Genomic DNA, 57,671 nt, shown 5'->3' on the forward strand with positions numbered 1-57,671 from the left:
GCGTCAACGGACTGTGTTGCTGAGTGCGACTGGTCAACTGCCAGGATCGAACGCGACCAGTCTGCGGTGACCGAATCAGAATCCCGTCATGATGTTTGAGATTATCAGGCTCAACGATCGGCTCCCGCCCCGCCAGATAGTCGGCTGACGCCACCAACACCCGATGCGCCGGCGTCAGCTTGCGCGCCACCACGCCCTGAGGCAGTTCAAATCCGCCACCAATCGCCGCATCGAAACCTTGGGCGATCAGGTCGACCTGGCGGTTATCGAAATGCCAATCGGGATTGATCGCCGGAAAGCGCCGCAAAAACTCCCCGAGCAACGGCACGATGTAGAGGCGCCCAAACACCGTGCCCATGCTGACTTTCAACGTACCCGCCGGGCGCCCTTCGGCGCTGGCGAGATTGGCCACTGCGTTCTGAATCGTGTGCAGGCTGGCGCTGACTTCGCCGAGAAACAGATGGCCGGCTTCCGTGAGCGTCAGGCTCCGAGTGCTGCGCTGAAACAAGCGCACACCCAGTCGCGCCTCAAGCTTGGCGACGCTCTTGCCCACCGCCGCCGGGGTCAGGCTCAGGCGACGCGCGGCTTCGGCGAAACTGCCGACCTCGGCGCTACGTACAAAGCATTCGATACTGCTGAAGGTTTCCATAGGCACGACTATAAACTTCTGGTTTACACAGACTATCGCAATTACCGTCTACACAGCGGGTAATCCTGAATCGATACTAGGCTCCATCAACCGAGACATCTCGCCTCGGGACTTTGGAGATCGATATGACTACTCAGAACCTCAGCGGCAAAGTGGCGTTGATTCAAGGCGGGTCTCGCGGCATCGGCGCAGCCATTGTCAAACGCCTGGCCGCTGAAGGCGCGACGGTTGCCTTCACCTACGTCAGTTCCACGACCAAAGCCGAAGCACTGCAAAACAGCATCATCGGTAGCGGCGGCAAAGCGCTCGCCATCAAGGCCGACAGTGCCGACGCCGAGGCCATTCGCAGCGCCGTGACCGCTACCGTTGAAGCCTTCGGTCGCCTGGACATCCTGGTCAACAACGCTGGCGTGCTGGCCGTGGCACCGCTCGAGGACTTCAAACTCGAAGACTTCGACCAAACCCTCGCCATCAACGTACGCAGCGTGTTCATCGCGACACAGGCCGCTGCCAAACACATGACCGAAGGTGGTCGCATCATCAACATCGGCAGCACCAACGCCGACCGCATGCCCTTCGCCGGTGGTGGCCCCTACGCCATGAGCAAATCAGCATTGGTCGGTTTGACCAAAGGTTTGGCCCGCGACCTCGGCCCGCGTGGCATCACCATCAACAACGTGCAACCGGGTCCGGTCGACACCGACATGAACCCGGCCGACGGTGACTTTGCCGACAGCCTGATCCCGTTGATGGCCGTAGGTCGTTACGGCAAAGCAGAAGAAATCGCCAGTTTCGTCGCCTACCTTGTAGGTCCTGAGGCTGGCTATATCACGGGTGCCAGCCTGACCATCGACGGCGGTTTCGGCGCTTGATGAATTAAACGCATCCAAATGTGGGAGCGGGCTTGCTCGCGAAAGCGGTAGGTCAGGCAAATCAATGTTGCCTGACACGCCCTCTTCGCGAGCAAGCCCGCTCCCACATTTGCCAGCATCCTTGCGCCTATCGCGTTAAGCCCATTCGAGCGCCGGTAAACCACAAGCGCTCGGTTTAAACGCTTTCAGCGTACGAAGAATGCCATCGGCATGTGCGTATTTTTCATCGGCCATCGCCGCATCGGGAATGGCAATCGCCGTCATCCCCGCCGCTTTCGCCGCCGTGACGCCGAACGGTGAATCCTCGAACACCAGGCAATGCTCAGGGGCGACACCCAAGCGTCTCGCTGCCGTGAGGAAGATATCCGGCGCCGGCTTGGCGGCGGTGACTTCCGGGTCATCGGCGGTAACGATGAAGTCGAACAGCGCAAACCAGTCGCGGTGCAAGGTGGTTTTCTGGCCGAACGACTGGCGCGAAGAACTGGTCCCCACTGCAATCGGAATATTGTTGGCCTTTAAATGCCGAACCAACTCCTCGGCGCCGGGCATCGCCAGCGCTGTAGGAAAACGCTCGCGCATCAGCGGCTCGCGGATAACCAGAAACTCCTCGGCGGTCATCGGCAGGTCCAGCGCCTCGACCACATAACGCGCCAGATCACCCGCGCCACGGCCAATGATGTTCTGTTTGACGCTCCAATCGAAAGTCCGACCGTAGCGCTCGGCGATGATGGATGTGACCTCGGTGTAAATACCTTCGGTGTCCAGCAGCAAGCCGTCCATATCGAAAATCACAGCCTTGATCGGGCCGAGTGCTTTCAGCGGTGCATTCATCGCATCTGATCCGTTTTTAATGACATCCCAGGCGGCTCAGGTACGGCCAGCTCCGTGATCGATTAAAGGTTTCAGCAGCATAGCGAGCGCGGCTGGTATAGAGCAACGGCCAAGGTCCGACACCAAGCAAAATTTAGCGATTCGCCCTACACCAAATACCACCTTTCCCGACTTCTTTCCTTGTAGATCCCCCGCACAGTCTCGCGCTCCAAATTGATCCGCGCGAGGGGCTGCGAATGTTCGTTCCTGACAAGGTCCTGGCCTTGAACAATGCCATCGGGCTTCTGGTCGTCGCCGCCATGAACCCCGAGCAGCCGAATGTCGAAGCGCTGCTGAGTGACTTTCGACTCTGCCTCAATGACTACGACACCTGGGCTGAAGCCTTCTGGACGGGCACGGCGCTGGATATCGAGCAGGTGTTCAAGGTCGGCAATGAAGTCCGGCTTATCGCGCCCAAAAACTCCACCACACCGATGAGCTCGACCGTTACTTCATGCCCGGCCAGCGGTCCGTTGACGTTGGTGCATATGTTCGACGCTGCGCGGTTTGTACCGATCGGCAATACGCCGGTGATGCTCGAACCGTTGATTTCCGACGTGGCAGGTGCTCAGACGTTCGGCGAGCCGAGGTATCACCAGATTGGCCCCAGCGGCATTCTGGAAATCTCCGATTGCGAGCGCAGCCTGCGTTATCGCATCACCTTCTTTCCCGACGTTTCCACTGATCACGTCAAAGCGCTTTATGCCTCTTATCAAGGCGTCATCAGCCACCTGGAAGGCTGGCTGCGTCACGAGTGGACAACCGAATTCGAACCCTCATGGGCCGCGTTCTCCGGGGCTGGTTTTACTGATCGCTACCGCATGCTGCAACGGGCCGACTGGCGTGGTTTCGAGAAGTCGCTGCACGGTGTGTGGGATGACGTGAAGCAGGTTTACGCCCTGGTGTCGGACCTGCAAGCCAACAGCGAAAAACTCCTTGAGTACCTGACCGAGGCCGAACTTGAGTCATTGCTGAACGCTTCGTCTGAAGCCATCGCCAATGTGTTGCTGATGTTGAGTGACGAACCCTTGATGTTCATTCATCTCGCGGCCTTCACCAGTTGGCTGAACATGTTGCCGCCGCAATACATCGCCGAAGTCGTCGCGGAAATTCGCACAGAAATACTGATTGGTTTCCTGCTGGCGTGCCTCACCGGCCCTGCGGGTTTGACGCTCGGCATCAGCGCCAAAGTGCTGAGCAAAATCAAGTCCGTACGAGCCCGACAATGGCTGGCCGGCATGGGTTCGCGATTGGCCGAACTGACGGCCAGGACTGACCTGACCGATCACGCCAGCGCGCTCAAGCCCTTGATGGTCAATGCCAGAAATGCACCGCTGACACCTGCGCCTGTCATTCCGTTGCAAATCACCGCCGGTGAATCACCAGCAGTGCGGGTGAAAAATCCCGTTGCCATTGCTCGCAACAAGTCTGAACCCAGACCCGCCTGGAGCGGCAGGAACATCGCGACGAGGCCTCGGACCAGGCGAAAAACCCTAATGGCGATAGCGCCGATTGCGCACCGTTGACCTGTACCAGCGGCTGCCCGGTGTCGATGGTCACCGGCGAAGAACTGCTGACACTGACCGATGGCTCGCTGGACGGGATTTTGCCCTTCGACTTTACCCGGCTCTACCGCACCAGTGCGGCGGAGATTGATTGCGGCCTCGGGTTCGGCTGGAGTCATTCCCTCGCGCATCGGCTGGAAATCAATGGCAATACCGTCATCTGGATCGATCACGAGAACCGCCGGACGACCTTCCCTCTACCCAGTGTCGAGCGCCCGACTATTCACAACAGTCTATCGCGGGCAGCGATTTACCTGGGGGGCGAACCTGAGGAACTGATCCTCGCCATGACGGGCGAGGCAGCGCGGTTCTACCACTTTCGTACGGGACGATTGACGGCAATCAGCGATGCCTTTGGCAATCGGCTTACGGTGCAAAGGGATTGCGCTGACAGGATTCAGCGTCTCGACAACGGCGCCGGGCGTTCGCTGCGGTTGCGCTACGAGCGCCGACAGATAGTCGCCGTCGACTATCAGAGCTTTCAGCCGGCTGCCACGCAGGAAGATGCCTGGAAAACCGAGCAAACACTGGTTACCTACCGCTATGACGCCTGCCATCACTTAGTCGAAGCGATCAATGCAGCGGGCGAAAACGAACGCTACGACTACGACAACCAGCACGTCATTCTTCAACGGCAGCTGGCCGGTGGGGCAAGTTTTTATTGGGAATGGGAACGGTCTGGCAAAGCCGCGCGATGCATCCGGCACTGGGCGTCGTTTTCGCAGATGGACACCTCCTACGCCTGGGATGACAAAGGCAGTGTTGTTGTTAAACACGCCGATGGCAGCGAAGAGGTTTACCAGCACGACGATCAGGCGCGGCTGGTGCGGCGGGTCGAGCCCAATGGTGCAGAACACCGCAAGGCCTACGATGACAAGGGCCGGTTGATTGCCGAACAGAGTCCACTGGGGGCGATTACCCACTACCACTACGACGAGATCGGACGGCTGACCGCTCTGATTCCGTCCGAAGGCGAGCCGACGTCCTACGAATATCGCAACGGTTTCCTGCTGGCGCGGTATCGCGGCAAAGCGGTGTGGACGTATCAGCGAAACGCCCAGGGTCAGGTGATCGAGGCGAGCGATCCCGAGGGGCACGTCACCCATTACCACCACGATGCCCAAGGGCGATTGCTGTCGATCCGGCACCCGGACAACAGCCGCCACACCTTCACCTGGAACGGGTTGGGCCAGCTGGTCGAAGAAACCTTGCCGGACGGCGGTCAACGGCGTTTTTCCTACGATGTTTTGGGGCGGCAGATTACCCGTCAGGACGAACACGGTGCCGTTTTCCAGTACCAATGGGATGCCGTCGGACGACTGATCCAGACGATTTTTCCTACCGGTGCCAGCCGCGCCTTCAGCTACAACGCCTACGGCAAGATCACCGCCGAACGTGATGAACTGGGCCGCGTTACCCGCTTTGAGTACGCGGATGAACTGCACCGGGTCAGTCGCCGGATCAATCCCGATGGCACGCAACTGCGTTATCGCTACGACAACGCCCAGCTACTACTGACCGAGATCGAAAACGAATCCGGCGAAAAATATCAGCTGGACTACACGCCAAATGGATTGATCCGACAGGAAACCGGCTTCGACGGTCGACGCACCGCGTATGCCTACGACCTCAATGGTCATCTGCTGGAAAAAACCGAATTCGGCGACGATGGGTCGCGACTGATTACCGCCTATCAACGTGATTCTGCGGGACGCCTGCTGGTCAAAACCCTGCCCGATGGGGTTAACGTCGAATACCGCTACGACAGCCTCAGTCGACTGGTCAATGTCGATGATGGCCACGACCACCCGCTGGAATTCGAATACGACGCCCAGGATCGCCTGATCACCGAGCATCAGGGCTGGGGCACCTTGCATTATCGCTATGACGCCTGTGGCCAGCTCAACCATGTGCGTTTGCCGGACAACAGCAAACTCGATTACCGGCGCGCCAAGGGTGGCGCACTCATCGCCATCGACCTGAATGGCGCCCGACTGACGTCGCATACCGTTCTCGCCGGCCGCGAACAAAACCGTCAACAAGGTCTGTTGCTCAGCGACTACCAGTACGACGACCAGGGTCGCCTGAAAGCCCACAGCGTCCGCCAAAACCGACAATCGCTGTATCGCCGCGACTATGCCTACACCGCCAACGGCAACCTCGATCACATTGCCGACACGCGACTCGGCCAACGCAACTACCAATACGACCCTCTTGACCGCCTGATCCGCGTCCATCACTCCCGCGACCACCAACCGGAAACCTTCGCCCACGACCCGAGCGGCAACCTGCTGATGCAGGGTCGTCCAGGCCCGACCACCCTCAACGGCAACCGCCTGCTGATGCAAGGCGATCGGCACTACGACTATGACGCCTTCGGCAACCTGATTCGCGAACGGCGAGGCACAGCCCAAAAACTCGTCACTGAATACCGTTACGACTGCCAGCATCGGCTGATCGGCGCCACCCTGCCCAACGGCAGCCAGGCAAGCTACCGCTACGACGCCTTCGGCCGCCGCATCAGCAAAACCGTCGACGGCAAAACCACCGAATTCTTCTGGCAGGGCGACCGCCTCGTCGCCGAAAGCAGTCACGAGCATTACCGCAGTTACCTCTACGAACCCGGCACCTTCCGCCCTCTGGCCATGCTCGACGGCAAAGGCCCGCGCAAAGCGTGCCCGTTTTATTACCAACTCGACCACCTCGGCACCCCCCAAGAACTCACCGACTACAGCGGCGACATCGTCTGGGCCGCCCAGTACACCGCCTATGGCCGCCTCACCCGCCTCAGTCGCGACACCTATCAAGTGCTTGATCAGCCACTGCGCTTCCAGGGGCAATACTTCGATGCGGAGACGGGGCTGCATTACAACCGGCATCGTTACTACAATCCGGAGGTTGGACGGTACCTGACGCAGGATCCGCTCAAGCTGGCGGGCGGGTTGAATGGGTACCGGTACGCGCTGAACCCGACGGGGTGGGTTGATCCGTTGGGGTTGAATGATTGTCCGGGGGTGGGTGGGTGTAAGAGGCCGGTGGCTGGGGATGGGGATCCGGCTGGGAAGGTGGGGGTTGATGAGGGGGGCCCGAAAGTCCCACCCCAAAAGAAAAGAATTATTATTTGTACCGCGGTGACGGTCGAGAACCATGGGAGATTTTTGAGGCTGGATTTGAACCATTGGGGGACAGTAAAGATTTATATCTGCACGCTTTGGATAACCGAAGTCCTCCTAGCTACTTTGTCAGCACCTCGATTGAAGAGAAAGAGGCAAAAATATTTGCCACAGGTTACGGACTTGCCGACGGATATGTTTATGTATTAAAAAACATTCGCGGAATCGATGTAAATAAAGAGCTAGGCATCCTGTCGCCGCATAGACGCGAGGTTGAAATAGCATTTCCAGGAGGAATAAAAAATCACGATATTGTCGGCGCCACGCCTGTATACGATGACGGCAGTTACAAAGGCTATTCAATACCCAATCCGTTTAGGAAATAATGATGAAACCAATTGAGATATTCATAAATACCCAAGGGGTGGTAGAGACTGCCACAGTCGAATGCGATAGAAAAAAACTCACCCTCACATTCACAATGCAAAACGGCTTAAAAAAAACCTATTCCGCTTATGACCTTTACGCATGCTTTGGCATGTTGAGAGCCGACCATCCTGAGATAAAGTTTTTATGTAAGGGTGCCAAATTAAATGTTCACCCTTCACGAATGTCTTCTCAAATGTCAAACGGCTTAGTCGCATATGAACTTAAGCTTGGAATCCCCAGCGAAGAAGAGGACATAGTAAGAATTTTTGACTACGACGACGAAAGCATTACCAGCAACATCGAGGAACAAAGAGCTTTTTATAAAAAATGGATTGACTCCTTAGCAATTTCATCGACAGAAGAAACTGATGAGAACCCTCTAAAAAACAACCAGTAATATATTTATCTAAATTTATCAAAATATTTCTTGGCGACCAGAAAATTTCGTAACAGCCAAGCGAAACCTATAAATTCTCATAATACAAAATCACAATTAAAAACTATCAACCACTTTTTCAACTTCTGAAATAAAACCTTCAACTCACAGAGTAAACACCATGAAACACCACATAAAACTAAAAATCGGAAACATCATTGAAACCGCCACGTTAAACGAGAGTTTCAGCTCGCTAACATTCTCACGAAAAAATGGATTTAAGAAAACCTACACAGATCACGACCTATATTTATGCCTAGCACAAATCCGACAAGAATTCCCTGATATAGAATTCCTTTGTAAAGGAGCAAAGATTAATGTATTTCCATCACGAATGTGCTCCCAGATGAGCAATGGCGCAGTAGCGTATGAATTGACAATGGGAAAGCAGGCACTGAGAAGCGATGTGGTGCATATATTTGACTATGAGGAAAACAATCTGACAAACGACCCAAATGTGCAGAAAGACTTCTTTTTGCGCTGGGTTGAGTCTGATATTTCGGAGGAATGATGCCGGGATCTTTTCAAGAGCTATCAGGATGGATCCTCGACAAAATGGCGAGGATCCCGGCGTCTTAACTCGGTTCCCCCGAACAATCATCCCCGGCAATATCCGGATCCGCCTCAACATCACCACGCTTCACACCAACATCCGGCACCTGCTCCACTGCAGTGTCGTCATCATCAGGCGGACGTTGATCTCGACTCAACGAATCGGTAGGTGACGGCAGCGGGTATTCAGGGGTGTCATCGATGTCGGCGTCTTTCGGATCAGCGTTCATAAGCACCTCTCGAAGGGCCTGAAAAGCAGACCTTGAAATTTCGAGGACCCAATTAGGCGAGCGTTCGATAAAAGAGACGATCGGTCGACCTGAGCGCCAATCAGATCAATTGTCGTCTACGTCGTCTTCCTCCTCTTCTTCATACTCGATGTTTCCGACATCGCCTGCGTCATCCGAATCATTGAGCGGCACAGTCGCGTCATCCATCAGTGAACCCGGATCTTCGTTGCCCGGGTCGTTGATGAATGGAAGGCCGCTCGGGCCTTTTTCTTCCTTGCCTTCGGTTTCTGGAGTCATGGCATGCCTCACAACATTCAGGGGTGTATCACGTTCGAGGCGGCCTACGGCCAAACGTTCCGACCGCCTACGGACAGATATGAAAAACCCGGCGCTGGGAGCCGTAACGCAATCTGTAATTGAATGGACTCGCCCAAGCCTACGTTCGGCTGTGTGTAGGAGCGAGCTTGCTCGCGATGGTCGTTCAGCCACAGAAAATGTGTCGGATGTTCCATCTTCGCGAGCAAGCTCGCTCCTACACGCAGCCGAACGCAGGCTTCGCCAGCTGCTACCAAGAGGGTGTTTCGCTTGAGATTTTCTTAACTGACTGGCATTTGGCGCTGGGCCGGGGTTCTGTGATCAGTCGATGTCGAATTAACGATGTTTATATTTGTGCTTATGTTTGTGGCCGCCACCGGAATGGGAGCCGCCATTGTCACTGCCCAGGTTGTTGCCGACCGCGCCACCCGCCGCGCCACCCAGGCCTGCGCCGATGGTCGAACCGGTTGAGCCGCCGAGGCTATTGCCGATCACCGAACCACCCGCCGAGCCTAACCCTCCGCCCACCGCTGCTTCTGTGCGACTGCCCTTCTTCGCACCCACTGCGCTACCGGCCGCGCCGCCCACGCCGGCGCCAATCGCCGCGCCGGTGCTGCCGCCCATTTGTCCGCCCACTACGTTACCGAGTGCACCACCAAGACCACCGCCCACTGCGGCGGTGCCGTCACCGGCCGCCATCGCGCCCTGGGCGACCAAAAGTCCAAAAACAAACGCAGACAACGTCAAACGTCGAGCACTTAAACTTTTAACTTTCTTGCCGCTGGCTTCCGGTGTCATGGTGTGCGTCCTTTCTTCATGGGGTATATGGGATTCGAGGCGCTGGAGTTAGAAACGTTCATAAACCAAAAAGCCCGGCATCAAGCCGGGCTTTTTAAGCTGATCGATCAGGATCAGTGACCCTTGTGACCTTTAGCCAGATTGCTGCCTACGCCGCCGCCCAATGCGCCACCCAGGCCTGCACCAATGGTGGAACCGGTCTTGCCGCCCAGGCTGTTACCGATGATCGAACCACCGGCCGCGCCGACACCGCCACCAATGGCTGCTTTAGTGCGGCTGCCTTTGCGTGCTGTAACAGCACTGCCCGCCGCGCCCGCCACGCCAGCGCCGATTGCTGCGCCGGTGCTGCCGCCCATTTTCTGGCCAACCACATTGCCCAACGCGCCACCCAGACCGCCACCCAGCGCGGCAGTGCCGTCGCTAGCAGCCATCGCCCCTTGAGCAACCAAAAGCCCCAAAACCAGAGCGGGCAGTGTTAAACGCATGACGTAAACCTCAAAAAATAGAGAACCGAAAGGCCGGGGATTAAATGCTCTAGAGAAGGTAGCGTCCACACAAAAATCCGTCGCCACCTCGCTAATCGCGTCGATTGGACAGCTTTTATGGAAAAGGTTTTATGACAGGCAAAAAAAAAGCCCGCTGGGGAACGGGCCAGGTGTTGCTTTCTAACGGATGAGCTGAGCCTACGTAGCGCGGTGTGAAAAGTTTGTGAAAGTCGCAACGTCCAACATTTCCAGTCACCCCACCCTTCAGGCTTGAAAAAACCCCGCTAGATGGCGGGGTTGGTCTGGTGGTGGATTACTTCCTGACAGGAGTCGCTACCTTGGGCAAAAATTTCGCCTTCGGCCCCTGGGGCGCCATAGATTTCATCTTGCCGAGCTTGGCCTCATCATCACCAAAGCCCACCACATATTCGGTCTGGCCACACTGCACGCAATTGTTGATCGGAAATTCTGCCCCATCGTCTTCGATATACGGATCAGCCATATTTCGCCCCTCTCAAAAGCGGGATCGATACCGGCAAGCCCTTTTTGCCTGGAAAATATCGACCACCAAGCTTTTGAGACTAGCCGGTCATTACTGGACTTGTAATTCAGTTGCCTGTGCGCCCGACGAATGGCCTGTTTCTGACTGACCTCAACAGGCCTCAAGGCAACCGGGATAAATACTCGGCCAACGCGTCAAACGCCGGCAACGTAACGGGGTCGTTGGCCGAATTGCTGGCGACTGGATGCGACGCGTAGCGAACAATCACCATCTCGGCCTTCGGGTCGACATAGATGCGTTGCCCATGGACCCCGCGCGCCATAAATGCCCCGCCGTCCTTGTTCGTCACCCACCACATCGACCGGTAACTCCAGCCTTTCAGCAGCTCATAACCCGCCTGGGCGAAGGCCTTTTTGTCGCCGCCTCGGCGTATATCGTCCACCACTGTTTTCGGCACGATTTGCTCACCGTTGTACGTGCCGTCATTGCGCAACATCTCGCCAAACCGTGCCAGATCCCGCAGCCCTGTATTCAACCCGCCACCCGCAAACGGGGTGCCGATGGAATCCACCGTGAAATAGGCATCCTGCTCAGCCCCCAGCCGACTCCAGATCCGTTCCGACAACAACTGTGCAACGTTGCGTCCAGTGACTCGAGCGATCACCCAACCCAATACATCGGTGTTCACGGTCTTGTAGCCGAACGCGCTGCCGTGTTTGCCTTGCAGCTGTACCGTTTGCAAAAACTCGTAGTAACTTCGCGGCCCGGTGTAGTCCTTGGGCTTGGGCAAAGGGCTACCAGCCTTGGCATGAGCCCAGACTTCAGCGTTCGGGTCCGCGTAATCCTCGCTGTACTTGAGCGCGGTCGTCATGTTGAGGACCTGGCGCACCGTCGCGCTACCAAACGCCGAAGCCGTCAGTTCGGGGACATAGTCGGCAACGCGTTTGTTCGCGTCGATTCGCCCTTCAGCCACCAACATCGCCCCCAGTGTGCCAATCACGGATTTGGTCACCGACATCGCTGCATGCTGGCCTTCAGGTTTCAACACGCCGAAGTAGCGTTCGTAGACAACTTTCCCGCGATGCATCACCACAATGCCGTCGGTGTAAGTGGTCGCGAGGGATTGTTCCCAGGTCATCGACGCCTTCGCCCCGAGCGGGGTAAAGCTGATGGCATCGATGTCTTTGCGCAGCGCGAACGCCAATGGAACCGGCGCATCGACTCCTCGAGATACATTGATCGTTGGCATCAGTTGGCGGAAATTCGAGACACTCCAGCGCATCGCCGGGAACCGGAAATAGCTGCCATCTTCGAAGCGCACCGTGCGATCGGCTGGCGGTGGAGAGCCAACCATCCAGCCTAGCTTTGCCGGATCGCTGGCGGCGGCGTCGGGGAAGGTTGTAGAGGCGGTGACCAGCGAAGGCATGAAGCACATCAAGAGTACGGTGATGAGCCGGGTATCAAGGAGGGCAGTAGCACGGGGCTTGGGCATGAAAGTCGATTCCATTCGAGGGGCTTCGGCAGTCTAACAGGGGCGCGGTAACGAGCCTTTAGATCGGCCTGTTTCAAGAAGGTGATGGCTCGCCAAGAGGAATATGGCGGGTTACATAGCTGATTAGCTTCTGCAGACTCGTCGTGATCGGCTCATGGCTCGTATCAAGGGCCAGTTCGGGATGTTCCGGCACTTCGTAAGGCGCGCTGACACCGGTGAACTCCAGCAACTCGCCGGCATGGGCCTTCTTGTACAACCCCTTGGGGTCACGGGCTTCGCAGGTCGCAAGGTCGGCGGCGATATGAATTTCATGGAACATCGGGCCGATTGCATCACGTGCGCGTGCGCGATCCTCGCGGTAGGGTGAGATGAACGCGGTAATGCAGATCAGACCGGCATCGGCAAACAAGGCCGCGGTCTCGCCGACGCGGCGGATGTTCTCGGTTCGGTCTATGGCGCTGAAGCCGAGGTTCGCATTCAGGCCTTTGCGCACATTGTCGCCATCCAGCACGTAACAGGAATAGCCCAGCTTCGTCAGAGCGAGTTCCAACGCCATGGCCAAGGAGGACTTACCCGAAGCGGACAGTCCGGTCAGCCACAATACCGCGCCGCAGTGGCCATAGTGCGCTTTGCGGTCCGACGCACTCAGCGCGTGCGGTACGGCAGTCAGGTTTTTATTCATCTTCAAGGACTCGAGGAACACGGCAGAGGGGGTAGAAGTAACTCCGGCCAGCGACGAGCCCAGTCGCTTTCATGGCTCATGCCCGGCACAATTTGACTATGCACGCAGATGCACCATCACCGGCAGTCGGGAAAACACCAGGCGCGTCATCGACCCTGCCGCTATACCCGACTGACGCTGACGGTGGGGGGCCAGCCGGCTACTTTATCTGGACATGCGCTGGCGGCACCGTGATGTTGCCAGCGGCCCAGGCGTCCTCGCGGCTGGCGATTGCCGTGGCGATCGATTGCACTTGGGTCGATTGCACTTGATCCGGCAGCGGGTCGAGCCCAGCGCTGGCGAAGATCTGCCCGTACGCGTTACGCAAATCGGCGTACGACAGGTCGCGACGCAGGTCGGCTTGCAAAGTGTTCAGTTCGCCCTGGATCAGCTCCAGCTCGCCGATACCCGCAGCTTGATGGCGGTTACGTAACTGGCCAAGAATCTGCCCGTCAATGTTCGACAGCTGCTGGTTGGTCTGGAACTGACGCAGCGCTTCGCGGTAGTTGGCATTAGCCACGTAGAGCTGCGCGAGAACCGCGATCGACATTGCCTGACGGCGCGCCTTGGCCACTTCTTCACCGGCCTTGGCAACGTCGATGGCCGCCGGGGCGGAGATCACGTTGAACAGGTTCCAGGTGACTTTAACCCCATAGTCGGCCCACTTGTCGTTAACCAGGAACGAGTTGCTGTCGTAATGCCCGCCGGCGGAGAATTCCAGCCCCGGCAGCAGCCGCAGCATGGCTTTACGAGTTTCGGCGGCACTGATGCGCGTCTGATAATCCTGCTCGCGCAGTTCAGGACGGCTGGCCAGCGCCTCTTGCTCAAGGTTGGCCATACCGACCTTGAGCTCCGGAATCGGGTAGTCCTCCGGCGTCGCCAACGTCAAGTCTGTGCCCATCGGCAGGTTGATCAGGGTCGCCAGTTCGGTTTTCGCCAACGACAGCGCCCGCCGCTGCTCTTCGAGCTGGCGCGTGGCTTCGATCAACGAACGCTGGTATCCCAAAGCCTGCACCGGGTCACCGATGCGCTGCTCGCTCATGCTCTGACTGTTGTTGCGTGCTGCATCGACTCGCGCCATCAGGCTGTCGATCTGCTTGAGCAGGCGCTCAGCGGCCACCGCCCGCCAATAGGCCGAGCGCACGTCCTGAACGATGGTGTTGACGACCTTGCGCCGACGTTCCTGAACTATCAGCCGTTGATCGCCCTGCTGCTTGGCGTTGATATAGCTGACACCGAAGTCGAGGACGTTCCACACCATGGTCAGGTCGGCAACTCTGCGGTCGCGGTCCTGAGAGGTCGATGGTTCCAGGGATTGGGCGCCGGTGCTCACGCTCTGGCTGCTGGAGCCGCTGGTGTTGTTGCGCCCCACATAGCCCGCGTCGAGGGCCATGCGCGGCAGCATGTCGAAACTGGCGAGGTCGAGCTGGCGCTTGGCCAACGCCTCTTCCATGATTTTCAACCGGCCTTCAAGGTTGTATTTCACCGCGCGGGCCATGGCCTGGTGCAGGGTCAATGGGCCGCTGAGGGGTTCCTGATCCCGGTACATGCTCAGCAGATCGCTTTTGGCGCGCTGCTCGCTGACGCCGCGTTCAATTGGTTCACTGGTCACCGCACATCCGCTGACCGCCAGCGCCAGCAAGCTGGCGCCGAATAGTTTCTGACTCTTTTTCATCCTTGTTTTACCCCAGGGTGTCGCACAATTTTAGTTTTTTGTCAGGCCTGCATTTCGCTGATGCCGACCTGTTTCAGAGCTGCAGCCAATGCCTGGATCTGCTGCTTCTCAGTGTTTTCAAGTTGTTGAAGTTGCTCTCCCAGGGTCAATGCACCGAAAACACCGTGCAGCCCCTGAGCAGCATCGCCGGTGCGCTGGATCGACCTGTCGCCGAACCCGTTGAGTGAACTGTCGCCACTGCTCGATTCGTGGCTGAACAGACTCGACAGCGTGCTGGCACCAAACACCCCGCCATCACCGCCACCAAAACCCAGGAAGCCGTGGCCGGAACCCTCCCCGCCGCTGTCGCTGCTACTGAACACCTGAGCGATAAAGCTTGAGCTCAGTGCGCCACGACTGATGAAAATATCCCCCAGTGGGCGGATGCCATCGCCCAGTACCCGCTGTTCGAACAGCGGCGCAAACGTTAGCGGTGAACCGAGATTACCGTTTGGTGGCGTGAAGATAATCGGCTGCAACGGCACGTCTGGCGCACGCTGCGGCGGTGCCGGGTTGCTGATCTGCGGGTCGCCGGCCGAGACCACGACGCTCGGTGGTGTCACCGCAGGCACTGCGGTCAGCGTGTTGATTGCGAAGTTGTTGGAAATTGCTACGCCAGTGCCTGCGTTCCCGGCGCGATCGGTCACATTGCTGCTGTCCAGCCCGATGAAGTTGGTCGTATCGTTGATATTGGCCGTCGGGGTCAGCGTGGCGGTCCAGGTCTTGCCTCCATTGCTGCTGCTCAGGTTGGTGAGAATGCCGTTGGCCACACTGATGTCGGACAAATCGAAATGCTCCACCGCTTCGCTGAAGGTGAAGGTCACCTGCGAAGTCTGGCCGATGCCCAGGTTCGGGTTGTCGATGACGATGGTCGCGGTGGGGCGATCACTGTCCAGCGCATAGTTGTTGGAGATGGCCAGTCCTGTCCCGGCATTGCCTGCAGCGTCGGTTACGGTGCTGTTGTCGAGCACAATCAGGTTGGTCGCGTCAGTCACGTTTACTGTCGGAGTGAACGTCGCGGTCCAGGTCTTGCCACCGTCACTGCTGGCCAGGTTGGACAGTACACCGTTGGTCACGCTCAGGTCGGACAGATCAAAACCGGTCACCGCTTCGCTGAAGGTGATGGTCACCTGCGAGGTCTGGCCGATGCCCAATAGAGGATTGGCCACCACAATGGTCCCGGTGGGATTATCGGAGTCGAGCACGTAGTTGTTGGACAGGGTAACGCTACTGCCAGTGTTACCGGCGCTATCCAGCACATTGGCGGTGTCGAGCACGATCTGGTTGGTGGCATCGTTGATAGTGGCGGTCGGCGTCAGGGTCGCAGTCCAGGTCTTGCCACCGTCGCTGCTCAGCAGATTGGACAACGTGCCATTGGCCGCGCTGAGGTCGGACAGCGTGAAACCACTGACCGTCTCACTGAAGGTGATGGTCACCTGCGAAGTCTGGCCAATGCCCAGCAGCGGGTTGGCCACCACAATGGTTGCGGTTGGACGCTGGGTGTCGATGGCGTAGTTGTTCGAATCGGTGCTGCCGCTGCCAACGTTACCGGAAGCGTTTTGCACACCGGTATTGTCCAGGGTGATCAGGTTGGTCGAATCGGTAATGCTGGCGCTCGGGGTAAAGGTCGCCGTCCAGGTCACGCCGCCATCGCTGCTGCTGACTGCGGTCAGCGTACCGTTGGCGATGCTCAGGTCAGCGTTGCTGAAGCCGCTCACCGCCTCGGAAAAGGTGATGGTCACCAGCGAGGTTTCGCCGATGTTTAGCGCGTTGTCGGCCACCACAATGGTCGCCGTCGGGCGCACGGTGTCGATGGTGAAGTTGCCCGAGTCGGTGGTGCCGCTACCGGCGTTGCCGGCCAGGTCACTCACGCCACTGTTGTTCAGGGTGATGAGGTTGGTCGTATCGTTGATGCCCACGGTCGGGGTGAAGGTGGCGGTCCAGGTCACGCCGCCATCGCTGGAGCTGACGTTGGTCAGAGTGCCGTTGGGCACGCTCAGGTCGCTGTTGTCGAAACCGCTCACTGCCTCGGAGAAAGTAATGGTCACCAGCGAAGTCTCGCCCACGGCCAGGGCCGGATCGGCGACTACGATGGTTGCGGTCGGCCGCTGGCTGTCGACGGTGTAATTGTTGGAATCGACGGTGCCAGTGCCCGCGTTGCCCGCCAGATCACTGACGCCCGCGCTGTTCAATTGAATGAGGTTGGTGGTGTCGGTAATTGCGGCGGCCGGGGTCAGGGTCGCGGTCCAGGTGATGCCGCCATCACTGCTGCTCACCGCACTCAGCGTACCGTTGTCGATCGTCAGATCCGCATTGCTGAAACCGGTCACTGCCTCGGAGAAGGTGATGGTCACCAGTGAAGTTTCGCCGATGGCCAACGCAGTGTCTGTCACCACGATGGTCGCCGTCGGACGCACGGTGTCGATGGCGTAGTTGTTCGAATCGGTGCTGCCTGTACCGACGTTGCCGGAACCGTTCTGCACGCCGGTATTGTCCAGAGTGATCAAGTTAGTGGCGTCAGTAATGGCGTTGCTCGGGGTAAAGGTCGCCGTCCAGGTCACGCCGCCATCACTGCTGCTGACCGCGGTCAGCGTGCCGTTGGCAACCGTCAGGTCAGCGTTGCTGAAGCCGCTCACCGCCTCGCTGAAAGTGATCGTCACCAGCGAGGTTTCGCCGATGTTCAGCGCGTTGTCGGCCACCACGATGGTTGCGGTCGGGCGCACGGTGTCGATGGTGAAGTTAGCGGAATTGGTGATCCCGCTGCCCGCATTGCCGGCCAGATCGGCCACGCCACTGTTGTTCAGGGTGATGAGGTTGGTGGTGTCGTGAACGCCGGTGGTGGGCGTGAAGGTGGCGGTCCAGGTAGTGCCTCCATCACTGCTGCTGACGGCGGTCAGGGTGCCGTTGGGCACGCTCAGGTCGCTGTTGTCGAAACCGGTTACCGCTTCACTGAAGGTGATGGTCACTAACGAAGTCTGACCGGCTGCCAGCGTTGGCGAGGCGACCACAATGGTTGCGGTCGGGCGCTGGCTGTCGATAGTGTAAGTATTGGAGTCGGTGGTAGCGGTACCGGCGTTGCCGGACAGGTCGGTAATCCCGGTGTTATCCAGAGCGATCACATTGCCGCTGTGGGTGACGCCGTTCACCGGGCTCAGTGTGGCAGTCCATGTCACGCCACCATCGCTGCTACTCACCGCACTCAGCGTACCGTTGTCGATTGTCAGATCGGCGTTGGTAAAACCGCTGACCGCCTCGGAGAAGGTGATGGTCACCAACGAAGTCTGACCGATCCCCAACGCAGTGTCTGTCACCACGATGGTCGCCGTCGGACGCACGGTGTCGATGGCGTAGTTGTTCGAATCGGTGCTGCCTGTACCGACGTTGCCGGAACCGTTCTGCACGCCAGTATTGTCCAGGGTGATCAGGTTGGTGGCGTCGGTAATGGCGTTGCTCGGGGTAAAGGTCGCCGTCCAGGTCACGCCGCCATCGCTGCTGCTGACCGCGGTCAGCGTGCCGTTGGCAATCGTCAGGTCGGCGTTGCTGAAACCGCTCACCGCCTCGGAAAAGGTGATGGTCACCAGCGAGGTGTCACCGATTTTCAAGGCGTTGTCGGCCACCACGATGGTCGCGGTCGGGCGCACGGTATCGATGGTGAAGTTACCGGAATTGGTGGTGCCGCTGCCCGCATTGCCGGCCAGGTCGGCCACGCCGGCGTTGGCCAGGGTGATCAGGTTGGTCGTATCGTTGATGCCCGCAGTCGGCGTGAATGTGGCGGTCCAGGTGATACCGCCGTCACTGCTGCTGACCGCGGTCAGGGTGCCGTTGGGGATCGTCAGGTCGGCGTTGGTGAAGCCGGTCACCGCCTCGCTGAAGGTGATAGTCACCAGCGAGGTTTCACCGGCAGCCAACGTCGGGTCGGCCAGCACGATCGTGGCGGTCGGACGCTGGGTGTCGATGGCGAAGTTATTCGAGTCGGTGCTGCCGGTCCCGGCGTTGCCAGACAGGTCGGCCACGCCGGTGTTGTCCAGGGTGATCAGGTTAGTGGCGTCGGTGGTGCTGGCGCTCGGGGTAAAGGTCGCCGTCCAGGTGATCCCGCCATCGCTGCTGCTGACCGCCGTCAACGTGCCATTGGCAATCGTCAGGTCGGCGTTGGTAAAACCGCTGACCGCCTCGGAGAAGGTGATGGTCACCAACGAGGTTTCGCCGATTTTCAACGCGTTGTCGGCGACCACGATTGTCGCGGTCGGGCGTACGGTGTCGATGGCGTAGTTGTTGGAGTTGGACGTACCCAGGCCAATATTGCCCACCGCGTTTTGCACACCGGTGTTGTCCAGGGTGATCAGGTTGGTGGCGTCAGTAATGGCGTTGCTCGGGGTGAAGGTCGCCGTCCAGGTCACACCTCCATCGCTGCTGCTCACCGCAGTCAGCGTGCCGTTGGCAATGGTCAGATCGGCGTTGGTAAAACCGGTAACCGCCTCGCTGAAGGTGATGGTCACCAGCGAGGTGTCACCGATTTTCAAAGCGTTGTCGGCGACCACGATGGTCGCGGTCGGGTGCGCGGTGTTGACCACGTAGTTGCCCGAGTCGGTGGTGCCGCTGCCGGTGTTGCCGGCCAGGTCACTGACCCCCGTATTGCTCAAGGTGATCAGGTTGGTCGCATCCGCTACCCCGTCGGCCGGGGTGAAGGTCGCGGTCCAGGTGATGCCGCCGTCGCTGCTGCTCACCGCGCTCAACGTGCCGTTGGCGATGCTCAGGTCGGCGTTGGTGAAGCCGCTCACCGCCTCGCTGAAAGTGATGGTCACCAGCGAGGTTTCACCGGCAGCCAATGTCGGGTCGGCCACCACAATCGTGGCGGTCGGACGCTGGGTGTCGATGGCGAAGTTGTTCGAGTCGGTGCTGCCGCTCCCCGCATTACCGGCCAGGTCGGTGACGCCGGTATTGTCCAGGGTGATCAGGTTAGTGGCGTCAGTGGTGCTGGCACTCGGAGTAAAGGTCGCCGTCCAGGTGATGCCGCCGTCACTGCTGCTCACGGCAGTCAGGGTGCCGTTGGCAATGGTCAGGTCGGCGTTGGTGAAGCCGGTCACTGCCTCGCTGAAGGTAATGGTCACCAGCGAGCTCTGGCCGATGGCTAACGCCGTGTCCGCAATCACGATGCTCGCCGTCGGGCGCACGCCATCGATGGAATAGTTGTTGGACGTGGTGGTGCCGGAGCCGGCGTTGCTCGCCAGGTCCTGTACGCCGGTGTTGTCCAGGGTGATGTGGTTGCTGGCGTTGGTGATGTTGGTCGTCGGGGTGAAGGTCGCGGTCCAGGTGATGCCGCCGTCGCTGCTGCTCACCGCACTCAGGGTACCGTTGGCAATCGTCAGGTCGGCGTTGGTGAAACCGGTCACCGCTTCGCTGAAGGTAATGGTCACGGGTGAGGTCTGGCCGATGCCCAGGCTGGTCGTGCCGACCACAATGGTCGCCGTCGGCCGTAGGGTGTCGACCGCATAGGTGTTCGAATTGGTCGTGCCGCTACCGGCATTGCCCGCCGTGTCACTGACCCCGGCATTACTCAGGGTTATCACGTCGCCGGTATGGGAAACCGTTGAGGTCGGGGTCAGGGTCGCGGTCCAGGTGATGCCGCCGTCGTTGCTGCTCACCGCGCTCAAGGTACCGTCGGCAACCGTCAGGTCGGCGTTGGTGAAACCGGTCACCGCTTCGCTGAAGGTAATGGTCACCAGGGACGTTCCCCCGATGTTCAGCGCACTGCTGGCGACCACGAGACTCGCGGTCGGTCGCACAGTGTCGACCGCATAGGTGTTGGACGTGGTCGTGCCGGTGCCGGCGTTGGTCGCGGTATCGGTATAGAGGGTGTTGTCCAGGGTAATGACGTTGCCGCTGCTGTTGTTACCGGCGGTCGGCGTCAGGGTCGCGGTCCAGTGGATGTTGTCGCTGGTGGTCAGGTTGCTCAGGGTACCGTTGGATGCCGACATGTCCGCCAGGCTGAAACTGCTCACCGCTTCGCTGAACGTAATGTTCACTGTCGAGTTGACCGTGGTGCTCAACGTCGGAGCAACGACTGTGACGGTCGCAGTCGGGCGCACGGTATCGATGGCATAGTTGTTGGACGAGGTGGTGCCGGTCCCCGCCGTGCTCGTCGACACGCTGCTGACGCCGGTATTGTCCAGGACGATGTGGTTGGTGGCGCTGGTGGTGCCCGCGCTGGGGGTGAAGGTCGCGGTCCAGGTGGTGCCGCCGTCGCTGGAGCTGACCGAGCTCAGGGTGCCGTTGGAAATCGTCAGATCGGCGTTGGTGAACCCAGTCACCGCCTGGTTGAAGGTAAAGGTCACTAAGGAGGTGCTGCCGATGTGCTGGGCGGTGTTGCTGAATACGATGGTCGCGGTCGGGGCCGGATTGTAAGCGGTGTTCGCCGTTGCGCCGACATCGTTGAACAGGCCGTTGACTGCTGTTGGTTTGTTGCCTGCCGAGGCGCCGGTGGCCAAGCCACCGTTACCACTGGCACCGGTGTTGGACGCACCGCCCAGGGCCGCGAAGTTGGACGCCGTGATCAATACCGTGCCTTTGTTCCAGATGGCACCGACACCCAGGCCCCCGTCACCGCCATTCAGAGCAGTGCCGCTGCCGCTCGCCGAGCCGCCACCGCCGCCGCCGCCGGCACCGATGTTACCGGTAATCGAGCTAGTGCCGACGATGGTCAGGGTGGCGCCGCTGGCGTTGTAGATACCGCCGGCCGCTCCGCCGCCCTTGCCACCGGCACCATTCCAGCCGGAACCACCACCACCACCGCCGATCGACAAGGCGCCAGAGGCCGCTGTGCCGCCAGCGGAACCGTTGGTATAACCGTAGATGCCGGTCGAACCGGCACCACCGCTGCTCGAACCGCCGTGGCCGCCCATGGTTCTGTAGCCCCCCCGTGCCACCCTGGTTGGCGGTGCCCGCAGTTCCGGCGTAGACACCGCTCCCGGAGCCGGTAATGCCACCATGCCCGCCGTTGCCCCCGCCCACCGCGCCACCACCGCCACCGCCACCGCCGACATCGCCACCGGTCACACCACCGCCACCACCGCCACCCGAGGCTGCGTTCGCTGTCACGCTGACGTTATTCAGGGTCAGGTCACCGAAGTTACTGATCCCCGCCCCCAACAAATTGGCCGCGGTAGTACCGTTACCGCCATTGCCGCCGTTGCCGGCCATCAGTCCGTTGGTGATGATCAGACCGTCGAGGGTCGCAGTGACCCCGGCATTGACCTGGAGCACCCGGGTCTTGTGCTGACCGTTGAGGGTCACATCGGCAATGCCGTCATGGTTCAGATCACCCTCAACCGTGACGTTCTTGGTGATGGTCAGTTGCGAGTTCAGATTGATAGTCATGGTGGTGCTGAAGGTAACCGTGTCACCCGCCACGGCATCGATCAGGTCCTGACGCAACGAGCCGACCCCACTGTCACCGTTGTTGGTGACCGTCAGGGTCGCGAGGCCGTACTGATAGGCGGCCATGGACTGGGCCGACAGCACGTTGTGGCTCTCGATGGTGCCGGTGGCGATTTCCAGGTTCCAGTCGCCACCCAGACCGGTACGGTTGGTCGACGCGGCAATATCACGCCCAGTGTATTGCGCCAGAGAGTCGACAAAGCTGATGCCCTTTTCACCTGCGGCGGTGTTGCAGGCGTAGATCAGAATGTCGCCGCCGACGTTCATGTCCTTGCCGATCTCGGCCAGCACGGCGCTGCGGGCCGCCACGTTATCGGCCGACAGGTAAGTGTCGCCCAGCCACAGGTCGCCGGTATTCCCGTGGGCGATGATTTCCACGGTACTCACACCGTGATGGGTATCCAGATAATCAGCGATTTGCTGCAAACCATCCTTGGTCGGGTCGAGCTGGACCACCTGGGTGCCGGGTGCCACGCCTTTGAGCAGGCTATCGGCGTCCTTGATGCGCGAGTCGACGAACACCACGCTCTGGCCGGGTACGGCGGTGGGCGTCGCAGCAGGCGCAGGCGTAGCCGCTGATGTGTTGTCCGTCTGGCCGTGGGTGTCCTTGCTGGCCACCGGGTGGTCGGCAACCGGTGCCTTGGCAGCGTCCGCCGTGGCGTGGCTGTCAGCTTGGGCGGCGGTATCGGCCACCGTGGCCGCCACTGCGCCGTCGAACAGCATTCGCGGCTCCAGGGACATGATCAATGGCGATACCAGGACGCGTGCGCCTTCCGTGACCCGCGATTTGCCTTTGCTCCACCACATGCTGCTCACCCAGACTCGAACGCTCTTACCGCGCAAATGAAAACGCCACGATCAACTGATCGCGGCGTCGGCTTTCATACGAATGACATTGGCAGCGCTGGCAGAGCCATCGAGCCAAAAGGACAGTTCAGCGTATTGCGCAAATAGGTCCGGCGGCAGAATGGTGCGCCGTGACTCCAGGGAAACCCTGGATCTGACTTTGTGCAGACCTGCAACCCCAAGTGCCTGGTCGAACTCAGGCGCATCGTAGGCCAGGTGGTTGAAATCATGTTCGAACCAGGGTTCGCCGATGAAATCGTAGATCAACCGCATGACCCGTTCGGGGGCCTGGGTCAGCAGGTCGTAATCGACGATCAGCAACGACTCGGCGTGCTCGCCGTAATAGGCTTCCTTGAGCGCAGCCCAGGCAAATCCCACCAGGCGATTGCGCTGCGCCAGCGTTTCGCAGCGGCTGTACACCGTGTTGCGCTCGACCGCATCGCCGAACAGTTTGGTATTTTCAAAAGGATTGGCGCGATACAACCGTTCAAGGCTGTCCATGACCCAGGCGACATTGCGCACGCAGGCGATGACCTTGGCCTGGGGAAACAGATCGTTCAGCGCCGGGAGCCGCGAGCTCCATTGGCGATTGGTGTCGAAGACGATCTGCTTATCGGCCTTGTCGGCGTAGTAGGAATCGAACAGCCCCCGCAGCAAGCGACGGCGCAACGGTGTGTCGATCACCGCACCGAACTCGCTGCCGGCACTGCACTGATCGAGAATGCCGCTGAACAGGGCACCGACGGGGCTGGTCATACCGGCGTGAAAACGCGGGTTCTGCAAGAGGATCGCAGAAAGCAGGGTCGAGCCTGAGCGCGGCAAGCCGGAAATAAAATGGAATTGCTGCAATCCTTTCACCGTAGCCTGAAGTCCCTTTGTAGGGCGAAGCATAGCTTATGCAATGCTTTCCGACTAATGGTGTTCTGATATCAAATCGAAGCAAGAACCTGTCAATAGCCGCGAAATGTCCCTGCGCTAAAAACCACTCTCCCTCACGCCCAATGCCGCCAATCGGCGCCAGGCGGTACCCAACAATGACTCACTGCGCCCCTGCAACACCACCAGACCACGCAATGGCTGCACCGGGGTGGCAATGCTGTCGAGGACTTTGAGCCGCACCGCGTATTGCGCTTGCACAGGCTCGGCGCGCTGACTTTGATCGCGGCGCACGGCGATCGGTCCGTGGTGGTCGGAGGTCAGCGCTTCCTGATCGACGACCGCCGCGCCGTTGGCGTCAATTTCAGTCAGCTCGACCGCTACCGCCGGGTGCATCGGGTCTTCGGCGATAAACCGCCCTGTCGCACCGGGTACCACCCGCCACAGCTCGGCTTCGGCCAAATAACCGCGCAGTCGCGCGCCCTCTTCGACAACTCGAACCAAGGTGTCTTTGGGCGACAGCCAACGGCCAACGGCCAGTTGCGGCAACAGATCGCGCACCTTCCCAGTCTGAGGGGCCCGCAGCAGCAGGCGTTCGCGCTGCGCCGCCAATCCTCGATACTCGGCCACCGCCTCCGCCAGCCGCTGCTCGACGATACCCGCATCAGCGGCGGTTTCGCTGCGCCCGGCCTGACGCCGCATCTGCAATTGCTGGATCTCGATTTCCCGGCGCACGATGGCCTGACGCGAATCCAGGTCCGGCGACTCAAGCTCAATCAGCACATCGCCCTGAGCAACGATCTGTCCATCGCCGACATTCAGCTGTTTGACCCGTGCCGCCACCGGCGCATGCAAGGCACTGACTCGGCCAGCCTCCAGCATGCTAGGCAGCTCCACCGCGCTGCGCCACGGCAGCACCAGCGCGACAATCACCGCCAACAACCCCAAGCCACTGAGCAACGCCCGCGGTGCATGGGCCTGTTCGCGGCGGCTCCACCATTCGCGCCACTCGCGCGCAACCGGCAAGAAGATGAACCACACCAGCTCGACCATCATCAGGAAGATCCCCAATAACTTGAAGAACAGGTGATACACCGCCAGCGCAATTCCGAAAAACAACACCGCGCGCCACAGCCACGAGCCATACCCCCACCACAGCAAACGTCGCTGCATCGATGGCGACCAGGGCTCCGGTGCCGGCGCACCGTAACCAAATAACGCCTCACGCAATCGCCAACGACACAAGGCAAATGCCCGGCCCTGGAGGTTATCCACCCCCCAGAAATCACTGAGCAAAAAATAACCATCGAAGCGCATGAACGGGTTCAGGTTGACTGCCAGCGTGGTGAGCCAGGTCGCGCTGGCGAGCATGAACGCCGCCGTACGCGCGGGTCCGTCCGGCAACAGCGACCAGGCGAGCAACGCGATACACGCCAGCAGCAATTCGGCAAGCACCCCGCCCGCGCCGATCAGCAAGCGCGCGCGACGATCATTGACCCGCCAGGCATCGCTGACATCGGTGTAAAACATCGGCAGCAGCACCATGAACGCCACCCCCATACTCTGCACCCGGCAACCGGCACGCTTGGCCATGAAGGCATGGCCGAACTCGTGACAGAGCTTGGCGAAGAACAGTGCCGCGCCAAACGCCAGCGCACCACCGAGGCTGAACAAGTGCGGGAACGTCGCGATAAAACGCTGCCAGTCCCGCAACACCAGAAACACTCCCAGGCCCAGAGTCAGTGGCAAACCGTAGCGCAGCGCACCAGGGCCAAAACGCGCGAGCCATGGCCACGCACGATTGAGGAAAGCGTCAGGGCGCCACAGTGGAATCCGGAAAAACAGGTATTGGTGCAGCAAGATCTGCCACACACTCTGACGCTGTGCGGCTGCCTTGATGCCATAACTGGCGCGTTGTTGCGGGTCGAGGGCGGAGATCAAGTCGTGGGCCCGCAAAAAACTCAGCAGATGCTCAAGCTCCGTGGCATCCAGTGGCAAACCCGGTTCGCGATTGGCGGCGCGCAGCACTTGCTCGGGATCGCCCAAAGACCAATGACGCAGCAAGCGCATGGCCGCGGCCCCGAGTTTGAAGTAGCGCCCGCGCAGCGGATCGGCCAAGGTCCAGCGCGGCGACCCGTCCAGCGCCGGAGCGGCCATCTGCAACTGTAAATCGGCGCGCAGGCTCGGTAGCGTCATCTAGAGGCCTACGCTTTGACGCAAACCGGCCAGCGGCTTGCGCAACAGATACAGCACCAATGGCGCGCGATCGCCGAAGATTTTCGCCGTACCGCGCAAGCCGATACGCGGCGGCGCTGCCTCGAAACTGGCATCGAGCCGATAAGCCAACTGCCCGCCGGCAGTCGGTTGCGCCTCGTAGGCCGAACGTTCGAGTCTGGCCAAATGACGTTGCAGTGGGTCGCTGTCGAGAAACAGCGCCACCTGTGCGCCCGGTTCCAGTGCAATGGCATCACCGACCGCCAGCTCAACGCGCAATTCCGCCTGACTCGGATCAGCGATTTCCATCAGACGCTCGCCGGTCTGCACCGGTTTTCCGGTCCAGCGCTCGGCGTCGGCGAACACCGCAATACCGTCGCGTTCGGCGCGGACTTCGCTGCGCTTGAGCAGTTCGCGGGCGTAATCGCGTTCAGCACGTTTCTGCTCAACCCTGGCAGCCAACAAATCAATTTTCGAACTCGACTCGGCGTCGGTAAAGGCGCGCTGGGCGTTAGCCTTGAGCTCGGCTTCCGCCACGCCCAAGGCACGATCGGCGACATCGGCCTGGGCTTTGAGCGTGGTGCCTTCGAAACGCAACAACAAGTCGCCGGTCTTCACACCCTGGTTGGGTTTGACGAGGAATTCGGCGATCACCCCGTCCAACGGCGCCGCCACCACCCGACCGCCGAGTGGCACGACTTCGGCCGGCGCCAGCACCGACTGACGTACCGGGATCAACAAGCCCAGCAGCAACACCGCCGCCAAGGCGACCTGGCGTTTGCGAGTCCAGCGCAGGCGCCACGGTTGACGCGGTTGCAGCGCCAGCCAGGCGTGGCTGAACGTGTCGCCCAATTGCGACAGCAGCACTTGCTCGGATGGGTTCCACGGCACATCACGAGCCAGCCACAAACCGCCAAATACCTCGCCCTGATGATCGATCATCGGCAGCCAAAACACCTGTGAAGCGGAAAGGCTTTGCCAGTCGGCCTGAATCGAGCCGCTTAACGCAGTGGCCGGTACAACCCGCGCCTGTTTTACCAGGTCGAGCTTGAACAACTGCGCCACCGCTTGTTCGACGAACGCCACAAATGGCGCATTCGGCTCTACGACGCTGACGCCCGTGACCGCGCGCACCTTGCCGGCGATCAACAGCGCCGCGTGACGAAAACCGAACAAGGCCTGGCCGTCGTTGGTCAGGCTGTAGGCCAGCTGTTCGGTTGTGCGCGCGGCGCGCGTCTGGCGCTCCAATTCCAGAAAGCGCGCAAAGACCTGCTCGGCACCGCCAGTGACGGGCGCGTTCACTTGAGCTCCGCGAAGTGCGCCGTGCCGCTCATCCCGGCCAGCAAACCGGCGGCATTGGGTAGCGTTGCGACCAGCAGCAGAGTCTGACTGCCTTCATCGATCCGCGCACCGAGGCGTTTGACCGTGGCATCGAGCGGCTGACCGGTTTCATCGGGAACGAAGCTGAAGGTCTGCCCGGGCTTGAGTTTGCCCATCCAGCGCGAAGGCACCAGCAGATGGATTTCCAGGCTGCGGTTGTCAACGATGTCCAGCAGCGGCGCACCGGCGGCGACGCTTTCATAGCGCTGGACCTTGCGTTCGACGACCTGACCGTCAAACGGCGCAACCACGCTGCAGCGTTTGACCTGAACCTGATAAACCTGGGATTGCGCCTGGGTTTCGCTGAGTTTGGCTTCGGCTCGCGCGACTTCGAAGCGCCCGACCGAGTTCAATGAAGCGAGTTGCTTGTTGTGGGCCAACTCTTCACCGGCACCACGACTGGCAGCTTGCGCGGCATTGAGCTGCGCCTGAAAGGCCGAGCAGTCGAAACGCGCCAGGGTGTCGCCTTTTTTGAAGGACTCGCCTTCACTGAACGGCAACTCGACAATTCTGCCGGGCAATTCACTGGCAAGCACCGCTTGATCGCGGGCGCGCAATACGCCTCGAGCCTCGCTGGCAGCAGGTGTTTGTGCACCAGGTCTCGCACTCTCTAACAGTGGGTCAACCTCTGCGGCTGTTTGCGCTTGTGCCGAGCATGCCAGAAAGGACAATCCATACACCCATCCATGAAAACGCCGCATATCCGTAACTCCTGACGAATTCGCGAAAGTCTACGGCAGCGCAAATAAACGTCAAGCCTGTAGCCTCATACCTTCCCTGAGCACCGCCGAGACAGCAACACAAAACCCCCGTGTTCTCATATGACCCTTTTTCAGACGCCAGAAACCACAAAACCCCTGACTTCTTTCGAAATCAGGGGTTTTGTGTACATCGAATTTGGCGGTGAAGGAGAGATTCGAACTCTCGATACAATTTCTTGTATACACACTTTCCAGGCGTGCTCCTTAAGCCACTCGGACACTTCACCGTATCTCGTCAAACATATTCAGTCTGTCGAGGCGCGCTAATGTAGTCGAAAGCTTTTCTGATGGCAAACTTTTTTTTCAGAATTTTCATGCGGTTAGCGATTTAGTCGTTCCGGCGGATTCCGGGCCATGGCAAACCTGCCAATCTCTGGCTTCGCGCACCCTTCTATATAGAAGGGAATGCGCTGCTGGCATGGAGGGCGACGCTTGGCGGGCAGTAAAACGGTGACTGATGGGTCAGTCACCGCGCTTTACCTGGCCTACGGCGGTGGGTAACGTCTGTCCTACTTTACTGAAAGGAATAGCGTCATGAGTGAGTTGATTTCCTACCATCTCGAAGACGGTATCGCGACCCTGACCTTGAGCAATGGCAAGGTCAATGCCATCTCCCCGGATGTGATTGCTGCGTTTAACGCTGCGCTGGATCAGGCGGTGACTGATCGTGCAGTGGTGATCATTACCGGTCAGCCCGGGATTCTGTCGGGCGGTTATGATTTGAAGGTGATGACCGCCGGCCCTAAAGAAGCGGTGTCGTTGGTGACGGCCGGTTCGACCCTGGCCCGTCGTCTGTTGTCGCACCCCTTCCCGGTGATTATGGCGTGCCCTGGGCATGCGGTGGCCAAGGGTGCGTTCCTGCTGCTGTCGGCGGATTACCGCATTGGCGTCGACGGCCCGTTCAGTATTGGCCTGAACGAAGTGCAGATCGGCATGACCATGCACCACGCCGGTATCGAGCTTGCTCGTGATCGTCTGCGTAAGTCGGCATTCCATCGTTCGGTGATCAATGGCGAGATGTTCAATCCGCAGAGCGCCGTTGATGCAGGTTTCCTCGACGTGGTGGTCTCGGCCGAAGAGCTGCAAGGCGCCGCCCTGGCGGCGGCCCGTCAGTTGAAGAAGATCAACATGACGGCCCACAAGAACACCAAGTTGAAAGTACGCAAAGCGTTGCTGGAGACGCTGGACAACGCGATCATCCTGGATCAGGAGCACATGGGTTAAGCCCAAACGCGCTGTACGAAAAAGCCCGACCGTCGTGTCGGGCTTTTTCGTATGCGACTCGTTTAAATTCCTGCAACCGCTCTAGAACACGTCTGACCATTAAGTCGGAAACATGCGCTCAAACATCGGCTATCTCCTACCTCTATAGCGGCAATTGCCGAAGACAGTGCACATCCGTACACTGCGCCACCTTTTGTACCGGTGGGGCCTGTAAATGCTGTTTGTGTTCCGTATGTTATTGATGAGCCTTCACTTTATTGTGGCCGGTGTGCTTGGGGTGATTCTCGGTCTGTGCCGACCGTTTAACCCGGACAACAGCCGCTTGTGCGCGCGACTGTATGCCTTGCCGGCGATGTGTATTTTGCGTCTGCGGGTGAAGGCTGAAGTCGGGCCATTGATGGATAAACCGGACAGCTGCGTCATCGTCGCCAATCACCAATCCAACTACGATCTGTTTGTGTTCGGCAACGTGGTGCCCCGCCGTACCGTCTGCATTGGCAAGAAAAGCCTGAAATGGGTGCCACTGTTTGGTCAGTTGTTCTGGCTGGCGGGCAATGTGTTGATCGATCGCGGCAATGCGCATAAGGCGCGTCAGTCGATGCTGACCACGACCCACACCCTGCAAAATGAAGACACCTCGATCTGGGTCTTCCCGGAAGGCACACGCAACCTCGGTGAAGACCTGCTGCCGTTCAAGAAAGGCGCCTTTCAGATGGCAATTGCCGCCGGTGTCCCGATCGTGCCGGTGTGTGTCAGCACCTACGTCAAACACATGCGATTGAACCGCTGGCGCAGTGGGAAAATTCTGATCCGCTCTTTGCCGGCGATTCCTACGGCTGGACTGAGCCTGGATGACATGCCGCTGCTGATTGCGCAGTGTCGCGAGCAGATGCGCGAGTGCATCGCGTCGATGGATCGGCAACTGCAAGCTGCCTGATGAAAAAACCCGCCCTGTGCGTAATGTCTGTAGGAGCGAGCTTGCTCGCGAAAAACCGGAGAGCGCATGGTTGCACCCGTCGGCCCGCGTCATCGTTAACGACCATCGTCGGATCGCCGCCCGGAGCAAGCTCGCTCCTACAGCAGATTTCACTGACTCTGAAGCAGCAGACAAGGCTAAGCTGAACACTGCCTGCCACTGCCATTGTGCCAATAAGAAGTGAACCATCATCATGGGTAGAGTTGTTGCTGCTGCGGTTTACAGCGCTGGTAAAAAAGTCACCAATATCACCCTCGACGAGGGCGCTGCCTGGGCTGCCAAGCCTGGCCACTTTGTCTGGATCGGTCTCGAAGAACCGAACGCTCAGGAACTATTCAATCTGCAACGCCAGTTCAACCTGCATGAACTGGCCATCGAAGATGCCCTGGAAAAACACAGTCGACCGAAGCTCGAAACCTTCGGCGATGCGCTGTTTATCGTCACGTATTCGCCGATCCGCCATGAAGGCAAGCTTGAGTTCATCGAGACCCACATCTTCGCCGGCAATGGCTACATCATTACCGCACGCAACGGTCACTCGGCGTCCTACGCTCATGTTCGACAGCGTTGTGAGGCGCGTCCGCTATTGCTCGATCACGGGGAGGATTTTGTGCTCTACGCCATTCTCGACTTCGTGATCGAAAACTACCAGCCGGTGGGGGAAGCGATCCACGCCGAGATCGATGAGCTGGAACGCAATGTGCTGGGCAGCTCGTTAAGCGAACACGATATCCAGAAACTCCACAGCCTGCGCCGGGATGTGTTGCGTTTACGCCGCTATGCGGCGCCGATGGTAGAGATCGGTGAAGAACTGCAGAAGCTGAGCTTTCCGTTCATCGACAAGAACATGCGCCCGTATTTCCGCGATGTGCAGATTCATGTGACGCGACAGATGGAAGACCTGACGACGCTGGCGGACATTGCCAGCCAGACGATTGAGGTTGGGGTATTGCTGGAGGCGTCACGTCAAAGTGTGGTGCAACGCAAGTTCGCGGCGTGGGCGGCGATTCTGGCGTTCCCGACGGCGGTGGCCGGGATTTACGGGATGAACTTCCAGAACATGCCAGAGTTGAGCTGGCATTACGGATACTTTGCGGTGCTGGGGTTTATTGTGGTGGGTTGCGTGGGGTTGTGGGCGAGTTTCAAGAAGTCGGGGTGGTTGTAGGAGCGAGCTTGCTCGCGAAAAAACCGCTGGCACCGATGGGCATCTGGTTCAACGCGTTATCGTTCACGACCTTCGCGGGCAAGCCTCGCTCCTACAGATGAACGCGTATCCCTGTAGGAGCGAGCGGTGCGGCGATCCGACTTGCCCGCGAAGCTTTTGCTTTAGACCGTTTGAGGCTTATGCGCCACAAATCGCATCATCCACTCCGCAACCGTAGCGCCGTGATGCTCCTGTTCAAGGCTGGCCACACCTTTCGAATAAACCTGCTCGCCCAGCGCTTGCTGGCGAATGTCCAGCAACGCCCGCGAATAATCGTGGATGAACTCCGGGTGCCCCTGGAAGCACAGCACCTGATCGTTGATGTGGTACGCGGCAAACGGGCAGAAATCGCTGGAGGCGATGACCGTGGCGTTTTCCGGTAACGCCGTGACCTGATCCTGGTGGCTGATCAACAAGGTTAATTCCTCGCGCACCGGGCTCATCCACGGCGCCTTGGCCGCGAGTTTGTAGTTATGGGTGCCGACGCCCCAGCCTTGGGTCGCACGTTCACTCTTGCCGCCCAGCAATAGCGCCAGCAACTGATGGCCGAAGCACACACCCAGCAGCTTGTCACCGCGCTTGTAACGGGTCAGCAGGTAAGTCTTGAGGGTTTCAATCCACGGGTCGGTGCCGAAGGAGTCGGCCTTGCTGCCGGTGACCAGGTAGGCGTCAAACGTCAGTTCATCGCTGGGGTATTCGCCCTGCATCACGTTGTAGACGGTGAACTCGGCCGCGATGGGTTGCTGTGAAAACAGACGCTGGAACATCTGCCCGTAACCCTGATATTGATCGACCAGTTCCGGACGCAGGATGTCGGTTTCCAGAATGCAGATGCGTAACGACATAAAAAATACCTGACACATGATGGGAATAATGCACACCCCAGAGCCTGCCTTGAAACACAGTGGCAAGGCAAGCCCCGGAACGCGTCACCGGTCCCTAAAACACCTCCCCTTTAGCCGCTTTTTCCAGTAGCAGCGCAGGCGGTGCGAACCGCTCGCCGTATTGCTCGGCGAGATACTGGGCGCGGGCGACAAAATCCTTCACGCCATACTGGTTGATGAATTGCAGCGCGCCACCGGTCCAGGCTGCGAAACCAATGCCAAAGATCGAGCCGACGTTGGCATCCGCCGTCGAGGTCAACACGCCCTCCTCCACACAGCGCACGGTTTCGATGGCTTGCACGAACAGCAGGCGATCACGCACGTCCTTCGGTGAAATCTGCCCGTCGGCCTCCTCAAACCGGGTTTTCAGTTCAGGCCATAGATGCTTCTGGCCACTGGCCGGGTAATCGTAGAAGCCCCCTCCAGCGGCCTTGCCGGGACGGCCGTATTCGTTAAGCAGCAAGTCAATCACGGCGAATGCCGGGTGCTCAATCAGCGGTTTCCCTTCTGCTTGCAGGTCTTTGGCGGTTTGCTGGCGGATATGGCTCATAAGGCTGAGGGAAACTTCGTCGGAGATCGCCAGAGGCCCGATGGGCATCCCGGCCTTTCGGGCTTCAGTCTCAATCATCGGCGCGCTCACGCCTTCGCCGAGCATGGCGATGCCTTCGTTGGTGAAGGTGCCGAACACCCGCGAAGTGAAAAAGCCGCGACTGTCGTTGACCACAATCGGGGTTTTCTGGATTTGCAGTACGAAATCGAACCCGCGAGCCAGGGTTTCGTCGCTGGTGTGGCTGCCTTTGATGATTTCCACCAGCGGCATTTTTTCCACGGGGCTGAAAAAATGCAGGCCGATGAACTTTGTCTGATCAGGCACGGCGGTGGCGAGGCCGCTGATCGGCAGGGTCGAGGTATTAGAAGCGATGACGGCACCCGGACCGACGACTTTTTGCGCAGCCGATGAGACCTTGGCCTTGAGCTCGCGATCTTCAAACACCGCTTCAATGATCAGATCGCAACCGGTCAGGTCGGCATCGTTTTCGGTGGTGCGGATCCGCGCCAGGATGGCCTCACGCTGCTCGGGGAGCATCTGGCCGCGAGCGACTTTCTTGTCCAGCAGCGCCGCCGAGTTAGCCTTGCCCTTTTCCGCCGCCGCGAGGTTGATGTCCTTGAGCACTACCTCGATGCCCGCTGAGGCGCTGACAAACGCGATACCGGCGCCCATCATTCCGGCGCCGAGCACGCCCACCCGACGCGTGACGTAAGGCGCAAAGCCCTGAGGCCGCGAGCCGCCAGCGTTGATCTCGTTGAGCTGGAACCAGAACGTGCCGATCAGGTTTTTCGAGATCTGGCCGGTGGTCAGTTCCGTGAAGTACCGGGTTTCAATCAGGTGCGCCGTGTCGAAATCCACCTGCGCGCCTTCCACCGCAGCGCAGAGAATCTTCTCCGGCGCCGGCAGGCAGCCCTGGGTTTTATTGCGCAGAATCGATGGCGCAATGGCCAGCATCTGCGCGACTTTTGGATTCGACGGCGTGCCGCCTGGAATCGCGTACCCCTTCACATCCCAACGCTGCACCGCCGTCGGATGGGCAAGAATCCAGGCCCGCGCCTTACTCATCAGCTCATCGTGATCATTCGCCAGCGCGTCGATCAAACCGGCCTGCAACGCTTGTTGCGGACGAACTTTTTTGCCTTCGAGCAAGTACGGCAGGGCTTTTTCGATGCCCAGCATGCGGACCATGCGCACCACACCGCCGCCGCCCGGCAGCAAGCCGAGGGTCACTTCCGGCAGGCCGAGCTGCACCGACGGGTTGTCCAATGCGACCCGGTGATGGCAAGCCAGGCAGATTTCCCAGCCACCCCCCAACGCGGCGCCGTTGATCGCCGCGACCACCGGTTTACCGAGGGTTTCCAAGGTGCGCAACTGGCCCTTCAATGTCAGCACCATGTTGTAAAAGACGCTGGCTTCGGCTTTGCCGACCGTGATCAATTCATTGAGGTCGCCGCCAGCGAAGAAGGTCTTTTTGGCCGAGGTAATGATGACGCCGGCGATGGTGTCCTTTTCGGCCACCAGCCGGGCGACGCAGTCAGCCATGGCCTCGCGGTACACCGCGTTCATGGTATTGGCGCTCTGGCCCGGCAGGTCGATGGTGAGGACGACAATCTGGTCCTGACCTTTTTCGTAACGAATGGCTTCGGTCATTAGATATTTCCTTGAAGTCGGGGCTCAGAGGCGTTCGATGATGGTGGCAATGCCCATGCCGCCGCCGACGCAGAGCGTCGCGAGGCCATAGCGCAGGCGCCGGGTTTCCAGTTCATCGAGTAGCGTGCCGAGAATCGCGCAGCCGGTGGCGCCCAGCGGGTGACCCAGGGCAATGGAACCGCCGTTGACGTTGACCTTGTCCGGGTCGATGTCCATGTCCTTGATGAATTTCAGCACCACGGACGCGAAGGCTTCGTTGACCTCGAACAGGTCGATGTCTTCGACCCGCAGCCCGGCCTTGGCCAGCGCTTTGCGGGTGGCCGGCGCGGGGCCGGTGAGCATGATGGTCGGATCAGTGCTGGTCACCGCGGTGGCAACGATTCGCGCTCGTGGCTGCAAACCCAGCTCCCGGCCCTTGGCCTCGGAACCGATCAGCATCAACGCCGCGCCATCGACGATGCCCGAGCTGTTGCCCGGTGTGTGGACGTGGTTGATCCGCTCCACATGGCTGTAGACCCGCAACGCGGTGGCGTCGAAACCCATCTGCCCGATCATTTCGAAGCTTGGCTTGAGCTTGCCCAGGCCTTCCAGGGTCGACTCGGCACGAATGAACTCATCGTGATCGAGCAGGATGATGCCGTTCTGGTCCTGCACCGGCACCAGTGACTTGTTGAATGCACCATTCGCCCGCGCACGCGCGGCCTTTTGCTGGGAGTGCAGCGCATAGGCATCGACGTCCTGACGGCTGAAGCCTTCGAGCGTGGCGATCAGATCGGCCCCCACGCCCTGCGGGGTAAAATGACTGTGCAAATTGGTTTCCGGGTCCAGCGCCCACGCCCCGCCGTCGCTGCCCATCGGCACCCGGGACATGGACTCGACACCGCCGACCACCACCAGGTCTTCGAAGCCGGAACGCACTTTCATCGCCCCGAGGTTTACCGCCTCCAGACCCGAAGCGCAGAAGCGATTGATCTGGACCCCCGCCACACTGACGTCCCAATCCGCTACCTGGGTCGCGGTCTTGGCGATGTCGGAGCCTTGATCGCCAATCGGCGTCACGCAACCAAGCACCACATCGTCGACCTGACGGGTGTCCAGAGAAGTGCGCTGCTGCAGCGCCTTCAGCAATCCGGCCACCAGATTCACCGGTTTGACGCTGTGCAGGGCGCCATCGGCCTTGCCTTTGCCACGGGGCGTGCGTATTGCGTCGAAAATCAAAGCTTGGGTCATGACGTCCTCGATTTTGTTGTTGTCCATCAAAAGATCGGGCCGCGTTCGGACGATCTTTTGATCTTTTAAGGAGCCTCCACCTTATTCCGGCCCCCTGCCAATTCAATGACCGCAATGCTCACGAGCGTTGACGGACACGCTCAGACGGACGGTAGTCAACGAGCGAATTAACCGTTTCAGGACAGCAAGCTGTCTAGCAAACGGGCGCCAAAGAAGCTGGCAATAGGCCTCATGCCTTTTTAAGAGCAAATAAGCGCAATACCATACGAAATGGATCTAAACCACGAGTGACGCGGGCTCTAAGGTGAACTGTACGAAGTTGTCGTCGGGTTTTGCCGAGGCGCTCGTACAACAGGAAGTGCAACGCTCTGCCGTCATGGAGAAATGCAGGCAGGCATCAGGAAATAACAAAAAAGGCGGTCAAGCCATGTTCAAACATTCGAAAGTACGTCAAGCCGGGCTCATTCTATTCGCCACTACGCTGTTGTTGATTTTGCCGAACCTGACCAAGGTGATCGGCTAGTCGGTTATTAAAAATACGGCGCCAGGGTTTTAACAATCGCCTGCTTAAAAATGTGACTGGCTCGCTACCCGGGCCAGCGTGGGTGTGCCAACCTCTATGACACTTCCACGACATGGACGGCGGTCATTTGAAAACGCTCATTCTGTTGGGGGCCTTGCTGCTCAGCACGCCCCTCTATGCCGCACAGCTGAATCTGGAGCTGGGCGCGAGCGGTCGCACCTGGCAGACCGAGGAGCTGCTCACGCATCCTCAGGTTCAGACCATCACGATTAACAACGACGTTTCTTATAAACGGGACATGAGCTATCGCGCCGTTCCCGTGGCGGCGTTGTTGACCGGCATCAAGCCAGGGGATCATCTACAAGCGGTGGCGCTGGACGGTTTTGCCGCTGAAATGGCGGCTGCACCGCTGCTCAACGCCAAGGGTTCACGGGCCTGGCTTGCCATTGAAGACCCGGCCAAACCGTGGCCCGCGCTGTCTGAAGGCAAGCCGAGTGCCGGGCCGTTTTATCTGGTCTGGACGGATCCGCAGGCAGGCAATATCAGTCCCGAGCAATGGCCGTTTCAGGTCGCCAGTATCAAGCGCCTGGCGCCAGTGGCAGAGCGCTTCCCTGCTCTGCTGCCCGATCCAGCGTTAAAGGCTGACGACCCGGTCAATCAGGGGTTTGCACTGTTTCAGAAGAATTGCCTGGCATGCCATCGACTCAATGGCGCGGGGGATGCGCAGTTTGGGCCGGACCTGAACATTCCGTTTAGCCCGACCGAGTACTTTGGCGCCCAGTTCCTCAAGCGCTACATCCGTGATCCGCAAAGTTTGCGGCAGTGGCCGCAGGCGAAGATGCCTGGGTTTGAAGCGACGGTGTTGCCGGAGGGGGATCTGGACATGTTGGTGGGGTATTTGAAGCATATGGCGGGGCGCAAGGTTCAGCCCTGATCGTATCCCATTCTCTGTAGGAGCGAGCTTGCTCGCGATGGTGTGTCAGTTGACATCAATGTAGCTGACACACCTTCGCGAGCAAGCTCGCTCCTACATTATTGCTGTTGGACGGAGATAACCGGCATCGGTGTCGGCGACACAAACACCTTCGCATGCATCTGCTCGCAACCACCGCCCCGGCGCATGCCGCGTACCGGGCACGCATCCAGGTAATCCAGGCCCACCGCCAGTTTCAAATGGCGCTCGGGCCGAGCCAGTTCGTTGGTGACGTCAAAGCTGTACCAGGCGTCATCGAGCCAGGCTTCGGCCCAGGCGTGACTGGCCAGGTGTTCGCTGTTTTCGCTGTATAAATACCCCGACACATAGCGCGCCGGAATGCCCAGGCTGCGGGTACAGGCCAGAAATGCATGGGTATGATCCTGGCAGACGCCCGCGCGCCCGGCGAAGGCCTGGGCGGCGCTGGTGTCCACTTCGGTGGAACCCGGCGTGTAGGTCATGTGCTGGTTCAAACCCTGCATCAAGTCAATCAGCGCCGTACGATCCCGGCGCTTTTTGCATTCCTTTTCCGCGAACGCGCGCAGACCTTCGTCGGCCTCGGTCAACCGGGTGAAACGCAGGAACGGCAGCGCCGACTGGCTCTCATGCTCTGCTTCGCGAAGTTCGTCGATATCCACCTGGCCACGGGCGCCGATGATGATCGCCTCGTGGGGCTCGTCCATGGTCAGTACGTGCAGGATGTTGCCGAACGGATCGAGTTGCGCACGCACCGGGCGCGGCAGGTCGAGCTGCCAGCTGAGCACATGCTGGCGCTCGCTGTCGTGGGGGGTCAGTCGCAGGTACTGGATGCTCGCCCGCACCTGATCTTCGTAGTGATAGGTGGTCTCGTGGCTAATGGAAAGTCTCATGCAGCCTCCAGGTAAGAACTGTGAATGGCATTGCCCAACTGGCGCACCAGCGGGATGAACTCGGTCAGCCATGCATGCAGGCCTTCATCGAGAATTTCAGTGATGCCGGTGTAACGCAGGCGCGCGTCCATCTCCGCTGCCAGACGTTGCGCGGGACGTCCGTTGGCGCCCGGCAACTGGGCGAGGATTTGGTCGATTTCTTCGGTGCAGGCGCGCAAGGAGCGCGGAACGTCAGCGCGCAACAGCAACAGCTCGGCCACATGCCGGGCGCCGGGCGCATCGCGGTAGATCTCGGTGTAGGCCTCGAACGACGACAGGGCCCGCAACAAAGCGCTCCACTGGTAATAGGCGTGAGCCGTGCCGTCGCTGACCGCTTCGGCCCGATCACCGGCCATTTCGTAACGGGCATCGAGCAGGCGCAACGTGTTGTCAGCCCGTTCGATAAACGTCCCCAGCCGAATGAAACGGAACGCGTCGTTGCGCATGATGGTGCCGTAGGACGCGCCACGGAACAGGTGGGAACGCTCCTTGATCCACTCACAGAAACGGCTCATGCCGTAGCGACTCAAGCCCTGGTCGGCAATCCCGCGAATTTCCAGCCAGGTGGCGTTGATGTTTTCCCACATGTCGGCGGTGATTCGCCCACGCACGGCATGGGCGCTGGCCCGCGCCGAACCGAGGCAACTGTAGATGCTCGCCGGGTTGGCCGCGTCCAACGCAAAAAAGTGCAGGAGTCGTTCGGCGTGCAGTTCGCCGTGGCGCTCCAGGTAATCGTCCAGCGTGCCGGTGATCAACAGCGGCATGGCCAGTTCATGCAAACCGTCACCGCGACCATCCTGTGGCATGAGCGACAGCGAATAACTGATGTCGAGCATCCGAGCGAGGTTTTCCGCCCGCTCCAGGTAACGCGACATCCAATACAAATCCGAGGCAGTTCTACTTAACATGGCAGGCTTCCTTCAATCCTCGACCACCCAGGTGTCCTTGGTTCCGCCGCCCTGGGAGGAATTCACCACCAGGGAGCCTTCGCGCAGGGCAACACGGGTCAAACCGCCGGGCACAACCCGGGTTTCGCGACCAGACAACACAAACGGACGCAGGTCGATGTGGCGTGGAGCGATGCCGTTTTCGACAAAGGTCGGACAGGTCGACAGGGACAACGTCGGTTGTGCGATGTACGCGTGGGGCTTGGCCTTGATGCGGGCGCGGAACGACTCGATTTCCGCCGCCGTCGCGGCCGGCCCGACCAGCATTCCGTACCCGCCAGAGCCCTGGGTTTCCTTGACCACCAGGTCTGGAAGATTGGCCAGTACGTGGGACAGTTCAGAAGGGTTTCGACACTGAAACGTCGGCACGTTCTTCAGGATCGGTTCTTCATCCAGGTAGAAACGGATCATGTCAGTGACGAATGGGTACACCGACTTGTCGTCCGCGACCCCGGTGCCGATGGCATTGGCGAGCACCACGTTGCCGGATCGGTACGACGACAGCAGCCCTGGGACGCCGAGCATCGAGTCCGGGTTGAACGCCAGCGGATCGAGAAAGGCATCGTCGAGGCGACGGTAGATCACGTCGACGGCTTTCGGCCCGTCCGTAGTGCGCATGAACACCCTGTCGTCACGCACGAACAGGTCCGCGCCCTCCACCAGTTCTACGCCCATTTCCCGGGCCAGAAACGCATGCTCGAAAAACGCGCTGTTGAAACGCCCTGGTGTCAGTACCACCACGCTCGGGTTATCGATCGGACTGGAGCTTTTCAGCGTGTCGAGCAACAGGTTCGGATAGTGATCGATGGGCGCGATGCGCTGGGCCGCGAACAATTCGGGGAACAGTCGCATCATCATCTTGCGGTCTTCGAGCATGTAGCTCACGCCGCTGGGTGTACGAAGATTGTCTTCAAGCACGTAGTACGTGCCGTCGCCATCGCGCACCAAATCGACACCGGAGATGTGGGAATAGATATCCCGGTGCAAATCCAGCCCTTGCATCGCCAACTGGTATTGCTCGTTGGCCAGCACTTGCTCGGCCGGGATGATGCCGGCCTTGATGATGCGCTGCTCGTGATACAGATCGGCGAGAAACATATTCAACGCCTTGACCCGCTGGATGCAGCCGCGTTCAACGATCCGCCATTCACTGGCGGGGATGCTGCGCGGAATGGTGTCGAAGGGAATCAGACGCTCTGTCCCCTGCTCATCACCGTAGAGCGTGAAGGTAATCCCGGCGCGATGAAATAACAGATCGGCCTCGCGTCGCCGTTGTGCCAACAGCTCGTCAGGCGTTTCGGCCAGCCAACGGGCAAACTCCCGATAATGCGGGCGGACCTGGCCGCCGGCATCGTACATCTCATCAAAATAGGTGCGGATCATGCCGTACTCCTTGTCACCCGGACATCCAGGCCTTCGCAAGGCCCGTGCCATCGGCAGAAACGCTTTGATATCAATCAGTTGGATTATCAAGCCGCTAACACTGCACCAACCCTGTGCAGCAAACGCCCCCACCTGATCGCCCCCGCTTCATTGCAAGGCGAAGTTGTCGCCTATCACCAGCATAGCCAGAGTTGATTTCACTGCCTGGCTGTCGATGCGGATAATTCGCGCATTCGCTGTAAATGCTCACCGAACTTCCCTTTAGCCGCCTGCTCAGGCGGTTTTTTTTGCCTTTTTGAAATGTTGTGAATCAAAAGCAAGGTCAAAAGATCGCAGCCTGCGGCAGCTCCTACAGGGTGTACGCCATCCAAATGTAGGAGCTGGCGCAGGCTGCGATCTTTTGATGTTGATTTTCGTACCCGCGAAAACGAAAACGGCCAACCCTGAGGTCAGCCGTTGCTGAGTGTTGTCGCTGTTCATAGTGTTATGCGAGTCGCCCTCGTACCTCCTGCTTGACGCCCCATCCTTCGATAATGCCACCCAAAGGCTCAACCACTGCCTCGAAGTCCTGCTCAAAGTCACCGATGCCGTCATAGGTCGCGTACATCACTTTGCTCAGTTCCAGGTACCACGCACCGTCGTCGCGCACGCTGATTTGTGCATTCAAGGATTCACCACAGTAATGCCCTGCCGCCCTGCGTGCCCGCTCCTCGTCCGGGAAAATGGCGTAGAACTCGATGGGATGGAACCGTGAAAAGTCGAAACCGCCTTCTTTCATGCGGCGCAGTACCGAGCTGCTGATGTCTTCTTGATAGGCTGTGCTCATGAAACGTCCTCCTCAAACTGATGGATAGACTTTCCGTACTCCCAACGCCCGCAACCGAATGGTGAAGGCGATGCGACAAACACGTTGCCGATGGGAAACAAGCATGTAGCTGACAAGACCAGACCTTAGCGATCCGTTCGCTGATCTCGCTTGCAGAGTAGCCTCAAGACAGAGGCGCTGCCAAGGTCTGGTTGAGAATGTGACAGGAGAAGTTCAGATTGGCGTGATGCCGAGGATTTGGATGCTGTTCTGGGCTTTAAGACTTTTGACGCTCGCATCCGCGGTTCGCCCTTCCAGATCATTCAGATCCAGTTCAGCGGCGACAGGAAGGAGCCGGGCCTTGATGAGTTTGGCGGCGTGCTCATTATCCGGGCACTCGTCGCACTCAAAGACCTCGTCGACTGTTTCGCCGTGATCGTCCACGAAAGTGATTTTCCACTTTTGCATCAGTGCCTCCTCGATCAAACCCGCAAATGGGCTTACATCTATCTGGACTTTTGCCCTGACTGATCGTTCAACGGATCACAACGCGCAGGCATGAAATAGACACAAAACCTGTGGGAGCGAGCCTGCTCGCGATGAACTTGAAGGCGACGCTTGTTTCCAGACAGCAAGCGTCATCGTTCACGACCATCGCGAGCAAGCTCGCTCCTACATGGGGGGTGGGCGTAAACCTTTAGTCGTTGCTTGGCTTGTTCACGGCCTGCAGGACGTATTGCGGCAAGGCGAACGCGCCAATGTGTATTTCTGGATTGTAGTAGCGGGTGATGATGCCGCTCCCGGTAAAGCGCTGTTGCAGGGTTTCACGGGACAATTTGCGATAGGCGGTATTGGTCGCGCCCCAGGCAAAAGTCATCGAACCGCCAATGTAAGTCGGCACAGCGGCCTGATAGAAGTGCCAGTCCGGGAACAGGCTGCGCAGGCGGCCGGCGGTGGTTTTGACTTCTTCTATTTGCATGAACGGCGTGCCGTTCTGGGTCACCAGGATGCCGCCTTCGTTCAGGCAGCGACGGCAGGCCTGGTAGAAGTTCTCGGAGAACAGTACTTCGCCCGGACCGATCGGGTCGGTGGAGTCGGAAATGATCACGTCGAATTTTTCAGTGGTGGTGGCGACGAAACGCATGCCGTCGTCGATCACCAGGTTCAGGCGTGGGTCTTCAAACGCGCCTTTGGAGTGGTTCGGCAGGTACTCTTTACACATGTCGACCACGGTGCCGTCGATTTCGACCATGGTGATGTGCTCGATGCTGCGGTGCTTGGCCACTTCACGCAGCATGCCGCCGTCGCCGCCACCGATAATCAGCACGCGCTTGGCGGTGCCGTGCGCCAGGATCGGCACGTGGGTGAGCATTTCGTGGTAGATGAACTCGTCGGCTTCGGTGGTCTGGATCACACCGTCCAGCGCCATCACCCGGCCCATGCGCGGGTTTTCGAAGATCACCAGGTGCTGGTGTTCGGTACGCACTTCGTGCAGCAGTTTTTCCATGCGAAAACGCTGGCCGTAGCCTTCGTAGAGGGTTTCCAGGTATTCGCTGGTGGGAGTGTTGCTCATGGGAAGTGCTCCGATAAATGCGGGTGGCAACGGACGGTTACCCGCCCATGATGGCCAATCGATCTGTTCGATTGGCCGGGAAAGGCGCGCATTCTACGTCGCGGAAGATGACAGGTCGAACGTCACTTGATGGCTTGACCTAATCCCTTGTGGGAGCGTGGCTTGCCCGCGAAGGGATCGCCGCGGCTTAACTGACAGACCGCGTCGCCTGCATCGCAGGCAAGCCAGCTCCCACAGGTTCGTTGTTGCTTGCGGGAATCGGTCAGATCCGGACGTTGCCGCGAGGTCCGGCGATGGCCCAGATGATCAGGCCCAGAACCGGCAGCAACAGGATCAGCAGCACCCAGATGATTTTCATCCCGGTTTCGGCGCCACTTTTCAGCACGTTGATGATTGCCCAGATGTCCAGGGCAAGAATAATCAGGCCAACCAGACCGTTGAACGTGGAACCCATGGTGACGCTCCCTATGAGTGGTATGCCCTCTTAGGATAGCCGGCCATTGCGAGGGTTCCGTTTTATTAGCGCCCTTAAGGCTTCAGACGTGGATGGCCACTTTCAGGGCTTCCAGGGAGGGCGCGGCCGCGATGCCGACTTCGGCGCACAATTCGAGCACGCGTGGCACGTCGTTGCCGTAGACCAGCACCACTTGCAGTTCGTCGTCGAGCAATTGGCTGAAGTTCATCAGCACGTAGCCGCCGTTTTCCTTGTTCATGCTGCTCATCTGCACCTGAATGCGATTAAGCGCGGTCAGGGCTTCGGTCTTGGCCAGTTGTTTGGGCTTGATATTGAAGTCCACGCCGGGGCCGAACGAGGCGACGATCTGGGCAAACAGGTCCATGTAGGTGTCGGCCTGGAACAACACGGTTTCCGGCAGACTGCCGACGACGACCCACTCGCCCAGCGGCATCGGGAACGTGTCGTCGTAGTTGATGTCCGGATTGGCCGTCAGAAAAGCCCCTTGATCGGCGTAGGCCTGGGCCGCTTCGTCAGCGACTTTCAGGATTTCGTCATCGCTCATGCACCCGGAGCTGATTTTGCTGATGAGTTCGACGAGTGCGGCTTTCATGGGGCGTAATCCTGTAGCGAAGGAATTTTGAAGGCGCGAAGGATAGCGCATTCCGCACTGCAATTGCTGTGCGGGCGCGCGGCCGAAGAGGTTGATCCACATCAAGAACCGACGCGCTGAGCAGCGGCACAATACTGGCACCTTGCCGAAACTGTTTCCGCTATCAGAGAAGACCTCCATGGGTGCCTGGCTTAGCAACATCTCGCTGAAATACAAATTCTGGGCGGTCAACGCCGTGGCCCTCTTCACCACCCTGCTGCTGGTGTTGTACGCCGTACAGCTCGAACAACAAGCCCGCAGCCACGCCGCCCATGTGTCGGTCCAGGCTCAGGCGCGATTGCTCAACGCCTGGCCCGCCGGGCAACCGCTGCCGAAGGCCGATAACCTGCTGACATTCAGTCGAGGGCAGGCACCGTTGCTGAACGGGCAGCCGGTATTGGAACTGACCGATACAAATGGCTGGGTCGATATCAACGCTATGCCGCTGTTCGGCGAAAACCCGTTGATGGGCGCTGAGGTGTTCACGCGCGCCGACGGTCAACAGCTGGCGGTGATTGCCTATGGTCCCAGCCTGACCCAAGTGTTCGGCGAGCGTTTCGCCAACTACGCGGTGGCGGTGTTCATTCTGATGCTGGCGATGCTCGGCGCTTCGCAACTGTTGATCCGCTTCCTTCTCAGCCAGCTCAACACCCTGAAAGACGTGATGCTGCACGTCGAGAAAACCGGCGACCTGTCGGCGCGTGTGCCGCTGGCCTGCACGGACGAAGTCGGGCAGATGGCCAACGCTTTCAATGCCATGCAGGCCGGCTATCAGCGGGTGGTCAACACCGTTGCCAGCACGGCCCGGCAACTGGATGTCGGTGCCGCGCGGCTTGCATTGAGCATGAACGAAGTGCGCCACGGCATGCTCGGCCAGCAAAGCGAGACCGATCAGGCCGCCACGGCGATCAACGAAATGACCGCGACGGTTTATCACATCGCCCAACACGCCGGCGCCACCCGCGACCTCTCGCAAACCGCCGATACCCTGGCCGGCAGCGGGCAGGCAGTGGTGAGTCGGGTGCAGCAGTCGATTGCCGGGTTATCCACAGGCGTTCAGCAGACCGCCGAGATGATTCAGCGTCTGGCCGAGGACAGTCAGAAGATCAACGGCGTGGTCAGTGTGATTCACAGCATCGCCGAGCAGACCAATCTGCTGGCCCTGAACGCCGCCATCGAGGCCGCACGCGCGGGTGAAATGGGGCGCGGTTTTGCAGTCGTGGCCGATGAGGTACGCAACCTGGCCAAGCGTGTGCAGACTTCCACGGACGAGATCACCCTGATGGTTTCCGCGTTGCAGGCCGGGACGCGTGATGCGGTAGATTTCATGCAGGAAAGCTCGTTCAAGGCTGACGATTGCGTACAGCAGGCGCAAGAGGCCGGGGCAGCACTGGCGGAAATCACCCATGCGGTGGCGCAGATGCGCGAAAGCAACACGCAGATTGCGGTGGCGGCCGAGCAGCAGAGCCAGGTGGCGGAAGAGATGAATCGGGCGGTGGTGAGCATTCGCGACGTGACCGAGAACACGGTGCAGCAGACGGTGGATTCGGCGACCACCAGTAATGAATTGGCGGCGTTGGCGGGGGAATTGAGCAAGGCTATAGGGCAGTTGAAACTCTAAGGAACCCTTCGCGGGCAAGCCCGCTCCCACAGGTTCAGCGTTGATTACATTTACCGATCAACTCGGTCATTGTGGGAGCGGGCTTGCCCGCGAAGGCGTCAGCGCGGTCACATCAATATTGACCATGAAGCCCTATCGATCCAATAGCCAACCTCGATTCGCCGCCCCCATTGGCCGGGCCTATTCTTCAATCATGTGTTCAACATGGATCGAGGATTTACGTCATGGGCAAACGTCACCCCAACCTTCCCGCCTGGCAATGGCGAGCGTACCCGAACAATCACCAGCACCCGACCAATCTGGTGCTGCACCTGATTGCCGTGCCGCTGTTCATCGTGGCGTTTCTGCTGCTTGTTTCCGGGGTGTTCAGCTTGAGCTTTGTGAACATCGCGATTGGCGTTATCGGCCTGCTGGCCGCTTTAGGCCTGCAACGCCACGGTCACAGCCTGGAGGCGCAGGCCTCCGAGCCCTTCAGCGATCGCAAAGACGCGGTGTCCCGCCTGATGGTCGAACAGTTTCTGACCTTTCCACGGTTTTTCCTGAGCGGCGGCTGGTGGCGCGCCTGGCGTGAGCGCCACCGTCGTCACTGATCAGGCGAAAATCGTCACCGTCTGCCGGCTCATGGCAATCAACTGACCCTGTGCGCTCCACAGCTTCGCGGCCGCATGACCGTAGCCGTCGGCGGCATACTCGATTTCAACCAGGTATTTGCACCAGTCCAGCGTGCTCAACTCCAGCAACGGCTGAACGAATTCGATGGTCCAGGTCAGCGTGCTGCCCATCGCCGGCTTTTTCAGGTGCGGCAACAGGGCCGGTGGCCAGGCGTCCACTAGCGCCAGGATGTGCGATTCGCTGACCGCTTCTTCCTTCACATCCCCACGCAAGCGCACCCAACCGCCCATTTCACGGGATTTATTGCCCGTGAACGGCAGGCCACCGACGCTCCAGCGCATCGCCAGGTGCCGCATGAACTCCGGGGTCACACCTTTGATGTAAGGCAGTTCCTGGCAGTCGTCCCAGTGCTTCATCTCGGGTGCCGGGAGGGCAGTCACCGCCACTTCGGACGGACGCGACGCACCGAAGCTGCCCTGAATCAACGTCACCACCTGGCCCTTCTGCATCGCGCGGCCCAGCACCTGGCTGACAGCTTTGCCTTCACGCAATACATCGACTTCAAAGCTGACCGGCACTTCAGGCTCGACCGGGCCGACAAAGGTAATCGCCAGCGAGCGCACCGGACGATCCGCCGGGACTTTTGCGCGCATGACTTCGTATTGCAAGGCGGCCACCAGGCCACCGAAACTGGCACGCCCCTGCGCCCATTCGGCCGGAATAGACAGCGCCAGTGGCTGGCTGCGGACGGCGTCGAGCAGATCGGAAAAGCGCATGCAAACCTCAAAGGCAGGAAAAGGATGAAGGAATCTTAACCAGCCTGTAATGACAGCACAGTGCCTGATTCGGCCAAATTAACTGACAGAAAAGCCGGATACATACGCTGTATGTAGGAGCGAGCTTGCTCGCGATGAACCTGAGAGCACCGGGGTATCAGATTTGCAGCGTTATCGTTGACGTCCATCGCGAGCAAGCTCGCTCCTACAGGGGTCAGGATTTGAAACAGGCGGCGCTGAGTTTGTCGAGAACCCGGTCGGCACGACCTTCGGCCTGGGCCATGGTGGTTTTCCAGACCGCGATGCAGGGTTGCAAATCGGCCTCCTGCTCGGCCCTGGCCAGCCATTGCCAGCAATCGTGCCAATCGCCCAACGCACCCTGGGCGGATTTGAGTCTGGGCATCGCTGGTTTCGGCAGCCGATCAAGTTCGGGATAGGCTTCGATGCCGTAGCGCACGCGCTTGATCAGCAGGCGCAAGCGATGACGATCATGGGCAGGATCGTGCAGGGCCTGATCGAGTTTCTTCCATTGCTTGGCCAGGCGTTTTTCGATGCGAGGACGTAAGCCCTTAAGCAAACCCTGACGCTGGGCGGCCCGCAAAAAACGCGGAAAGGCGTCGAGGATCATCAGCAACTGCGCAAGCTCCGGGCTCACGGCCACGGCCGGATAAGCCTCGGCCATCTGCGCCATGCGCCGTTGCGCCGCCTCCGGTTGCTCGTGCTGGAGCAAGTACGCCGCCAGCACTTCGCGATCACGCAATGGCGTGGTCAGTTGGCCTACGCCGGACGCCGCGGCTTCCAGCTGCTCGACGCCAGGCAAGCCGCGCAAGGGTCGCAGCAGGCTGCGCAAACGGCGAACCGTGGTGCGCAGTTCATGCAATGCTTCAGGGTCGGTGCGGGCGCTCAAGCGTGCCTGACAGGCCAGCAAACGGACTTCAAGGCTCAGGACATGAGCCACTAATCGATCAACCAAGGCAGACATCGCTTGCTCCCTGAATCGAATTCCCTTGAGGCCTTACATCATGCCTCAACGGCCCGCACGTGACTCACGAATGTAGAAGCGGGCTTTTTCGGCCTTGCTGGTACAGCCCTCGTACGCTTCAAATTGCTGCTGGGTCTTGGCGCCGGTCAACAGCGACAGGGCTTTGGAGTAACTGACCGTCCCGGCGAACCCCTCGGCCTTGGCCAGGTCCAGCTCATGCCACGCGGCATCGATCTGGCTACCGCAGCTGTCGCGGTAAGCGGTTTTGCCGGCACAACCGGCGAGTGCCAAGGCAATCAAAGGCACACAGATCCAGGCTTTCATCAATAACACCTCAAGTCAGGTCAACAATTGTGCAGGTAAGACGGTCTGGCACGTGAAAAGTGCCTTTGATCGCCAGAGGAAACTATAGCGCTCGCGAGAATAAGCATGTGCCGCCATAGAAGTGTCGAAAAAACGACGTCCTCCCCCACCGAACGACCTTAACGATTGAAGCACGCCCCTTGATAGGTGCATTGTTAAACCTTGTCAGACGAGGGCGATTCATGAAAAAGCGCGTCGCACTGGTGCTGGGCTCAGGTGGAGCCCGGGGCTATGCCCATATCGGTGTCATTGAAGAGATCGAACGACGGGGTTACGACATCGCCTGCATTGCCGGCTGCTCCATGGGCGCGGTGGTCGGCGGGATCTACGCCGCCGGCAAACTCAATGAATATCGCAACTGGATCGAGAGTCTGGACTACCTCGACGTCTTGCGGCTGGTGGACGTCAGCTTCCGTCTGGGTGCGATTCGCGGCGAGAAAGTGTTCGGGCAGATCCGCAAGATCGTCGGCGAGATCAATATCGAAGACCTGCGCATCCCCTACACGGCGGTGGCCACGGACCTGACCAACCAGCAGGAAATCTGGTTCCAGGAAGGTTGCCTGCACCAGGCCATGCGCGCCTCGGCGGCGATTCCCAGCCTGTTCACGCCGGTGATGCAGGGTAATCGCATGCTGGTGGACGGCGGTATTCTCAATCCGCTGCCGATCGTGCCCGTGGTGTCGAGTCATTGCGACCTGATCATCGCGGTCAACCTCAACTCCACCAACCAGCGCCATTATCAACTGCCGGTGATCCAGCGCCCGGCGGCGTTCAAGAGTCGCTTCGACAGCCTGATCACCTCACTGGGTTCGAAATTGCCCTTCCGCCGCAAACAGGCGGAAAAATTGCTGCTGCTGGAAAAAGAAGCGTTGCTGGCAGAAGCGGCCGAGATCAACCCCTGGATCGAATCCGCCGAACCCGAAGCCCAGCAACCCGCGGCCGCCCCTGAACGCGACGGCGCGCCGAAGTCCGCCACGGGCTCGTTCATTATCGACAACGTCGGGCCGGCCTCGTTGCTGGACCTGATCAACCAGAGTTTCGAGGTGATGCAGACCTCACTGGCGCAGTACAAGATCGCCGGTTATCCGCCGGATGTTTTGATCAACGTGCCGAAGCGGGTGTGCCGGTTTTTCGAGTTCTACAAGGCGCCGGAGCTGATCGCGCTGGGGCGACAGATTGCGCGGGATACGTTGGATCGGTATGAGAATGAGCGGGAATCCTGAAGTACTTGAGTGAATGATAGGGCCCCTTCGCGAGCAAGCCCGCTCCCACATTTGACCGAGTTCTTCAGTTAAATACGGTCAAGTGTGGGAGCGGGCTTGCTCGCGAAAGCGCCAGATCAGCCACCACTGAACTAAAGACCACCCTCACTCAACAACCGATACCCAACCCCAGCCTCGGTCACGATGAACCTTGGCTGAGTCGGATCATCCGCCAGTTTCTGCCGCAAATGCCCTACCACAATCCGCAAATAGTGGCTGTCTTCGGTATGGGTCGGCCCCCAAATATCCTTGAGCAGTTGCTGCTGGGTGATGACTCGCCCCGGATGCCGCGCCAGTTGCGCCAGCACGGCGTATTCCTTGCGGGTCAACCCCACTTCAACGCCATCGAGCAGCACCCGGCGATACGCCAGGTCCACGGTCAATGGGCCGAAGGTGAGTGCCGCTTGTTGAGCCTCGCCAACCGGGGCCTGACGCAGCAAGGCACGCACCCGGGCGAGGAATTCCTGGATGCCAAACGGTTTGGTCACGTAATCATTGGCGCCGCCATCGAGCGCTTCGACTTTCTGCCCTTCACTGGCGCGTACCGACAGCACCAGCACCGGCACCGTCGACCATTCGCGAAACTCGCGCAGCACCTGTTGGCCGTCCATGTCCGGCAGGCCGAGGTCGAGCACCAGCAGGTCCGGCTTGTTCAGCGCAGCTTGCGCCAGGCCTTCGGTACCGGTGCCGGCCTCCAGCACTTTGTAGCCTTGGGAGACGAGGCTGATGCGCAGGAATTTGCGGATTTGTGGTTCGTCGTCAATGACTAAAATGGTCGCGGTCTGGCTCATGGTGTCTGATCGCAGCATGGGGATTTGAGAAGGGTATCAGGCTTCACTTTTAGCGCTCACCTTCAGCTTTCAAATTTCAAAGGCGGGCTGCTCCTGCAAGGGCAAGTGCAGCGTGATGCACGTGCCGCGCCCTTCGATGCCGTCGGCAACGCTGATCCGCCCGCCATGAGCACCGACCATGCCCTGACAAATCGCCAGCCCCAGCCCGGTGCCCTGCCCGCCACGATCACCTCGCGCAGCGGTGTAGAACATGTCGAAAATCTTCGCCCGCTCCTCCTCTGGAATCCCCGGCCCCTCATCGCTCACCGAGAAAAACAGCTCGTTGTCGTCGGCTCCGGCGTTCAATTGTAGACGCCCGTGAGCGGGTGAAAACCGTGCGGCATTTTCCAGCACGTTGACCAGCGCCTGTTCGATCAGCGCGGCGTGTACAAAGAGCAACGGCAACTCGGGCGGCACTTCGGTGGTCACCTGCAACGGCGCGAGCACCGCGCGCAGGCGATTGAGCGAACTGCCGACAATGTCGGCTGGCGACACCCAGTCCCGTGCCAGTTTCAGCGCACCGTGACCAAGGCGGGTCATGTCCAGCAGGTTTTGAATGTAGCGGTCGAGGCGCTCGGCTTCATCGCGGGTGCCTTCGAGCAGCTCGCGGCGATCCTCTAGCGGGATCGCTTCGCCGAGGGCCAACAGACTGTCAATGCTGCCGCGCATCGAGGTCAGCGGCGTACGCAAATCGTGGGACACCGACGCCAGCAAGGCGCTGCGCAGTTGCTCGGTCTCGCCGTGCAGCCGTGCCGCTTCGAGGTCCTCGGCCAGTTGCGCACGGGCCAGCGCTTGCGCCAGTGGCTGACTCAACGCAGTGAGCAATCGCCGACGCTGGCCACTCAAGGTCTGGCCTTCTTTGGCACACACGCCGAGCAACGCCAGCGGTCCGTCTTCCACCGACAGCGGCCACCACCACCAACGCCCGAACGGCAGCGTGCCCGTCCCCGCGCCCGCTGGCTGATCGTGTTGCCAGGCCCAATCGGCGGCGGCGCGTTCGGCTTCGGTCAGTTCCAGCGGGCCGCCGGTTTCGACTTTCCAGCCCGACTGTCCGTCGCGATTGAGCAGGCACAGTTGCAGATCACTCCAGCCGTTCAAGTGCTGGGCAGCGGCGCTGACCACCGCCTGACGGTCGGTGGCGGCTGTGAGTTTGCGCGACAGGTCGAGCAGTTCGGTGGTCTCTTCCTGAGTGTCGCGCAACGCCTGCAGTTGCCGCCGTTGACGCGCCGCGAGGTTACCGGTGAGCGCCGCCATCAGCAGGAAGAACAGCAAGGTCAGCACGTCTTCTTCGCGCTGGATGCTGAAAGAGAAATTCGGCGGGATGAACAGAAAGTCATAGGTCAAAAACGACAGCGCCGCACAGGCCAACGACGGCCCGAGGCTGCTGCGCACCGCCACCAGCAACACGGCGGCGAGGAACACCAGGGAAATGTTCGGTAGCGGCAAGACGCTGGCCACGCCCCAGGCCAACGCACTGGCCAACACCGTCGCCACAATGGCCAGGGCGTAGTCGAACCCTACCAGCGACTGTGCCGAACGCTGACGCGGCGGATGCTGTTCGTGATCGCTGTCGAGGACGTTGATTTCCAGCCCGCGCGCATCACGCAGCAAGCGCGACGCCAGCCCACCGCCGAACAACCGCCGACGTAAACGCTGTCGCGACTGGCCGACCAACACCAGGCTGGCGCGACGCTCGGCGGCGTGTTGAATCAGGGTTTTCGCGACTTCACCAGCGCGCAGCAACACCACTTCGCCGCCGAGGCGTTCGGCCAATTGCTGGGCACTTTGCAGGCGCAGGCGTGACTGCTCGTCACGCACGCTGCCGTTGTCCACGTGCACCAGGCTCCACGGCAGATGGCGGCGCTGGGCGACACGACTGGCGTGACGCACCAAACGTTCGGCCTGAGCATCGCCATCGACGCCGACCAGCAAACGACCGCGCACCGCCGGTGCAGCCTGGCCGAGCTGGCGATACCCTTGGGCCAGATCATTGTCGACCTGCGCAGCGGCCGTTTGCATCGCCAGTTCGCGCAGGGCGGTGAGGTTGGTCTGGGTGAAAAACGCGTCGATGGCCGCCCTCGCCTGCTCCGGCACATACACTTTACCGTCGCGCAGGCGCTCCAGCAGTTCACGCGGCGGCAGGTCGATCAGCAACAGTTCGTAGGCTTCTTGCAGCACCCAGTCCGGCAGGGTTTCGCGAACCTGTACGCCGGTAATCCCGCGCACTTTATCGTTAAGGCTTTCCAGGTGCTGGACGTTGACGGTGGTGAACACGTCGATGCCGGCGGCGAGCAATTCCTGGATGTCCTGCCAGCGTTTTATGTGGCGGCTGCCAGGGGCATTGGTGTGGGCCAGTTCGTCCACCAGCACCAGCGTCGGTTTAGCCGCGAGCAAGCCATCGAGGTCCATCTCTTCGAGCATCACGCCACGGTATTCCGAGCGCACCAACGGCTGTTGCGGCAAGCCGCCGAGCAGCGCTTCGGTTTCGGCGCGGCCATGGGTCTCGACCACGCCGGCGATGACTTTCACGCCTTGACGCAGTTGGGTGTGGGCCGCTTGCAGCATGGCGTAGGTCTTGCCGACGCCGGGCGCGGCACCGAGAAAGACCTTGAGCCGGCCACGGCCATCGCGGGGCAGGTCTGCTAACAGCGCGTCGGCGCGGCCGGAGTCGCTCATCTGTCATTGCCTTGTTCGATTTGAATTGGGGGTGTTGCCCTAAAAGATCGCAGCCTTCGGCAGCTCCTACAGGGGATGGCGTACACCCTGTAGGAGCTGGCGAAGCCTGCGATCTTTTGATCTACAGGTTTTCCAGCGCGATATTCAGCGCCAGCACATTGACCACCGGCGGCCCCACCAGCGGCTGCTCGGTGTGCGCATCCAGCAGTTGCTGAAGCGTAGACACCGGCAGATTACGCGCCGTCGCAACACGCGCCAGTTGATAGGCAATCGCGGCCGGTGGCAAGTGTGGATCGAGGCCGCTGCCGGAGGTGGTCAGCAACGCCAATGGCACGGGCCCCTGACCGGGAACCAGCAGCTTATGGGCATCATCGATCACCCGCGTGGCCAGGGCCGGGTTGCTTGGCGACAGGTTGCTGGCGCTGCTCGACACCGTGGCAAAAGCACCGGCCGAGGGGCGTGGGTGAAACCAGGCGTCACCGACGAAATCCTGGGCAATCAACGACGAGCCACGCACGTGGCCGTCGGCGTCGCGCACCAGGCTGCCGTTGGCTTGATCGGGGAAAGCGACCTGGGCGACGCCGGTGACGACCAGAGGGTAGGCGACGCCGGTGATCAGGGTCATCAGGACCAACAGGCTCAAGGCCGGGCGTATCATTGCGGACATTTCAAAATCCTCGAATTCGGAAAACAATCTGTAGGAGCGAGCTTGCTCGCGATGGATTTGAAAGCGCCGCGTTGTGTCAGGAAGGGCGCGTTATCGTTAACCACCATCGCGAGCAAGCTCGCTCCTACAGTGGGGATGTTCGGTCAAACCAGATGCAACGCCGTCAACAGCATGTCGATCGCCTTGATGCCCACAAACGGCACCAATATCCCGCCCAATCCATAGATCAGCAGATTGCGCCGCAACAACGCCGCCGCACTCGCCGCCTGCACCCGCACCCCACGCAATGCCAACGGAATCAGCACCACAATGATCAAGGCGTTAAACACAATCGCCGAGAGAATCGCGCTCTGGGGGCTGCTCAGGTGCATGACGTTGAGCACGCCCAGTTGCGGGTAGATCGAGGCGAACAGCGCCGGCAGGATCGCGAAGTATTTGGCCACGTCGTTGGCGATGGAAAAGGTCGTCAGCGCGCCGCGAGTCACCAGCAATTCCTTGCCGATCTGCACCACGTCCAGCAACTTGGTCGGGTCGCTGTCGAGGTCGACCATGTTCGCCGCCTCGCGTGCCGCTTGCGTCCCGTCGTTCATCGCCATACCGACGTCTGCCTGCGCCAATGCGGGGGCGTCGTTGGCGCCGTCGCCACACATGGCGACCAGCCGACCGTCGTTCTGCTCGTGACGAATGCGCGCCAGCTTTTTCTCCGGCGTGGCTTCGGCCAGCACGTCATCGACACCTGCCTCGGCCGCAATCGCCGCAGCGGTCAACGGGTTGTCGCCGGTCACCATGACCGTGCGAATCCCCAGTTTGCGCAACTCGGCGAAACGCTCGCGGATGCCGGGCTTGACCACGTCCTTGAGGTGGATCGCGCCGAGCAATTTGCCGTCGGCGCAGACCAGCAATGGCGTGCCGCCACTCTGGGCGATCTTGTCGATTTCCCGGGACAGGGCCGGTGCGAGATCGGCGCGTTTCAGGCCGACGAAGGCCAGCAACGAATCCACTGCACCCTTGCGATACACGCGGCCCTGATAGTCGACACCGGACAACCGCGTCTCGGCGCTGAACGGCACTACAGTGAGCAACTCGGTTGCCGGCTCGGGTTGTGGATGAGTCCCGCGCAGGTACTCGACGATGGATTTGCCTTCAGCCGTGTCATCGGCCAGCGAGGCGAACAACGCGCCCTCGGCCAGTTCCTTGGCATTGACGCCTGGTGCGGCATGGACCGCGGTGCAGCGACGGTTACCGAAGGTGATGGTGCCAGTCTTGTCCAGCAGCAGGACGTGCACGTCCCCGGCCGCTTCCACGGCACGACCGGACTTGGCGATCACGTTCAGCCGTACCAGGCGGTCCATCCCGGCGATACCAATGGCCGACAACAAACCGCCGATGGTGGTCGGAATCAGCGTGACCAATAACGCCACCAGGAACACCAGCGGCAGGCTGCCGTTAGCGAAGTGGGCGAACGGTTGCAGGGTCACGACCACCAGCAGGAAGATCAGGGTCAGGCCGATCAGCAGGATGTCGAGCGCGACTTCGTTCGGGGTTTTCTGGCGTTTGGCGCCTTCGACCAACGCGATCATGCGGTCCAGTGTCGACTCGCCAGGGTTGGCGGTGATGCGCACCAGCAGCCAGTCGGAAACCAGTCGGGTGTTGCCGGTAACGGCCGAACGGTCGCCACCGGATTCACGAATCACCGGCGCGGATTCACCGGTAATCGCCGCTTCGTTGACGGCCGCGATGCCTTCGATCACCTCGCCATCGCCGGGGATCATTTCCCCGGCTTCGACGCGCACCACGTCGCCCTTGCGCAGGCTGGTGGCCGGCACCACTTGAAAGGTGCCGTTAGTGGTTTTACGGCGAGCACTCAAACCTTCGCTGCCGGCCTTGAGGCTGTCGGCGCGGGCCTTGCCGCGGCCTTCGGCCAAGGCTTCGGCGAAGTTGGCGAACAGCACGGTGAACCACAGCCACAGCGCGATTTGCGCGGCGACAAAGGTCGGTACGGCGCTGTCGGGAATGAAGCACAGCACGGTGGTCAGGATCGCGGTCAGTTCGACCACCAGCATCACCGGTGCACGCTGCAATTGCCGTGGGTCGAGCTTGACGAAGGCTTGCACCAGCGCCGGGCGCCAGAGGGCCGAGATCGCGGTTTTCGGTTGCTCCGGCGCCTTGGCGGCGACGGTTTTGGTTACGGGCATATTCATCATTGACTCCTTAGAAGCCCATGCTCAGATGTTCGGCGATCGGGCCCAACGCCAGGGTCGGCAGGAAGGTCAAACCGCCCACCAGCAAAATGGTCACGGTCAGCAAAGTCACGAACAACGGGCCGTGGGTCGGGAAGCTGTTCTGGCCAATCGGTGCGGTTTTCTTCATCGCCAGGCTGCCGGCCAGAGCCAGTACCGGGAGGATGTAACCGAAGCGACCGATCAACATACCCAGGCTCAGCATCAGGTTGTGAAACGGGGTGTTGGCGCTGAAGCCGCCAAACGCGGAGCCGTTGTTGGCGCTGGCCGAGGTGTAGGCGTACAGCAATTGACTGAAACCATGGGCACCGGGGTTGCTCACCGCTGCCACCGGGCCTGGCAAGCTGGCGGCAATCGCGCCGAGCACCAGCACGCCGACCGGCATCACCAGCAAGGTCACCACCAGCAACTGGACTTCCTTGGCTTGCAGCTTCTTGCCGAGGTATTCCGGGGTGCGGCCGATCATCAGGCCGGCGAGGAACACCGCGATCAACACGTTGAGCAACATGCCGTAGAGCCCGGCACCGACGCCGCCGAAGATCACTTCGCCGACCATCATGTTGACCAGCGCGACCATGCCGGTCAGCGGGTTGAGGCTGTCGTGCATGGCGTTGACCGAACCATTGGACGCAGCCGTGGTGGTCACCGACCAGAGCACGGTGGCGGTGGTGCCGAAGCGCGCTTCCTTGCCTTCCAGCGGCGCGGTCTGTTCGACGGCGACATTGTTCAGCGTCGGGTTCGGTTGGTATTCAGCCCACAGCGAAGTGGCGCCGCCGATCAGGAACAATGCGAACATGCAGGCAACAATCGCACGGCTCTGACGCAAGTCTTTGACGTAGTGGCCGAAGGTGAACACCAGTGCCACCGGGATCAGAATGATCGAGGCCATCTCGAACAGGTTGCTCCATGCGGTCGGGTTCTCGAACGGGTGCGCCGAGTTGACGCCGAAGAAGCCACCGCCGTTGGTACCCAGTTGCTTGATCGCAATCTGGCTCGCGGCCGGGCCGAGCGGGATCACCTGATCGACGCCTTGCATCGTCACGGCATTCACGTACTGCGCGAAGGTTTGCGGCACGCCCTGCCAGACCAGGTACAGCGCCAGCAGCAGGCACAGCGGCAGCAAGCCGTAGAGGGTGGCGCGGGTCATGTCGACCCAGAAGTTGCCGAGGGTCTTGGTCGATTTACGACCGATGCCGCGACACAGCGCAACCAACACGGCCAGGCCAGTGGCGGCACTGACGAAGTTCTGCACGGTGAGGCCGACCATCTGACTGAGGTAACTCAGCGAAGCTTCACCGCTGTAGGCCTGCCAGTTGGTGTTGGTCATGAAGCTGACGGCGGTATTGAACGCCAGCGTCCACTCCTGACCCGGCAGGTTTTGCGGGTTCAGCGGCAAGTGGTCCTGGAACAACAGGATCGCGAACAACAGCAAAAAGCCCGCAAGGTTGAAGG

At 59.9% G+C, this 57,671-nt stretch carries 45 protein-coding genes, 1 tRNA gene and 1 pseudogene (2 of these 47 running past the window's edge); 11 read left to right on the top strand and 36 right to left on the bottom strand.

From position 1 onward, the window contains the following. Nucleotides 1-649, bottom strand: partial view of a LysR family transcriptional regulator gene (locus JFU37_RS04720; protein WP_201116402.1) — the 5' portion only. 275 nt of this gene lie to the left of the window's left edge; 649 of the gene's 924 nt are visible here — the first part of the coding sequence; its start codon is at nucleotides 647-649; the stop codon falls past the left edge of the window. A gap of 125 nt (nucleotides 650-774) precedes the next feature. Here JFU37_RS04720 and JFU37_RS04725 point away from each other — a divergent pair, with 125 nt between their 5' ends. Then, entirely contained in the window at nucleotides 775-1,521 is a 747-nt protein-coding gene (locus JFU37_RS04725) for a 3-oxoacyl-ACP reductase family protein (protein ID WP_201113464.1), read from the top strand. Between the two features lie 135 nt (nucleotides 1,522-1,656). On the opposite strand, the gene JFU37_RS04730 is transcribed toward JFU37_RS04725, so the two are convergent. Beyond that, nucleotides 1,657-2,352: an HAD-IA family hydrolase gene (locus JFU37_RS04730; RefSeq protein ID WP_201113466.1), complete on the bottom strand. Its 696-nt coding sequence runs from the start codon at nucleotides 2,350-2,352 to the stop codon at nucleotides 1,657-1,659. A gap of 236 nt (nucleotides 2,353-2,588) precedes the next feature. On the opposite strand from JFU37_RS04730, the pseudogene JFU37_RS04735 reads away from it, so the two are divergent. The 3 genes and pseudogenes from JFU37_RS04735 to JFU37_RS04745 all read left to right on the top strand — a co-directional run bounded on the left by JFU37_RS04735 (nucleotide 2,589) and on the right by JFU37_RS04745 (nucleotide 8,445). Continuing rightward, nucleotides 2,589-7,455: pseudogene (locus JFU37_RS04735) on the top strand (RHS repeat-associated core domain-containing protein). Between the two features lie 2 nt (nucleotides 7,456-7,457). After that, nucleotides 7,458-7,895 (top strand): hypothetical protein, encoded by a 438-nt coding sequence (locus JFU37_RS04740; protein ID WP_201113468.1) that lies wholly within the window; start codon nucleotides 7,458-7,460, stop codon nucleotides 7,893-7,895. A gap of 160 nt (nucleotides 7,896-8,055) precedes the next feature. Beyond that, on the top strand, nucleotides 8,056-8,445 hold the full coding sequence (locus JFU37_RS04745; protein ID WP_201113470.1) for a hypothetical protein: 390 nt from the start codon (nucleotides 8,056-8,058) through the stop codon (nucleotides 8,443-8,445). A 64-nt stretch (nucleotides 8,446-8,509) separates the two neighbouring features. On the opposite strand, the gene JFU37_RS04750 is transcribed toward JFU37_RS04745, so the two are convergent. The 15 genes from JFU37_RS04750 to JFU37_RS04815 all read right to left on the bottom strand — a co-directional run bounded on the left by JFU37_RS04750 (nucleotide 8,510) and on the right by JFU37_RS04815 (nucleotide 28,481). Further along, nucleotides 8,510-8,716, bottom strand: coding sequence for a hypothetical protein (locus tag JFU37_RS04750; RefSeq protein ID WP_201113472.1), 207 nt, complete (start codon nucleotides 8,714-8,716; stop codon nucleotides 8,510-8,512). Between the two features lie 105 nt (nucleotides 8,717-8,821). Next, nucleotides 8,822-9,013: a hypothetical protein gene (locus JFU37_RS04755; protein ID WP_201113474.1), complete on the bottom strand. Its 192-nt coding sequence runs from the start codon at nucleotides 9,011-9,013 to the stop codon at nucleotides 8,822-8,824. A 354-nt stretch (nucleotides 9,014-9,367) separates the two neighbouring features. After that, nucleotides 9,368-9,829, bottom strand: coding sequence for a glycine zipper domain-containing protein (locus JFU37_RS04760; protein ID WP_201113476.1), 462 nt, complete (start codon nucleotides 9,827-9,829; stop codon nucleotides 9,368-9,370). A gap of 113 nt (nucleotides 9,830-9,942) precedes the next feature. Then, nucleotides 9,943-10,314 (bottom strand): bacteriocin, encoded by a 372-nt coding sequence (locus tag JFU37_RS04765; protein ID WP_201113478.1) that lies wholly within the window; start codon nucleotides 10,312-10,314, stop codon nucleotides 9,943-9,945. A 313-nt stretch (nucleotides 10,315-10,627) separates the two neighbouring features. Then, nucleotides 10,628-10,816 carry a hypothetical protein gene (locus tag JFU37_RS04770; protein ID WP_201113480.1) on the bottom strand — a complete coding sequence of 63 codons (189 nt, stop codon included), beginning with the start codon at nucleotides 10,814-10,816 and terminating at the stop codon, nucleotides 10,628-10,630. Nucleotides 10,817-10,976: 160 nt separating this feature from the next. Next, nucleotides 10,977-12,251: a serine hydrolase domain-containing protein gene (locus JFU37_RS04775; RefSeq protein ID WP_201116404.1), complete on the bottom strand. Its 1,275-nt coding sequence runs from the start codon at nucleotides 12,249-12,251 to the stop codon at nucleotides 10,977-10,979. 130 nt (nucleotides 12,252-12,381) lie between these two features. Continuing rightward, complete coding sequence (cysC, locus tag JFU37_RS04780) at nucleotides 12,382-12,990, bottom strand: adenylyl-sulfate kinase (protein ID WP_201113482.1); 609 nt, start codon at nucleotides 12,988-12,990, stop codon at nucleotides 12,382-12,384. Nucleotides 12,991-13,189: 199 nt separating this feature from the next. After that, a complete protein-coding gene (locus JFU37_RS04785; RefSeq protein ID WP_201113484.1) occupies nucleotides 13,190-14,704 on the bottom strand; it encodes a TolC family protein in 1,515 nt (504 codons plus the stop codon). A 41-nt stretch (nucleotides 14,705-14,745) separates the two neighbouring features. Then, nucleotides 14,746-21,543, bottom strand: a complete 6,798-nt coding sequence (locus tag JFU37_RS04790) for an Ig-like domain-containing protein (RefSeq protein ID WP_242485740.1) — start codon at nucleotides 21,541-21,543, stop codon at nucleotides 14,746-14,748. After that, complete coding sequence (locus JFU37_RS31020; RefSeq protein ID WP_446738851.1) at nucleotides 21,425-22,984, bottom strand: DUF4347 domain-containing protein; 1,560 nt, start codon at nucleotides 22,982-22,984, stop codon at nucleotides 21,425-21,427. Before JFU37_RS31020 ends, JFU37_RS04790 begins: the two co-directional genes overlap by 119 nt. Nucleotides 22,985-23,035: 51 nt before the next feature. Continuing rightward, complete coding sequence (locus tag JFU37_RS04795; protein WP_201113485.1) at nucleotides 23,036-23,881, bottom strand: sulfotransferase; 846 nt, start codon at nucleotides 23,879-23,881, stop codon at nucleotides 23,036-23,038. A 117-nt stretch (nucleotides 23,882-23,998) separates the two neighbouring features. Continuing rightward, nucleotides 23,999-26,095 (bottom strand): biotin/lipoyl-binding protein, encoded by a 2,097-nt coding sequence (locus tag JFU37_RS04800; RefSeq protein ID WP_201113487.1) that lies wholly within the window; start codon nucleotides 26,093-26,095, stop codon nucleotides 23,999-24,001. Beyond that, on the bottom strand, nucleotides 26,096-27,415 hold the full coding sequence (locus JFU37_RS04805; RefSeq protein WP_201113489.1) for an HlyD family efflux transporter periplasmic adaptor subunit: 1,320 nt from the start codon (nucleotides 27,413-27,415) through the stop codon (nucleotides 26,096-26,098). Continuing rightward, nucleotides 27,412-28,194: an efflux RND transporter periplasmic adaptor subunit gene (locus JFU37_RS04810; protein ID WP_201113491.1), complete on the bottom strand. Its 783-nt coding sequence runs from the start codon at nucleotides 28,192-28,194 to the stop codon at nucleotides 27,412-27,414. The genes JFU37_RS04805 and JFU37_RS04810 overlap by 4 nt, the downstream gene beginning before the upstream one ends. Nucleotides 28,195-28,391: 197 nt before the next feature. After that, nucleotides 28,392-28,481 (bottom strand) — tRNA-Ser (locus JFU37_RS04815). Nucleotides 28,482-28,788: 307 nt separating this feature from the next. Between JFU37_RS04815 and JFU37_RS04820 the strand changes: the two genes are divergently transcribed. The 3 genes from JFU37_RS04820 to JFU37_RS04830 all read left to right on the top strand — a co-directional run bounded on the left by JFU37_RS04820 (nucleotide 28,789) and on the right by JFU37_RS04830 (nucleotide 31,619). Further along, nucleotides 28,789-29,478 (top strand): crotonase/enoyl-CoA hydratase family protein, encoded by a 690-nt coding sequence (locus tag JFU37_RS04820; protein ID WP_201113493.1) that lies wholly within the window; start codon nucleotides 28,789-28,791, stop codon nucleotides 29,476-29,478. Nucleotides 29,479-29,692: 214 nt separating this feature from the next. Then, nucleotides 29,693-30,415 carry a 1-acylglycerol-3-phosphate O-acyltransferase gene (locus tag JFU37_RS04825; RefSeq protein ID WP_201113494.1) on the top strand — a complete coding sequence of 241 codons (723 nt, stop codon included), beginning with the start codon at nucleotides 29,693-29,695 and terminating at the stop codon, nucleotides 30,413-30,415. A gap of 232 nt (nucleotides 30,416-30,647) precedes the next feature. Then, a complete protein-coding gene (locus JFU37_RS04830) occupies nucleotides 30,648-31,619 on the top strand; it encodes a magnesium and cobalt transport protein CorA (RefSeq protein ID WP_201113496.1) in 972 nt (323 codons plus the stop codon). Between the two features lie 161 nt (nucleotides 31,620-31,780). Here JFU37_RS04830 and JFU37_RS04835 read toward each other — a convergent pair whose 3' ends face one another. The 3 genes from JFU37_RS04835 to JFU37_RS04845 all read right to left on the bottom strand — a co-directional run bounded on the left by JFU37_RS04835 (nucleotide 31,781) and on the right by JFU37_RS04845 (nucleotide 35,972). After that, a complete protein-coding gene (locus tag JFU37_RS04835) occupies nucleotides 31,781-32,503 on the bottom strand; it encodes an amidotransferase (protein WP_201113498.1) in 723 nt (240 codons plus the stop codon). A 94-nt stretch (nucleotides 32,504-32,597) separates the two neighbouring features. Further along, nucleotides 32,598-34,742 (bottom strand): 3-hydroxyacyl-CoA dehydrogenase NAD-binding domain-containing protein, encoded by a 2,145-nt coding sequence (locus JFU37_RS04840; RefSeq protein ID WP_201113500.1) that lies wholly within the window; start codon nucleotides 34,740-34,742, stop codon nucleotides 32,598-32,600. Between the two features lie 24 nt (nucleotides 34,743-34,766). Beyond that, on the bottom strand, nucleotides 34,767-35,972 hold the full coding sequence (locus JFU37_RS04845; protein ID WP_201113502.1) for an acetyl-CoA C-acetyltransferase: 1,206 nt from the start codon (nucleotides 35,970-35,972) through the stop codon (nucleotides 34,767-34,769). A gap of 635 nt (nucleotides 35,973-36,607) precedes the next feature. Between JFU37_RS04845 and JFU37_RS04850 the strand changes: the two genes are divergently transcribed. Beyond that, nucleotides 36,608-37,429, top strand: coding sequence for a c-type cytochrome (locus JFU37_RS04850; protein WP_201113504.1), 822 nt, complete (start codon nucleotides 36,608-36,610; stop codon nucleotides 37,427-37,429). 98 nt (nucleotides 37,430-37,527) lie between these two features. On the opposite strand, the gene JFU37_RS04855 is transcribed toward JFU37_RS04850, so the two are convergent. From JFU37_RS04855 to JFU37_RS04890, 8 genes are all read right to left on the bottom strand, one after another. Continuing rightward, nucleotides 37,528-38,337 (bottom strand): transglutaminase family protein, encoded by an 810-nt coding sequence (locus tag JFU37_RS04855; protein WP_201113506.1) that lies wholly within the window; start codon nucleotides 38,335-38,337, stop codon nucleotides 37,528-37,530. Further along, a complete protein-coding gene (locus JFU37_RS04860; RefSeq protein WP_201113508.1) occupies nucleotides 38,334-39,284 on the bottom strand; it encodes an alpha-E domain-containing protein in 951 nt (316 codons plus the stop codon). The genes JFU37_RS04855 and JFU37_RS04860 overlap by 4 nt, the downstream gene beginning before the upstream one ends. A gap of 12 nt (nucleotides 39,285-39,296) precedes the next feature. Continuing rightward, nucleotides 39,297-40,706, bottom strand: a complete 1,410-nt coding sequence (locus JFU37_RS04865; protein WP_201113510.1) for a circularly permuted type 2 ATP-grasp protein — start codon at nucleotides 40,704-40,706, stop codon at nucleotides 39,297-39,299. Between the two features lie 484 nt (nucleotides 40,707-41,190). Beyond that, on the bottom strand, nucleotides 41,191-41,532 hold the full coding sequence (locus JFU37_RS04870; protein WP_064678940.1) for a ribonuclease E inhibitor RraB: 342 nt from the start codon (nucleotides 41,530-41,532) through the stop codon (nucleotides 41,191-41,193). Nucleotides 41,533-41,745: 213 nt separating this feature from the next. Further along, a complete protein-coding gene (locus JFU37_RS04875; RefSeq protein WP_201113511.1) occupies nucleotides 41,746-41,979 on the bottom strand; it encodes a hypothetical protein in 234 nt (77 codons plus the stop codon). A 229-nt stretch (nucleotides 41,980-42,208) separates the two neighbouring features. Then, complete coding sequence (gene speE / locus JFU37_RS04880; protein ID WP_201113513.1) at nucleotides 42,209-43,084, bottom strand: polyamine aminopropyltransferase; 876 nt, start codon at nucleotides 43,082-43,084, stop codon at nucleotides 42,209-42,211. Nucleotides 43,085-43,346: 262 nt separating this feature from the next. Then, nucleotides 43,347-43,538: a PLDc N-terminal domain-containing protein gene (locus JFU37_RS04885; RefSeq protein ID WP_054048570.1), complete on the bottom strand. Its 192-nt coding sequence runs from the start codon at nucleotides 43,536-43,538 to the stop codon at nucleotides 43,347-43,349. An 82-nt stretch (nucleotides 43,539-43,620) separates the two neighbouring features. Further along, on the bottom strand, nucleotides 43,621-44,151 hold the full coding sequence (locus JFU37_RS04890) for a hypothetical protein (RefSeq protein WP_201113515.1): 531 nt from the start codon (nucleotides 44,149-44,151) through the stop codon (nucleotides 43,621-43,623). Between the two features lie 178 nt (nucleotides 44,152-44,329). Between JFU37_RS04890 and JFU37_RS04895 the strand changes: the two genes are divergently transcribed. Next, nucleotides 44,330-45,811, top strand: a complete 1,482-nt coding sequence (locus tag JFU37_RS04895; protein ID WP_201113517.1) for a methyl-accepting chemotaxis protein — start codon at nucleotides 44,330-44,332, stop codon at nucleotides 45,809-45,811. Between the two features lie 224 nt (nucleotides 45,812-46,035). Continuing rightward, a complete protein-coding gene (locus tag JFU37_RS04900; RefSeq protein WP_201113519.1) occupies nucleotides 46,036-46,401 on the top strand; it encodes an Mpo1-like protein in 366 nt (121 codons plus the stop codon). Here the strand turns inward: JFU37_RS04900 and JFU37_RS04905 are convergent, their stop codons facing one another. From JFU37_RS04905 to JFU37_RS04915, 3 genes are all read right to left on the bottom strand, one after another. Continuing rightward, nucleotides 46,402-47,199: an acyl-CoA thioesterase gene (locus JFU37_RS04905; RefSeq protein WP_201113521.1), complete on the bottom strand. Its 798-nt coding sequence runs from the start codon at nucleotides 47,197-47,199 to the stop codon at nucleotides 46,402-46,404. Between the two features lie 214 nt (nucleotides 47,200-47,413). Next, nucleotides 47,414-48,181, bottom strand: coding sequence for a CHAD domain-containing protein (locus JFU37_RS04910; RefSeq protein WP_201113523.1), 768 nt, complete (start codon nucleotides 48,179-48,181; stop codon nucleotides 47,414-47,416). Nucleotides 48,182-48,226: 45 nt separating this feature from the next. Next, on the bottom strand, nucleotides 48,227-48,505 hold the full coding sequence (locus JFU37_RS04915; protein WP_157711547.1) for a hypothetical protein: 279 nt from the start codon (nucleotides 48,503-48,505) through the stop codon (nucleotides 48,227-48,229). A gap of 221 nt (nucleotides 48,506-48,726) precedes the next feature. On the opposite strand from JFU37_RS04915, the gene JFU37_RS04920 reads away from it, so the two are divergent. Further along, nucleotides 48,727-49,767, top strand: coding sequence for a patatin-like phospholipase family protein (locus JFU37_RS04920; protein ID WP_201113525.1), 1,041 nt, complete (start codon nucleotides 48,727-48,729; stop codon nucleotides 49,765-49,767). A gap of 131 nt (nucleotides 49,768-49,898) precedes the next feature. Here the strand turns inward: JFU37_RS04920 and JFU37_RS04925 are convergent, their stop codons facing one another. From JFU37_RS04925 to kdpA, 5 genes are all read right to left on the bottom strand, one after another. After that, a complete protein-coding gene (locus tag JFU37_RS04925; RefSeq protein ID WP_201113527.1) occupies nucleotides 49,899-50,597 on the bottom strand; it encodes a response regulator in 699 nt (232 codons plus the stop codon). 69 nt (nucleotides 50,598-50,666) lie between these two features. Further along, nucleotides 50,667-53,312 (bottom strand): sensor histidine kinase, encoded by a 2,646-nt coding sequence (locus tag JFU37_RS04930; protein WP_201113529.1) that lies wholly within the window; start codon nucleotides 53,310-53,312, stop codon nucleotides 50,667-50,669. 121 nt (nucleotides 53,313-53,433) lie between these two features. Continuing rightward, complete coding sequence (gene kdpC / locus JFU37_RS04935) at nucleotides 53,434-53,979, bottom strand: potassium-transporting ATPase subunit KdpC (RefSeq protein WP_201113531.1); 546 nt, start codon at nucleotides 53,977-53,979, stop codon at nucleotides 53,434-53,436. A gap of 143 nt (nucleotides 53,980-54,122) precedes the next feature. Beyond that, nucleotides 54,123-56,180, bottom strand: coding sequence for a potassium-transporting ATPase subunit KdpB (gene kdpB, locus JFU37_RS04940; RefSeq protein WP_201113533.1), 2,058 nt, complete (start codon nucleotides 56,178-56,180; stop codon nucleotides 54,123-54,125). Nucleotides 56,181-56,190: 10 nt separating this feature from the next. After that, nucleotides 56,191-57,671, bottom strand: the 3' portion of a protein-coding gene (kdpA, locus tag JFU37_RS04945) for a potassium-transporting ATPase subunit KdpA (protein WP_201113535.1). 214 nt of this gene lie beyond the right edge of the window; the window shows 1,481 of its 1,695 coding nt (coding positions 215-1,695); its start codon lies off the right edge, out of view; the stop codon is at nucleotides 56,191-56,193.

The sequence above is a fragment of the Pseudomonas sp. TH41 genome, from assembly GCF_016650695.1.
Classification (GTDB): domain Bacteria; phylum Pseudomonadota; class Gammaproteobacteria; order Pseudomonadales; family Pseudomonadaceae; genus Aquipseudomonas.

Bases quoted from the DNA above. Each gene is read 5' to 3' on its own strand.
- JFU37_RS31020 (WP_446738851.1), bottom strand. From the start codon at position 22,984: ATGTGGTGGAGCAAAGGCAAATCGCGGGTCACGGAAGGCGCACGCGTC.
- kdpB (WP_201113533.1), bottom strand. From the start codon at position 56,180: ATGAATATGCCCGTAACCAAAACCGTCGCCGCCAAGGCGCCGGAGCAA.
- JFU37_RS04890 (WP_201113515.1), bottom strand. From the start codon at position 44,151: ATGAAAGCCGCACTCGTCGAACTCATCAGCAAAATCAGCTCCGGGTGC.
- JFU37_RS04905 (WP_201113521.1), bottom strand. From the start codon at position 47,199: ATGCGCTTTTCCGATCTGCTCGACGCCGTCCGCAGCCAGCCACTGGCG.
- JFU37_RS04860 (WP_201113508.1), bottom strand. From the start codon at position 39,284: ATGTTAAGTAGAACTGCCTCGGATTTGTATTGGATGTCGCGTTACCTG.
- JFU37_RS04745 (WP_201113470.1), top strand. From the start codon at position 8,056: ATGAAACACCACATAAAACTAAAAATCGGAAACATCATTGAAACCGCC.
- JFU37_RS04895 (WP_201113517.1), top strand. From the start codon at position 44,330: ATGGGTGCCTGGCTTAGCAACATCTCGCTGAAATACAAATTCTGGGCG.
- JFU37_RS04885 (WP_054048570.1), bottom strand. From the start codon at position 43,538: ATGGGTTCCACGTTCAACGGTCTGGTTGGCCTGATTATTCTTGCCCTG.
- JFU37_RS04770 (WP_201113480.1), bottom strand. From the start codon at position 10,816: ATGGCTGATCCGTATATCGAAGACGATGGGGCAGAATTTCCGATCAAC.
- JFU37_RS04850 (WP_201113504.1), top strand. From the start codon at position 36,608: ATGGACGGCGGTCATTTGAAAACGCTCATTCTGTTGGGGGCCTTGCTG.
- JFU37_RS04840 (WP_201113500.1), bottom strand. From the start codon at position 34,742: ATGACCGAAGCCATTCGTTACGAAAAAGGTCAGGACCAGATTGTCGTC.
- JFU37_RS04820 (WP_201113493.1), top strand. From the start codon at position 28,789: ATGAGTGAGTTGATTTCCTACCATCTCGAAGACGGTATCGCGACCCTG.
- JFU37_RS04835 (WP_201113498.1), bottom strand. From the start codon at position 32,503: ATGTCGTTACGCATCTGCATTCTGGAAACCGACATCCTGCGTCCGGAA.
- JFU37_RS04775 (WP_201116404.1), bottom strand. From the start codon at position 12,251: ATGTGCTTCATGCCTTCGCTGGTCACCGCCTCTACAACCTTCCCCGAC.
- JFU37_RS04825 (WP_201113494.1), top strand. From the start codon at position 29,693: ATGCTGTTTGTGTTCCGTATGTTATTGATGAGCCTTCACTTTATTGTG.
- JFU37_RS04845 (WP_201113502.1), bottom strand. From the start codon at position 35,972: ATGACCCAAGCTTTGATTTTCGACGCAATACGCACGCCCCGTGGCAAA.
- JFU37_RS04740 (WP_201113468.1), top strand. From the start codon at position 7,458: ATGAAACCAATTGAGATATTCATAAATACCCAAGGGGTGGTAGAGACT.
- JFU37_RS04870 (WP_064678940.1), bottom strand. From the start codon at position 41,532: ATGAGCACAGCCTATCAAGAAGACATCAGCAGCTCGGTACTGCGCCGC.
- JFU37_RS04785 (WP_201113484.1), bottom strand. From the start codon at position 14,704: ATGAAAAAGAGTCAGAAACTATTCGGCGCCAGCTTGCTGGCGCTGGCG.
- JFU37_RS04810 (WP_201113491.1), bottom strand. From the start codon at position 28,194: ATGCGGCGTTTTCATGGATGGGTGTATGGATTGTCCTTTCTGGCATGC.
- JFU37_RS04800 (WP_201113487.1), bottom strand. From the start codon at position 26,095: ATGACGCTACCGAGCCTGCGCGCCGATTTACAGTTGCAGATGGCCGCT.
- cysC (WP_201113482.1), bottom strand. From the start codon at position 12,990: ATGAATAAAAACCTGACTGCCGTACCGCACGCGCTGAGTGCGTCGGAC.
- JFU37_RS04900 (WP_201113519.1), top strand. From the start codon at position 46,036: ATGGGCAAACGTCACCCCAACCTTCCCGCCTGGCAATGGCGAGCGTAC.
- JFU37_RS04750 (WP_201113472.1), bottom strand. From the start codon at position 8,716: ATGAACGCTGATCCGAAAGACGCCGACATCGATGACACCCCTGAATAC.
- JFU37_RS04765 (WP_201113478.1), bottom strand. From the start codon at position 10,314: ATGCGTTTAACACTGCCCGCTCTGGTTTTGGGGCTTTTGGTTGCTCAA.
- JFU37_RS04875 (WP_201113511.1), bottom strand. From the start codon at position 41,979: ATGCAAAAGTGGAAAATCACTTTCGTGGACGATCACGGCGAAACAGTC.
- JFU37_RS04925 (WP_201113527.1), bottom strand. From the start codon at position 50,597: ATGAGCCAGACCGCGACCATTTTAGTCATTGACGACGAACCACAAATC.
- JFU37_RS04755 (WP_201113474.1), bottom strand. From the start codon at position 9,013: ATGACTCCAGAAACCGAAGGCAAGGAAGAAAAAGGCCCGAGCGGCCTT.
- JFU37_RS04760 (WP_201113476.1), bottom strand. From the start codon at position 9,829: ATGACACCGGAAGCCAGCGGCAAGAAAGTTAAAAGTTTAAGTGCTCGA.
- JFU37_RS04730 (WP_201113466.1), bottom strand. From the start codon at position 2,352: ATGAATGCACCGCTGAAAGCACTCGGCCCGATCAAGGCTGTGATTTTC.
- JFU37_RS04725 (WP_201113464.1), top strand. From the start codon at position 775: ATGACTACTCAGAACCTCAGCGGCAAAGTGGCGTTGATTCAAGGCGGG.
- JFU37_RS04865 (WP_201113510.1), bottom strand. From the start codon at position 40,706: ATGATCCGCACCTATTTTGATGAGATGTACGATGCCGGCGGCCAGGTC.
- JFU37_RS04915 (WP_157711547.1), bottom strand. From the start codon at position 48,505: ATGAAAGCCTGGATCTGTGTGCCTTTGATTGCCTTGGCACTCGCCGGT.
- JFU37_RS04920 (WP_201113525.1), top strand. From the start codon at position 48,727: ATGAAAAAGCGCGTCGCACTGGTGCTGGGCTCAGGTGGAGCCCGGGGC.
- JFU37_RS04855 (WP_201113506.1), bottom strand. From the start codon at position 38,337: ATGAGACTTTCCATTAGCCACGAGACCACCTATCACTACGAAGATCAG.
- JFU37_RS04910 (WP_201113523.1), bottom strand. From the start codon at position 48,181: ATGTCTGCCTTGGTTGATCGATTAGTGGCTCATGTCCTGAGCCTTGAA.
- JFU37_RS04830 (WP_201113496.1), top strand. From the start codon at position 30,648: ATGGGTAGAGTTGTTGCTGCTGCGGTTTACAGCGCTGGTAAAAAAGTC.
- speE (WP_201113513.1), bottom strand. From the start codon at position 43,084: ATGAGCAACACTCCCACCAGCGAATACCTGGAAACCCTCTACGAAGGC.
- JFU37_RS04930 (WP_201113529.1), bottom strand. From the start codon at position 53,312: ATGAGCGACTCCGGCCGCGCCGACGCGCTGTTAGCAGACCTGCCCCGC.
- kdpC (WP_201113531.1), bottom strand. From the start codon at position 53,979: ATGTCCGCAATGATACGCCCGGCCTTGAGCCTGTTGGTCCTGATGACC.